The organism is Aureimonas sp. SK2 (genome assembly GCF_029813115.1).
Taxonomy (GTDB): domain Bacteria; phylum Pseudomonadota; class Alphaproteobacteria; order Rhizobiales; family Rhizobiaceae; genus Aureimonas.
The window spans coordinates 1-55,879 of record NZ_JAPZDS010000013.1 but is presented as its reverse complement, the minus strand read 5'-3'; the positions used below and the strand labels follow the sequence as shown (position 1 = coordinate 55,879).

General features: G+C 70.2%; 50 protein-coding genes and 1 pseudogene (1 of these 51 cut by a window edge). 28 read left to right on the top strand and 23 right to left on the bottom strand.

Annotated features, from left to right (window positions below; translation table 11 throughout):
• The 4 genes and pseudogenes from O5O54_RS16135 to O5O54_RS16120 all read left to right on the top strand — a co-directional run.
• A protein-coding gene (locus O5O54_RS16135) for a GNAT family N-acetyltransferase (RefSeq protein WP_279482852.1) crosses the window boundary here: on the top strand, positions 1-354 show its 3' portion. Its footprint begins 63 nt before the window's first position; the window shows 354 of its 417 coding nt (coding positions 64-417); the start codon falls outside the window, past its left edge; the stop codon is at positions 352-354.
• A gap of 21 nt (positions 355-375) precedes the next feature.
• A complete protein-coding gene (gene fghA, locus O5O54_RS16130; protein ID WP_279482851.1) occupies positions 376-1,218 on the top strand; it encodes an S-formylglutathione hydrolase in 843 nt (280 codons plus the stop codon).
• 95 nt (positions 1,219-1,313) lie between these two features.
• A pseudogene (gene gndA, locus O5O54_RS16125) lies at positions 1,314-2,743 on the top strand (NADP-dependent phosphogluconate dehydrogenase).
• A 150-nt stretch (positions 2,744-2,893) separates the two neighbouring features.
• Positions 2,894-4,207, top strand: a complete 1,314-nt coding sequence (locus O5O54_RS16120; protein ID WP_279482850.1) for a PQQ-dependent sugar dehydrogenase — start codon at positions 2,894-2,896, stop codon at positions 4,205-4,207.
• A 27-nt stretch (positions 4,208-4,234) separates the two neighbouring features.
• Here O5O54_RS16120 and O5O54_RS16115 read toward each other — a convergent pair whose 3' ends face one another.
• The 5 genes from O5O54_RS16115 to O5O54_RS16095 all read right to left on the bottom strand — a co-directional run bounded on the left by O5O54_RS16115 (position 4,235) and on the right by O5O54_RS16095 (position 10,300).
• Complete coding sequence (locus O5O54_RS16115; RefSeq protein ID WP_279482849.1) at positions 4,235-5,278, bottom strand: AraC family transcriptional regulator; 1,044 nt, start codon at positions 5,276-5,278, stop codon at positions 4,235-4,237.
• Positions 5,279-5,396: 118 nt separating this feature from the next.
• Positions 5,397-6,200, bottom strand: coding sequence for an ATP-binding cassette domain-containing protein (locus O5O54_RS16110; protein WP_279482848.1), 804 nt, complete (start codon positions 6,198-6,200; stop codon positions 5,397-5,399).
• Positions 6,197-8,194, bottom strand: coding sequence for a Fe(3+)-hydroxamate ABC transporter permease FhuB (fhuB, locus tag O5O54_RS16105; RefSeq protein ID WP_279482847.1), 1,998 nt, complete (start codon positions 8,192-8,194; stop codon positions 6,197-6,199). The genes O5O54_RS16110 and fhuB overlap by 4 nt, the downstream gene beginning before the upstream one ends.
• Complete coding sequence (locus tag O5O54_RS16100) at positions 8,191-9,072, bottom strand: ABC transporter substrate-binding protein (RefSeq protein ID WP_279482846.1); 882 nt, start codon at positions 9,070-9,072, stop codon at positions 8,191-8,193. Before O5O54_RS16100 ends, fhuB begins: the two co-directional genes overlap by 4 nt.
• A 76-nt stretch (positions 9,073-9,148) precedes the next feature.
• A complete protein-coding gene (locus tag O5O54_RS16095; protein WP_279482845.1) occupies positions 9,149-10,300 on the bottom strand; it encodes a YihY/virulence factor BrkB family protein in 1,152 nt (383 codons plus the stop codon).
• 190 nt (positions 10,301-10,490) lie between these two features.
• On the opposite strand from O5O54_RS16095, the gene O5O54_RS16090 reads away from it, so the two are divergent.
• From O5O54_RS16090 to O5O54_RS16060, 7 genes are all read left to right on the top strand, one after another.
• Positions 10,491-11,660: a glutathione-dependent formaldehyde dehydrogenase gene (locus O5O54_RS16090; RefSeq protein WP_279482844.1), complete on the top strand. Its 1,170-nt coding sequence runs from the start codon at positions 10,491-10,493 to the stop codon at positions 11,658-11,660.
• Complete coding sequence (locus O5O54_RS16085; protein ID WP_279482843.1) at positions 11,657-12,463, top strand: SDR family oxidoreductase; 807 nt, start codon at positions 11,657-11,659, stop codon at positions 12,461-12,463. The genes O5O54_RS16090 and O5O54_RS16085 overlap by 4 nt, the downstream gene beginning before the upstream one ends.
• Positions 12,464-12,631: 168 nt before the next feature.
• Positions 12,632-13,027 (top strand): helix-turn-helix transcriptional regulator, encoded by a 396-nt coding sequence (locus O5O54_RS16080; RefSeq protein WP_279482842.1) that lies wholly within the window; start codon positions 12,632-12,634, stop codon positions 13,025-13,027.
• A gap of 31 nt (positions 13,028-13,058) precedes the next feature.
• Complete coding sequence (locus O5O54_RS16075) at positions 13,059-13,463, top strand: YbaN family protein (RefSeq protein ID WP_279482841.1); 405 nt, start codon at positions 13,059-13,061, stop codon at positions 13,461-13,463.
• Between the two features lie 156 nt (positions 13,464-13,619).
• Positions 13,620-14,570, top strand: coding sequence for a substrate-binding domain-containing protein (locus O5O54_RS16070; protein WP_279482840.1), 951 nt, complete (start codon positions 13,620-13,622; stop codon positions 14,568-14,570).
• Positions 14,571-14,629: 59 nt separating this feature from the next.
• Complete coding sequence (locus O5O54_RS16065; protein WP_279482839.1) at positions 14,630-16,216, top strand: sugar ABC transporter ATP-binding protein; 1,587 nt, start codon at positions 14,630-14,632, stop codon at positions 16,214-16,216.
• Positions 16,213-17,226: an ABC transporter permease gene (locus tag O5O54_RS16060; RefSeq protein WP_279482838.1), complete on the top strand. Its 1,014-nt coding sequence runs from the start codon at positions 16,213-16,215 to the stop codon at positions 17,224-17,226. The genes O5O54_RS16065 and O5O54_RS16060 overlap by 4 nt, the downstream gene beginning before the upstream one ends.
• A gap of 61 nt (positions 17,227-17,287) precedes the next feature.
• On the opposite strand, the gene O5O54_RS16055 is transcribed toward O5O54_RS16060, so the two are convergent.
• The 3 genes from O5O54_RS16055 to O5O54_RS16045 form a co-directional block, all read right to left on the bottom strand.
• Positions 17,288-20,413 carry an efflux RND transporter permease subunit gene (locus tag O5O54_RS16055; RefSeq protein ID WP_279482837.1) on the bottom strand — a complete coding sequence of 1,042 codons (3,126 nt, stop codon included), beginning with the start codon at positions 20,411-20,413 and terminating at the stop codon, positions 17,288-17,290.
• A 6-nt stretch (positions 20,414-20,419) separates the two neighbouring features.
• Positions 20,420-21,589 carry an efflux RND transporter periplasmic adaptor subunit gene (locus O5O54_RS16050; RefSeq protein WP_279482836.1) on the bottom strand — a complete coding sequence of 390 codons (1,170 nt, stop codon included), beginning with the start codon at positions 21,587-21,589 and terminating at the stop codon, positions 20,420-20,422.
• A 184-nt stretch (positions 21,590-21,773) separates the two neighbouring features.
• Positions 21,774-22,301 carry a MucR family transcriptional regulator gene (locus O5O54_RS16045; RefSeq protein WP_279482835.1) on the bottom strand — a complete coding sequence of 176 codons (528 nt, stop codon included), beginning with the start codon at positions 22,299-22,301 and terminating at the stop codon, positions 21,774-21,776.
• Between the two features lie 248 nt (positions 22,302-22,549).
• Between O5O54_RS16045 and O5O54_RS16040 the strand changes: the two genes are divergently transcribed.
• Positions 22,550-23,767 (top strand): MFS transporter, encoded by a 1,218-nt coding sequence (locus O5O54_RS16040; protein ID WP_279482834.1) that lies wholly within the window; start codon positions 22,550-22,552, stop codon positions 23,765-23,767.
• 42 nt (positions 23,768-23,809) lie between these two features.
• Here O5O54_RS16040 and O5O54_RS16035 read toward each other — a convergent pair whose 3' ends face one another.
• The gene (locus tag O5O54_RS16035) at positions 23,810-24,664 is read right to left on the bottom strand and encodes an SDR family oxidoreductase (RefSeq protein ID WP_279482833.1); all 855 of its coding nucleotides are present in this window, start codon (positions 24,662-24,664) and stop codon (positions 23,810-23,812) included.
• A 79-nt stretch (positions 24,665-24,743) separates the two neighbouring features.
• Between O5O54_RS16035 and O5O54_RS16030 the strand changes: the two genes are divergently transcribed.
• Complete coding sequence (locus tag O5O54_RS16030; protein WP_279482832.1) at positions 24,744-25,169, top strand: helix-turn-helix domain-containing protein; 426 nt, start codon at positions 24,744-24,746, stop codon at positions 25,167-25,169.
• A 33-nt stretch (positions 25,170-25,202) separates the two neighbouring features.
• On the opposite strand, the gene O5O54_RS16025 is transcribed toward O5O54_RS16030, so the two are convergent.
• From O5O54_RS16025 to O5O54_RS16010, 4 genes are all read right to left on the bottom strand, one after another.
• Entirely contained in the window at positions 25,203-25,868 is a 666-nt protein-coding gene (locus O5O54_RS16025; protein WP_279482831.1) for an OmpA family protein, read from the bottom strand.
• Between the two features lie 153 nt (positions 25,869-26,021).
• Positions 26,022-27,020 (bottom strand): SDR family oxidoreductase, encoded by a 999-nt coding sequence (locus tag O5O54_RS16020; protein ID WP_279482830.1) that lies wholly within the window; start codon positions 27,018-27,020, stop codon positions 26,022-26,024.
• Between the two features lie 153 nt (positions 27,021-27,173).
• Positions 27,174-28,205, bottom strand: a complete 1,032-nt coding sequence (locus O5O54_RS16015) for an aspartate-semialdehyde dehydrogenase (RefSeq protein WP_279482939.1) — start codon at positions 28,203-28,205, stop codon at positions 27,174-27,176.
• 246 nt (positions 28,206-28,451) lie between these two features.
• Positions 28,452-28,577, bottom strand: coding sequence for a hypothetical protein (locus tag O5O54_RS16010; protein ID WP_279482829.1), 126 nt, complete (start codon positions 28,575-28,577; stop codon positions 28,452-28,454).
• Between the two features lie 248 nt (positions 28,578-28,825).
• Between O5O54_RS16010 and O5O54_RS16005 the strand changes: the two genes are divergently transcribed.
• Positions 28,826-30,481: an MFS transporter gene (locus O5O54_RS16005; protein WP_279482828.1), complete on the top strand. Its 1,656-nt coding sequence runs from the start codon at positions 28,826-28,828 to the stop codon at positions 30,479-30,481.
• An 80-nt stretch (positions 30,482-30,561) separates the two neighbouring features.
• Here O5O54_RS16005 and leuB read toward each other — a convergent pair whose 3' ends face one another.
• Together leuB and leuD are read right to left on the bottom strand one after the other, a co-directional pair.
• Positions 30,562-31,677, bottom strand: a complete 1,116-nt coding sequence (gene leuB, locus O5O54_RS16000) for a 3-isopropylmalate dehydrogenase (RefSeq protein WP_279482827.1) — start codon at positions 31,675-31,677, stop codon at positions 30,562-30,564.
• A gap of 43 nt (positions 31,678-31,720) precedes the next feature.
• Entirely contained in the window at positions 31,721-32,326 is a 606-nt protein-coding gene (leuD, locus tag O5O54_RS15995) for a 3-isopropylmalate dehydratase small subunit (RefSeq protein WP_279482826.1), read from the bottom strand.
• 117 nt (positions 32,327-32,443) lie between these two features.
• Here leuD and O5O54_RS15990 point away from each other — a divergent pair, with 117 nt between their 5' ends.
• Genes O5O54_RS15990 through O5O54_RS15980 form a run of 3 tightly spaced genes read left to right on the top strand, consistent with a single transcriptional unit; the run spans position 32,444 to position 34,256 of the window.
• Positions 32,444-33,343, top strand: coding sequence for a CoA ester lyase (locus O5O54_RS15990; RefSeq protein ID WP_279482825.1), 900 nt, complete (start codon positions 32,444-32,446; stop codon positions 33,341-33,343).
• Complete coding sequence (locus tag O5O54_RS15985; protein WP_279482824.1) at positions 33,340-33,546, top strand: DUF1737 domain-containing protein; 207 nt, start codon at positions 33,340-33,342, stop codon at positions 33,544-33,546. Before O5O54_RS15990 ends, O5O54_RS15985 begins: the two co-directional genes overlap by 4 nt.
• An 8-nt stretch (positions 33,547-33,554) precedes the next feature.
• The gene (locus O5O54_RS15980; protein ID WP_279482823.1) at positions 33,555-34,256 is read left to right on the top strand and encodes a TIGR02117 family protein; all 702 of its coding nucleotides are present in this window, start codon (positions 33,555-33,557) and stop codon (positions 34,254-34,256) included.
• On the opposite strand, the gene O5O54_RS15975 is transcribed toward O5O54_RS15980, so the two are convergent.
• From O5O54_RS15975 to O5O54_RS15965, 3 genes are all read right to left on the bottom strand, one after another.
• On the bottom strand, positions 34,253-35,113 hold the full coding sequence (locus tag O5O54_RS15975; RefSeq protein ID WP_279482822.1) for an MOSC domain-containing protein: 861 nt from the start codon (positions 35,111-35,113) through the stop codon (positions 34,253-34,255). The two genes, O5O54_RS15980 and O5O54_RS15975, sit on opposite strands and share 4 nt — an antisense overlap.
• Before the next feature lie 10 nt (positions 35,114-35,123).
• Positions 35,124-35,546: a metallopeptidase family protein gene (locus O5O54_RS15970; protein ID WP_279482821.1), complete on the bottom strand. Its 423-nt coding sequence runs from the start codon at positions 35,544-35,546 to the stop codon at positions 35,124-35,126.
• A 100-nt stretch (positions 35,547-35,646) separates the two neighbouring features.
• Entirely contained in the window at positions 35,647-36,324 is a 678-nt protein-coding gene (locus tag O5O54_RS15965; RefSeq protein ID WP_279482820.1) for a L,D-transpeptidase, read from the bottom strand.
• Between the two features lie 356 nt (positions 36,325-36,680).
• Here O5O54_RS15965 and O5O54_RS15960 point away from each other — a divergent pair, with 356 nt between their 5' ends.
• The 4 genes from O5O54_RS15960 to O5O54_RS15945 are packed head-to-tail and all read left to right on the top strand — an operon-like array spanning position 36,681 to position 42,975.
• Complete coding sequence (locus O5O54_RS15960; protein ID WP_279482819.1) at positions 36,681-37,634, top strand: hypothetical protein; 954 nt, start codon at positions 36,681-36,683, stop codon at positions 37,632-37,634.
• Between the two features lie 10 nt (positions 37,635-37,644).
• On the top strand, positions 37,645-39,168 hold the full coding sequence (locus tag O5O54_RS15955; RefSeq protein WP_279482938.1) for a DNA polymerase Y family protein: 1,524 nt from the start codon (positions 37,645-37,647) through the stop codon (positions 39,166-39,168).
• A gap of 23 nt (positions 39,169-39,191) precedes the next feature.
• Positions 39,192-42,662 carry an error-prone DNA polymerase gene (locus O5O54_RS15950; RefSeq protein WP_279482937.1) on the top strand — a complete coding sequence of 1,157 codons (3,471 nt, stop codon included), beginning with the start codon at positions 39,192-39,194 and terminating at the stop codon, positions 42,660-42,662.
• A 28-nt stretch (positions 42,663-42,690) separates the two neighbouring features.
• On the top strand, positions 42,691-42,975 hold the full coding sequence (locus O5O54_RS15945) for a SelT/SelW/SelH family protein (protein ID WP_279482818.1): 285 nt from the start codon (positions 42,691-42,693) through the stop codon (positions 42,973-42,975).
• 143 nt (positions 42,976-43,118) lie between these two features.
• Here O5O54_RS15945 and O5O54_RS15940 read toward each other — a convergent pair whose 3' ends face one another.
• Positions 43,119-43,553 (bottom strand): DUF1236 domain-containing protein, encoded by a 435-nt coding sequence (locus tag O5O54_RS15940; RefSeq protein WP_279482817.1) that lies wholly within the window; start codon positions 43,551-43,553, stop codon positions 43,119-43,121.
• A gap of 87 nt (positions 43,554-43,640) precedes the next feature.
• Positions 43,641-44,003, bottom strand: a complete 363-nt coding sequence (locus tag O5O54_RS15935; protein ID WP_279482816.1) for a DUF427 domain-containing protein — start codon at positions 44,001-44,003, stop codon at positions 43,641-43,643.
• Positions 44,004-44,091: 88 nt separating this feature from the next.
• Between O5O54_RS15935 and O5O54_RS15930 the strand changes: the two genes are divergently transcribed.
• Genes O5O54_RS15930 through fdhD form a run of 3 tightly spaced genes read left to right on the top strand, consistent with a single transcriptional unit; the run spans position 44,092 to position 46,262 of the window.
• Entirely contained in the window at positions 44,092-44,661 is a 570-nt protein-coding gene (locus O5O54_RS15930; protein WP_279482815.1) for a sigma-70 family RNA polymerase sigma factor, read from the top strand.
• Positions 44,658-45,398, top strand: coding sequence for an anti-sigma factor domain-containing protein (locus tag O5O54_RS15925; protein WP_279482814.1), 741 nt, complete (start codon positions 44,658-44,660; stop codon positions 45,396-45,398). Before O5O54_RS15930 ends, O5O54_RS15925 begins: the two co-directional genes overlap by 4 nt.
• A gap of 3 nt (positions 45,399-45,401) precedes the next feature.
• Positions 45,402-46,262 carry a formate dehydrogenase accessory sulfurtransferase FdhD gene (fdhD, locus tag O5O54_RS15920; RefSeq protein WP_279482813.1) on the top strand — a complete coding sequence of 287 codons (861 nt, stop codon included), beginning with the start codon at positions 45,402-45,404 and terminating at the stop codon, positions 46,260-46,262.
• Positions 46,263-46,270: 8 nt separating this feature from the next.
• Here the strand turns inward: fdhD and O5O54_RS15915 are convergent, their stop codons facing one another.
• Positions 46,271-46,429: a hypothetical protein gene (locus O5O54_RS15915; protein WP_279482812.1), complete on the bottom strand. Its 159-nt coding sequence runs from the start codon at positions 46,427-46,429 to the stop codon at positions 46,271-46,273.
• 286 nt (positions 46,430-46,715) lie between these two features.
• On the opposite strand from O5O54_RS15915, the gene clpB reads away from it, so the two are divergent.
• Positions 46,716-49,331 carry an ATP-dependent chaperone ClpB gene (gene clpB, locus O5O54_RS15910; RefSeq protein WP_279482811.1) on the top strand — a complete coding sequence of 872 codons (2,616 nt, stop codon included), beginning with the start codon at positions 46,716-46,718 and terminating at the stop codon, positions 49,329-49,331.
• A gap of 64 nt (positions 49,332-49,395) precedes the next feature.
• Here clpB and O5O54_RS15905 read toward each other — a convergent pair whose 3' ends face one another.
• Entirely contained in the window at positions 49,396-49,782 is a 387-nt protein-coding gene (locus tag O5O54_RS15905) for a PRC-barrel domain-containing protein (RefSeq protein WP_279482810.1), read from the bottom strand.
• Positions 49,783-50,014: 232 nt separating this feature from the next.
• On the opposite strand from O5O54_RS15905, the gene O5O54_RS15900 reads away from it, so the two are divergent.
• The 3 genes from O5O54_RS15900 to mgrA all read left to right on the top strand — a co-directional run bounded on the left by O5O54_RS15900 (position 50,015) and on the right by mgrA (position 53,490).
• Positions 50,015-51,355 (top strand): L,D-transpeptidase family protein, encoded by a 1,341-nt coding sequence (locus O5O54_RS15900; RefSeq protein WP_407061720.1) that lies wholly within the window; start codon positions 50,015-50,017, stop codon positions 51,353-51,355.
• Between the two features lie 14 nt (positions 51,356-51,369).
• Positions 51,370-52,323, top strand: coding sequence for an extensin family protein (locus O5O54_RS15895; RefSeq protein ID WP_279482808.1), 954 nt, complete (start codon positions 51,370-51,372; stop codon positions 52,321-52,323).
• A 129-nt stretch (positions 52,324-52,452) separates the two neighbouring features.
• Positions 52,453-53,490 (top strand): L-glyceraldehyde 3-phosphate reductase, encoded by a 1,038-nt coding sequence (gene mgrA, locus O5O54_RS15890; RefSeq protein ID WP_279482807.1) that lies wholly within the window; start codon positions 52,453-52,455, stop codon positions 53,488-53,490.
• A gap of 42 nt (positions 53,491-53,532) precedes the next feature.
• Here the strand turns inward: mgrA and O5O54_RS15885 are convergent, their stop codons facing one another.
• On the bottom strand, positions 53,533-55,467 hold the full coding sequence (locus O5O54_RS15885) for a M23 family metallopeptidase (RefSeq protein WP_279482806.1): 1,935 nt from the start codon (positions 55,465-55,467) through the stop codon (positions 53,533-53,535).
• Positions 55,468-55,879 lie beyond the last annotated feature (412 nt).

Below are 55,879 nucleotides of genomic sequence, written 5' to 3'. Positions count from 1 at the left end.
GCCTGCGCCTTCCCCGAGATCGACGGGCGCGATCGCGAGGCGCTGCATCTGCGCGCCTTCCGGGACGGCGCTCTCGCCGGGACCCTTCGCGTCTTCGCGCCCGGCGCGGGCAGCCGCGCCCGCATCGGCCGCATCGCGACGGGCAGGGCCTTTCGCGGCGGCGGCCTCGGCCACCGGCTGATGCAGGAGGCGCTGCGCCTGTGCGCCGAGCGCTGGCCGGAGGCCGCGGTCGACCTGTCGGCGCAATCGCATCTGGAAACCTTCTACGCGGTTCATGGGTTCGTCACGATCTCCAGTCCCTATCTGGAGGACGGCATTCCCCATCTCGACATGCGCCGCGAGTCGGCGGCCTGAGCCAGAACGAAAGGACCTTTCATGCCCCTCGACGTGATCTCGGAAGCGAAGGCCCATGGCGGCACGCAAGGCGTGTACCGCCACCAGTCGCGCACCACCGACACGCCGATGACCTTCGCCGTCTTCGTGCCGCCGCAGGCGCGGGACGGGAAGGTGCCCGTCCTCTGGTACCTCTCGGGCCTCACCTGCACGCACCAGAACGCGATGGACAAGGGCGAATTCCGCCGGGCGGCGGCCGAGCACGGGATCATGATCGTCCTGCCCGACACGAGCCCGCGCGGCGAGGGCGTGCCCGACGAGCCGGACAACTGGCAGTTCGGATCGGGCGCCGGCTTCTATGTCGATGCGACGGAGCGGCCCTATGCCGAGAATTACCGCATGTATTCCTACGTGACGGACGAACTGCCGGGCTACGTCGCCACGCATTTCCCCGTCGACATGAACCGGCAGGGCATCTTCGGCCATTCCATGGGCGGCCACGGCGCGCTGATGGCGGCGCTGCGCAACCCCGAGACCTACCGGAGCGCCTCGGCCTTCGCGCCGATCGTCCAGCCCTCGACGGCCGGCTGGTCGCGCCCCGCCTTCGAGAAGTATCTCGGCCGCGACCGCCAGTCCTGGCGCGCCTACGACGCGACGCTCCTGATCGAGGACGGGCACCGCTTCCCCGAGTTCCTGGTGGACCAGGGCACGGCCGACGGCTTCCTCGACGACGGCCTGCGCCCGCAGCTTCTGAAGGAGGCTTGCGACAGGGCGGGCATCCGCCTGACCCTCAACATGCGCGAGGGCTACGACCATTCCTACAATTTCATTTCCACGTTCATGGACGACCATCTCGCCTGGCATGCCGAACGCCTGAAGCGATAGGGCGTCCGAACCCGGACATTCAATCGTTTCGATGGAACGCTCGTCCGGCATCCGCTAAACCCTTTGCCGACAGCGCAGGGTGGAGGACGAATCGGATGAGCGACGGGCAGCAGGCGGATCTCGGCGTACTGGGCATGGGCACGATGGGCGCAAGTCTCGCGCTCAACTTCGCCGACAACGGCGGCTTCACCGTCGCGCTCGGCAACCGCACGGTGGAGAAGGCCTACGGGGTGCGCGACGAGAACCCCGCTCTCGCCGACCGTCTCGTGCCGACCGACGGGGTGGAGCACTTCGTCTCGACGCTCAAGAGCCCGCGCGTCGTGGTGCTAATGGTCAATGCCGGCAAGCCGGTGGACGACCAGATGGCGCTCGTCCTGCCGCATCTCGAACCCGGCGATATCCTGATCGACGCGGGCAATGCCGACTTCAACGACACGGTGCGCCGCGAGAAGGCGGTCAAGCCGACCGGCATCCACTTCGTCGGCATGGGCGTCTCGGGCGGCGAGGTCGGGGCGCGCAACGGTCCGTCCATCATGGTGGGCGGCGACGAGAAGGTCTGGCAGCGCCTGAAGCCGCTGCTCGAGCCGATTGCCGCCAAGTTCGACGGCTCCCCTTGCGTCGACTGGCTCGGGCCGGACGGCGCCGGTCACTTCGTCAAGACGATCCACAACGGCATCGAATATGCCGACATGCAGATGATCGCCGAAGTCTACGGCATTCTGCGCGACGCGGTCGGTCTCAAGGCGCAGGAGATGGCCGACATCTTCGCCGATTGGAACCGCCGCGACCTCCAGTCCTATCTGATCGAGATCTCCGCCCTCGTCCTGGCCGAGCGCGATCCCGAGACGGGCGGCGCGCTGGTCGATCAGATCATCGACGAAGCGGGCCAGAAGGGTACGGGCCGCTGGTCGGTGATCGAGGCGCAGAAGCTCGGGATCGGGGCGACGACGCTGGAGGCCGCCGTCTCGGCGCGCGGCGTCTCCTCGCGCCGCCGGGAGCGGGCGGAGGCGGCGCGGATCTTCGGGAACGTGAAGACGGCGCGCGCCGAGTTCCATGCCGACCACGACGGGCTGGCCGAACTCGAAGGCGCGCTCGTCGCGGCCAAGATCATCGCCTATGCTCAAGGGTATGCGACCCTGGCCGAGGCCAGCCGCGAGTTCTCCTGGAACCTGCCGCTCGGGAGATCGCGCGCATCTGGCGGGCCGGCTGCATCATCCGCTCGCGCTTTCTCGACGACATCACGCGCGCCTACGAGGCGGGCGACGTGGTCAACCTCCTGCAGGCGCCGAGCTTTACCGCCCGCATCGAAGCGGGCCAGGAGGCGCTGCGCCGCGTCGTCGCCAAGGCGGCGCTGGCGGGCATCCCGGTGCCGGCCCTGTCGGCCGCGCTCGCCTATTTCGACGACTACCGCCGGGCACGCGGCACCACCAACCTCACGCAGGGCCAGCGCGACCTCTTCGGTGCGCACACTTTCCATCGCCTCGACCGGGAGGGTACCTTCCACCACAAGTGGCCGCAGGCCTGACGGAGCATTCCCAACCATCACGGCCGCTCTCGGCATCCTCAACAAAACGGGAGCGGCGTTGTCCGCGCCTCGCGTCCGATTAGTTCGCCCTCGACAGGAAGACCGCGCCGGTCTTCGACCCTTTGCGACGAGGATGCGACGATGCGACTGATGACACGATCCGGGGGCCTGGCCGCCCTTCTCGCCGGCACGCTTCTGGCCGGCGGCGCTCTGGCACAGGACACCAACAGCCAAGGCGAGCGCCTGCCGCATGTGGACGGCAACGCGCCGGCCACCGGCACGGCCTCGTCCACGCAAGGGGCCGCGACGGGCACGCCCGTCGAGACCGAGGCCGCCAACGCGCCGGACCAGCAGCCGGCCTTCGCCGGCCAGACCCGTGCGCCCCAGCCGGCCGAGATGCCGGAAGTCACCACCGAGACGGTGGCCGAAGGCCTGCCCAACCTCTGGGCTATGGAATTCCTTCCGGACGGCCGGATGCTCGTGACCGCCAAGGAAGGCAAGCTCATGGTCCTGCCGGCCGCGGGCGAGGAAGGCGAGCCGATCGAGGTCTCGGGTGTTCCGGAAGTGGACGCGCGCGAGCAGGGCGGCCTTCTCGACGTGGCACTCGGCCCGAACTTTTCCTCCGACAACATGATCTACTTCACCTTTTCCGAGCCGCGCGGCGCGGAGGGCAACGGCACCGCGCTCGCCAGCGCCCGGCTTGCGATGGCGGACGGATCGGCCTCGCTGGAGGACGTGAAAGTCATCTTCCAGCAGATGCCGAGCTACGAGGGCAACAAGCACTTCGGCTCGCGCATCGTCTTCGACGGCGAGGGCAAGCTGTTCCTGGGCGTCGGCGAGCGGTCGGACGACCCGATCCGCGACCAGGCGCAGGACCTGAACTCCGGACTCGGCAAGGTCTTCCGCATCAACGCCGACGGCTCGGTGCCTGAAGACAACCCCTTCGTCAGCCAAGAGGGCGCGCAGGACGCGATCTGGAGCTACGGCCACCGCAACATCCAGTCCGCCGCGCTCGACGCGGACGGCCGTCTCTGGACCATCGAGCACGGGCCGCGCGGCGGCGACGAGCTGAACGCGCCGGAAGCCGGCAAGAACTACGGCTGGCCGGTCATCACCTACGGCATCGAGTACGGCGGCGACGAGGTGAACGAGGGCATCACCGCCAAGGAGGGCATGGAGCAGCCGGTCTACTACTGGGATCCGGTGATCGGCCCGTCGGGCATGGCCCTCTACCAGGGCACGGAGTTTCCCGAGTGGGAGAACGCCTTCCTGGTCGGCGGGCTGGTGACGCAGGGTCTCGTGGTCCTGACGATGAACGACGAGGGGCGTGTCGCCACGGAAGAGCGCGTGCCGCTCGAGGCGCGCATCCGCGACGTGAAGGTCGGTCCGGACGGTGCGGTCTACGCCGTCACCGAGACGCGCGGCGGCGGCGGCTCCACCATCCTGCGGCTGACCAAGGCTTAAAGGACTTCAAGCGTGGCGGCGCGTTCCTCAGGGAGCGCGCCGTCCTGTCTGGGAGGGCGGGCACCCATAGCGCAGGCGGTAGCGCCGCGCGAACTCGCCCAGGTGGAGGAAGCCCCACCGGTAGGCGATCTGCGAGACCTGGAGGCGTCCCTCGTTGGCCACGAGGTCGGCATGGGCCCTTTCGAGCCGGCGGTCGAGGATGTAGCCGAGGGGCGTAAGCCCCGTATGCGCCCGGAACGCGCTCTGCAGCGTGCGAACGCCGACGCCTGCGGCCGCCGCGACGTCGCCCACCGTCAGCGCCTCGCCGAGATGGGCTTCGATGTAGTCGATCGCCTGAGAGACGGTGCGCTCGCCGACCGCGCCGGCCGAGGCTTGGTCGCGCGGCCAGACCGACAGGATCTGGTTCAAGAGCACGTCGTGAAGGAGCGGACCCATGATCGCGTCCGCGTCGGTTCCCACGTGCTGCACGATGCGCCGGATCGTGTCGACGAGTGCCCGAAGGCGTGGTCCGTCGAGGCTCGCAAGCTTGTGGAGGCGCAGAGGCGCATCCGGACCCTCCAGCGCCTCGTGACGGGCCAGGAGGTCCGCGGCGGCGATCGAGCAGGACATCACCTCCGTTCCGGGATGAAACCGAGACGCCACGAGGTCGCGTGCAGGCAGGATCGTGGCCGCGCCGGCGCGGATCTGGTGGTCCTCGCCGTTGAGGTGACGCAAGAGCGCGCCGCGCAAGGGAATGCGGACGGAGTAGACGTCGAGGCCTTCGGCGGGAATGCTCTCGAAACCCGTGTGAGATCCGACCGTCCAGACCGCGAGGCGCGGCATCAGGAGTCCGCGGATGTCGATATGCGGCGCCCCGGGCGCGGTCGGGCGGAAGGTGACAGGGATGTCGCTGCAGGCGTTCAGCGCCTCCAGCGCGTCGAAATCGGCGACATGCCGACGGAGGTTTTTCCCGTCTCCCGGCCCATCGCCCTGGATGGGAAACGGGTCCGGGCTGCCGCTCGGTCCCCTTCCGTCTTCCAGCGCCCTCAGCATTTCACGCTCCACGACATTTCCTGCGGTCTTCGGCGCCATGGCGCATGTGCAACCTCGGCGTTACGAAGGCCGTGACGGAGTTATATCGTGCGACAGTTGATGGCTAGCTTAAGACCGGTCGTAAAAGTTGCGTGGAATTCATCCGAAGCGCGACGGCTCACAGCGGAACGGCGACCGGACCAAGCCTTGCGGGATGAGCCATGATGGCCATCGGCACGCCGTAGATCATGTCCAGCGCCTCGGCGGTGACGACCGCCTCGGGGTGACCGCGCGCGACGAGGCGTCCGGCCTTGAGGGCCACGATCTCGTCGCAGAAGCGGGCGGCCATGTTGATGTCGTGCAGCACCACGACGACGCCGACGCCGCGGGTGCGGCTCAGATCGCGGACGAGGGAGAGAACCTCGATCTGGTGCGCGACGTCGAGCGCCGAGATCGGCTCGTCGAGGAGCAGGCAGCCGGCATCCTGGGCCACCAGCATGGCGAGCCAGGTGCGCTGGCGTTCGCCCCCGGACAGCGCGTCCACCGGGCGGTCGGCGAGGGGCAAGGTGCCCGTCGCCCGCAGGGCCTCCTCCACGTGCGTGCGGTCCGCCGCCGAGAAGCGCCCGAACGGCCCGTGCCAGGGATAGCGGCCGAGCGCGGCGAGTTCGCGAACGAGAAGGCCGGGGGCGGGCGGGGTGGTCTGCGGGAGATAGGCGACATGGCGGGCGAAGTCGCGCTCGCCCCAGGCGGCGAGGTCGCGTCCTCCCAGCGCCACGCGTCCGCCCGTCGGCCGCTCCTGCCGGGCCAGAAGCTTCAAGAGCGTCGACTTGCCCGAGCCGTTGTGGCCGACGAGGCCCAGGACACGGCCCGGCGCGAGATCAAGCGAAAGCGGATGGAGGAGGGTGCGGCCGGCCACGGCGAAGGATGCCGCCTCGAGTTCGAAGGCGAGCGCCGGCCGGGCGACGGGCGAGATCTGGTTCATCGGGCGTGTCTCCGGCGGGCGAGAAGCAGCATCAGGCATGGCGCGCCGACCAGCGCCGCGACGATGCCGGTCGGCAGCGTCCAGGGAAAGGCGAGGGTGCGGCCGAGCCAGTCCGCCAGCACGAGCAGCGCGCCGCCCGCGAGCGCGCTGACGAGAAGCGCGGGGAGCGGACGGTGGAAGCCGAGGAGGCGGGCGAGGTGCGGCGCCATCAGACCGACGAAGGTGAGCGGGCCGGCGATGGGCGTGGCGGCCGCGGTAAGCAAGGCCGCGAGCCCGAAGAGGGCAAGGCGCGTGCGCGCCAGAGGGACGCCCAAGGCGCGGGAAACCGGGCTTCCGAGCGGCAGGATGGCGAGCGGACGCGCGGCGAGCGCCGCCAGGGCGACGAGCGCTGCGGCCACGGCGCTGGCACCGACGGCACCGCCCGGCGTCATGCCGCTGGTCGAGCCGGCCATCCAGGCGAACAGCATCAGGGCGCGGGGATCGCCGCTCGCCGACAGGAGGCCGACCACGGCGTCGAGCAGCGCGTTCAGCGCGATGCCGGCCAGCAGGACCCGTTCGGGCTGGAAACCGGAGCGCCGCCCGAAGGCGAGCACCGCCGCGATCACGACGAGACTGCCGGCAACCGCCGCCGTCCCGAGCACGGCCGGTCCCGGCGCGGCCAAGGCGAAGAGGGCGATCGCGGCGGCAAAGGCCGCGCCCGCGCTGACGCCCAGCACTTCCGGGCTCGCCATCTCGTTGCCGGTGAGGCGCTGAAGGATCAACCCGGCCGCGCCGAGCATGGCGCCCGCCGCGCCCGCGCCGAGAATGCGCGGCCAGCGCAGCGGCAGGATGTCGGCGAAGAGGGCGGGCGACAGGAGGCCCCAGCGCCCGCTCGCCGGGTCGGGGCCGAGAAGGAGGGCGGCTCCCAAAAGGCCGAGGCCGAGCAGGAGCGCCAGCATGGCGCGCCGCCCGGAGACCGGTCCGCCGGCGGCGGCGCCCGGCTCGGCCGGGACCGGGGCGCGGTCGGCGGCGGCAAGACGCGGCAGGAGCAGGAGCAGCAGCGGTGCCCCGACGATCGCCGTCACCGCGCCCGTCGGCAGGAAAGCGCCGGACGGGGCCGGAACGGCCTGGAGCGCCGCGTCCGTCAAAAGCAGCATCGCGGCTCCGAGGCCGACGGAAAGCGCGAGCCGGCCCGCGAAGGATCGGGCGCCCGACAGGCGCGCGAGCAGCGGTGCGACGAGGCCGATGAAGCCGATGACGCCCACCGCGCTGACGGTGAAGGCGGAGATCACCACGGCCAGGAGCACGGCCAGTGCCCGCAGCCGGCCGGGATCGAGCCCGCGCGCCCGGGCGTTGGCGTCGTCGAGGTCGAGAAGGCCGAGGGGGCGCACGAGCAGCAGTGCGGCGGGCGCGATCACGGCGAGGCGCCCGGCCAAGGCCAGGAACGGCTCCCAGCTCTGCTGCGACAGCGAGCCCGCCCCCCAGATGAAGAGGCTGGCGAGATAGCGGTCGTTGAGAAGGGTGAGAAGCGCCGATAAGGCGCCGGCATAGAGGCCGACGACGAGGCCGGCGAGGATCAGCGACACGGCGGCGAAATGGCGCTTTCGCACCAGCGCGAAGACGAGAAGCGCCGCCAGGCCGCAGCCGGCGAACGTGACGAGGTCGCGGCCCCAGCCGAGGAGGCCGGGGGCGGCGAGCGTCGCGAGGCTGAGCGCCAGCCGCCCGCCCGCCTCGACGCCCAGCGTCGTCGGCGAGGCCAGCGGGTTGCGCAGCGCCTGCTGGAGAAAGGCGCCCGCCGCCGCCAACGCCCCGCCGCACAGGACCGCCATGGCGAGGCGCGGCAGCGTGGAATGGAGAAGCACCATGCGCGAGGCGTCGTAGCCAGCGGCGGCGGGCGCATCGAGGAGGGCCGTCAGGGGGGCGGCCACCACGAAGGCCGCCAGGAGGAGGGCGGGCAGGCCGAGCGCGGCGAGAAGCAGCCCGCCTTTCGGACGCGGCAGGGCGACGGCGCTCATGCCGCAGGGTCCGTCAGGGCCCGCGTGGCGAGGCGGGCGAAGCGGGCGGCGGAGCCGAGGGCGCCGAAGGTGAGCACCGGTTCGATGCGCCGGACGCGGCCCGCGCGCACGAAGGGCAGCTCGGTCCAGAGCGGGCTCGCCTCCAGCGTCGGCCAGGTGTCGGGCGGCGCGGGATCGACCGAGAGGAGATATGCGTCGCCGAAGGGCGCGAGCGCTTCGACGCCCACCGTGTTGAAGCCCCAGGCATTGACCGGTTCGGGATAGGCGTTGCGAAGGCCGAGACCGTCCAGCGCATTGCCGAAGAGGCTGGCGCGGCCGAAAACGCGCGCGTGCCGCGTGTCCATGAAGGCGACGACAAGAAGCGGCGGCAGGCTCGGAGGCAAGCGGCGCGAAAGGCCCGCCAGTTCCGCGTCGAAGGCGGCAATGGCGGCCTCGGCGCGCTCGGGAATGCCGAGACGCGCGCCGAGCTGCCGCGTTACCTCCCGCGCGCGGGGGAGGGGCTCCTGTCCCGCGCCGTAGAGGGTCAGGCGCTCCACGGGCGCGATGCGCGCGGCGGCCGGCTCGGCCATGGCCGTGTAGTCGGTCGACAGGATCAGGTCGGGCTTCAGGGCCGCGAGACGCTCGAGGTTCGGTTCCTGCGAGGCGCCGAGATCGGCCACGCCGGGCGGCAGCGTCTCGCCCGTCCAGGTCGGCCAGTCGGCCGCCGACATGACGGCGACCGGCACGATGCCGAGAAGCAGGAGGATCTCGGCGAGCCCGTAGTCGAAGCAGGCGATGCGGCGGGGGTAACGCACCTCGGCCAACGCGCCGGTGGCCGGGAAGGCCGAAGCGGCAAGGCCCGCAAGGACCGCCCGGCGGTGGAGGAGAGGTTGGAGCATCGGCGGCTTATGTGGAGTAGATAGGTCATCTTTTCCCTAGCTTCCACCACGCCCGAGGGCAAGACCAAGGGCGGGCTTAGCCCTGTGCCTCGCCCAGCGTATCGGCCATGACCGCGCCCCGGCGGCCCATCGGCCGGGGCGGCTCCCTTGTCGAGTCGCGCGCGGTCTGGTGCTCCAGCTCGGCGTCGAGTTCCGCGCCGACCAGCACGACCATGGAGGAGATCCAGATCCAGGTCATGAAGCCGATGGCCGCACCCAGCGAACCGTAGGTCTCGTCGTAGCTGCCGAAGTTCTGCGCATACCAGGAGAAGGCGATGGAGAAGATCACCCACAGCACGGCGGCAAGGCCGGCGCCCGGCGTGATCCAGCGCCAGCGCGCTCGGCGCCGGCTCGGCCCGTAGCGGTAGACGACCGACAGGCCGCCCGCCACGACAACGAGCAGCAGCGGCCAGCGCAGCACGAGAAGCCAGGACTCGATGCCGCCGAGGCCGACGAAGTTCAGCGCGATCGGCAGCACCACCACGGCGGCCAGCGCCACGATCAGGAACACGATGGCGCAAAGCGTGAAGAAGAGGGACACCAGGGTGAGGCGGATGAAGCCGCGCTTCTCCTCCTCCTCGTAGACGATGTTGAGCGCGTCGAAGAGCGTCTTCATGGCGGCATTGGCGCTCCAGAGCGCGAGGCCGAGGCCGAAGGCGAGCCCGAGCCCGAGCTTGGTCTCCTCCTTGGAGGCGACCCGGCCCATCTGCTCGGAGATGATGTCCATTGCCCCGCCCGGCAGGAAGCCGGACAGGACCTGCATCTGGTCGCCGAAATTGGACGCGTCGGTGAAGAGGCCGTAGATCGACACGGTGGCGGTAACGGCCGGGAACAGGGCGAGCAGGACGTAGAAGGTCATGCCGGCCGCGACCAGCATCAGCCGGTCGGCCGAGAACTCCTGCACGGTGCGCCAGAGGACGTCCTTCCAGCCTTTGGCCGGGATCTGTCCGGGATGTTCGGCGGCCCGCCCGCGCCCTTCTTCGGCCATTGCCGAAGCATCCGCATGGCCGGCGCCCTCCGATCGAAAGCCGCCTGTCGCGCCGTCATGTCCGTCGCCGCCCGCCTCGCCGGGCCACGGGCGGCGTGCCAGGGCGCCCAGCGCGCCGAGCAGGCCGAGCGATGCAAGGCCCAGGGCGATCTCGCCGCCTGCGAGGCGGCGGCGGTGTCGGCGGCGGGCGGTGAAGTCCATGTCTGTTCCCCTCGGACGCGTCGGCTATCGCCGAACCGCAAACGCTCGATCCCGCGATCCGATCCACCCCGTCGGCAAGCCCGCTGCGAGCCGCCTAAGCTTACGCGCCTAAGCGAAGTGTCGGGGGCGAAAGCGGAACGGGCTCCCGCGCCCCGCCTTCCCCGGAGGAGCATCAGCAAGGAGGCGAGCCATGAAAGCCCTGACCTGGCACGGCAAGAGCGACATTCGCTGCGAGAGCGTGCCCGACCCGAAGATCGAGGACGCAGGCGACGTCGTCATCAAGGTGACGGCCTGCGCGATCTGCGGATCGGACCTCCACATCTACGACGGCATCATTCCCGGAATGGAGTCCGGCGACATCATGGGGCACGAGACCATGGGCGAGGTCGTGGAGACCGGCTCGGGCGTCTCCAACCTCACGGTCGGCGACCGGGTCGTCGTGCCCTTCACCATCTCCTGCGGCGAGTGCTTCTTCTGCAAGCGCGGGTTCTTTTCCGGCTGCGAGCGCTCCAACCCCAACAAGGAGCTGGCGGCGAAAGCCTGGGGCCATTCGCCGGCGGGCCTGTTCGGCTACTCCCACCTTCTCGGCGGCTTCCCCGGCGGTCAGGCGGAATATCTTCGCGTGCCCTATGCCGATGTCGGGCCGATCAAGGTGCCGTCGCATCTCACCGACGAGCAGGTCCTGTTCCTGTCCGACATCTTCCCGACCGGCTACATGGCCGCCGACTTCTGCAACATCCAGGAAGGCGACACGATCGCCGTCTGGGGCTGCGGTCCGGTCGGTCAGATGGCGATCAAGAGCGCCTTCATGCTGGGGGCGGGCCGGGTGATCGCCATCGACACGGTGCCCGAGCGCAAGGCCATCGCGGCCCAGAGCGGCGCGATCGTGCTCGACTTCATGGACGAGGACATCTTCGAGCGCATCCAGGAGCTGACGAACGGGCGCGGCGTCGACGCCTCGATCGACGCGGTCGGGTCGGAAGCGCACGGGTCGGGCTCCTTCGACGCCGTGATCGACCGGGTGAAGCAGGCGACCTTCATGGGCACCGACCGACCCCACGTCCTGCGCCAGGCGATCCATTGCACGCGCAACTTCGGCACGGTGTCGATCGTCGGCGTCTACGGCGGCTTCCTCGACAAGATCCCGATGGGCTCGGCGATCAACCGGGGCCTGACCTTCCGCATGGCGCAGACGCCGGTGCAGCGATACCTGCCGATCCTGCTCCAGCGCATCGAGGAAGGTCAGATCGACCCGTCCTTCATCATCACCCACCGGGCGAGCCTGGAAGAGGGGCCGGACCTCTACAAGACCTTCCGCGACAAGCAGGACGGTTGCGTCAAGGTGGTGCTGAAACCATGAGCCAGATCCCGCATTCGACCGGCGGCGAGCGCCGGCTCGCCGTCGTCACCGGCGCCTCCAGCGGCATCGGGTTGGAACTCGCCAGGCTCTGCGCGAAGGACGGCTTCGACCTCGTGGTTGCCGCCGACGAGCCGCAGATCCGGACGGCGGCCGAAGAACTGCGGGCGCTCGGTGCCCGCGTCGACGCGGTGGAAGCCGACCTCGCCACTTCGGAAGGGGTGGGCCGGCTCTACGACGCGATCGCCGGCCGGCCGGTCGACGCGCTTCTCGCCAATGCGGGGCGCGGCCTCGGCCGCGCCTTCCTGGACCAGGACTTCGCCGACATCCGGCGCGTGGTGGACACCAACGTCACCGGCACGATCGAGCTGATTCACCGGGTCGGTCGCGACATGCGCGCGGCCGGCCGCGGGCACATCCTTCTGGTCGGCTCGATCGCGGGCTTCATGCCCGGCGCCTTCCAGGCGGTCTACAACGCCACCAAGAGCTTCATCGACAGCTTCGCCTTCGCCTTGCGCAACGAGTTGCAGGACACCGGCGTCACCGTGTCCTGCCTCATGCCGGGGCCGACCGACACCGAGTTCTTCCGCCGGGCCGGTCTGATGGACACGGCCATGGGGCAGGGGCCGAAGGACGATGCGGCCGGCGTCGCCAGGGCGGGCTTCGACGCCATGATGTCGGGCAAGGGCGACGTGGTCAGCGGCTGGAAGAACAAGTTGACCGCGACGCTCGCCGCGATCACTCCGTCGGAGGTCCTGGCCCAGCAACACCGAAAAATTGCAGAGCCGGGAACAAATGTGATTTGACCGTGTTCGACAGACGAGCCCAAGTCGGACAAGACGAAGCGGCTCGCGCCGCTTCGAGTCCGGCCTTGGCCGGGATGAGAAATCGACATTCAACGAGACGAGTTTCGCCGGAATGGGACGGGTCCCGGTCGCGGCGCCCCGACAACTTTTGCGTGCGAAGAGTTTCCGGTGACGAACAAAGATCCCGTCGACGTCCATATTGGAAGCCGCCTCCGGGGCGCTCGCGAAGCCCGTCACATGACCCTGGGGCAGGTCGGCCGGGATCTGGGGCTTACCTACCAGCAGATCCGGAAATACGAGAGCGGCGAAAATCGCCTGAGTGCGAGTCGCCTCTACCAGTTGTCCAAGCTCCTGAAGGTCGAACCGGCCTACTTCTTTCGGGGCCTCGGCAGCGAGTCCGACGGAATCATGGGCCGCGCCAGCGAGGACCCGGCGCTTTCGGCCGCGCTCGACCGGATCGGCAACCCCGAAATCCGGCGGCATCTCAAGGGCCTGATCGACGTGCTCGACGTCGATTTTCCGCCGGAGCGTCCGTCCTCCGCCTCCTCCGACACCGCGTCCTGAGACGCACCGCGCGCCCGGCCGGCCGCGCCCGATGATCGCTTCGCCCTCCGAGCCCGGCGGGACGGTCGCAGGCGGGCGGCTGCGCCGCTTCGCCTTCCGGGTGCTGGCGTCCGTCGCTCTCGTCCTGGCGCTGGCCGGCGTGGTCCTGCCCGGCCTCCCCGCAACACCCTTTCTGCTGCTCGCGGCATGGGCTGCGGCGCGCGGGTCGCCGGAACTCGCGGCGCGCATCGAGACCCATCCACGCCTCGGACCGCTTCTCGCCAACTGGCGCGAGCGGCGTGTCGTCCCCTTGCGCGCCAAGTGTCTTGCCGGGGCCTCCATGGCGGCGAGCCTTGCGATCCTCGCCGTTTCCGGGGCTCCGGTTCCGGTCGTCGCCGGCGTCGGGGCAATCCTCCTCTGCGTCTCGACCTATCTCTTCACGCGCCCCTCGCGCTGAGACGCGCTGCCCATTCCTGCGCGGCGATGCGAATTTCTGGGTGAACCTGACCGTCACTCGTCTTGCGCGTTGGAACACCCGTGATACCGTGGATCGGCCTCGGACCAACCTGCCGCAGAGCGGGGGGCGACGGCGGAACCTGGGAGGAATCACATCATGAACAGGCGCTCGTTCCTGTTGTCGTCGGCTGCGATGGGCGTGGTCGCCCTCTCCGCCGGCAAGGTCTTCGCGCAGAACGCTCCGCTGACCCTTCTCGGCTCCGTGCCGAGCCTCAGCTTTCCGTTCTTCGTCCACATGCTCAACCAGATCAAGGCCGAGGCGCAGGAGATCGGCGGCATCACGCTGATCGAGAGCGACGGCCAGAACTCGGCGCCCAAGCAAACGGGCGACGTCGAGGCGGCCGTGGTGCAGAAGGTCGACGCCATCGTCATCTCGCCGCTGGACGTGAACTCGCTGGCTCCGGCCGTCGAGCAGGCGGTGCAGGCCGGCATTCCGGTGGTGACGATCGACCGGCGCGTCGACGGGGTGGAGGGCATCCTCGCCCATGTCGGCGCCGACAACGCCAAGGGCGGCGAGGCGCAGGCCAACGCGATCATCGCGGCCCGGCCCGACGGCGCCAAGATCTTCCACCTCCAGGGACAGCCGGGCGCAGGCCCCGCGATCGACCGCAACAAGGGCGTGCATGCCGTGCTCGACGGCAAGGACAAGTACCAGATCGTCTTCGAGCAGACGGCCAACTTCGCGAGAGCCGAGGCCCTGTCGGTGACCGAAGCCGGACTCACCGCCCACGGCAAGCCCGACGTCATCGTCTGTGCCAACGACGACATGGCGCTGGGCGCCATGGAGGCCTGCGAGGCGGCCGGCCACACGGATGTCCTGATCTACGGCTTCGACGCGCTGCCCGAAGCCCTGGCCGCCGTGCGCGACGGCAAGCTGGCGGGCACGGTGGAGCAGTTCCCGGGCGAGCAGTCCCGCACGGCGGTGCGCATCGCGGTGGACTTCGCCCGCAACGGGACGAAGCCCGCCGAGGCCCAGGTTCTCCTGACGCCGATCGTGATCGGCAAGGACAATCTCGACAAGTCCGAGCGCCTCGGCGAAGCCGGCTGACGACGGACCCCCCGCCCGGCCGGCCCTCGTTCCGGCCGGGCGCGCGACCCGCCCTGCCCATGACCGCACCCTCCGCCTCCGCCCCGATCCCGTCGGCCGGCACAGCCCCTATCCTCGAGATGCGCGGCATCTCCAAGGACTTCTCGGGGGTGCGTGCGCTCGACGACGTGTCCTTGCGCCTCCATTCCGGCGAGATCCTCGGCCTGATGGGCGAGAACGGCGCCGGCAAGTCGACGCTCCTGAAGATCCTGTCGGGCGTCCAGCCGCCCTCGCGCGGGCAGATTCTCCTCGACGGTCGGCCGGTCGCCTTCGCCAACCCGGACGAGGCGATGCGGGCCGGCATCGTGACCATCTACCAGGAGCTGTCGCTGATCCCGCCCCTGTCTGTGGCCGAGACCATCTTCGTCGGGCGGGCGCCGGTGAACCGCTTCCATCTCGTCGACTGGCGGGCAATGCGCGAGGCCGCCGCGGCGGCGATCGCCCGCGTCGGCCTCCGGCTCGACGTGCGCACGCCCGTTTCGGCCCTGTCGGTCGCAGAGCAGCAGATGGTCGAGATCGCCCGCGCGCTCTCTCTTCGCTCGCGCGTCATCATCATGGACGAGCCGACCTCCGCCCTGTCGGAGGCCGAGGTGGTCCGGCTTCTCGCCATCATGCGCCAGCTGCGGGGCGAGGGCGTGTCGATCATGTTCGTCACGCACCGGCTGGAGGAGGCCTCGGAGGTCTGCGACCGGATGACGGTGCTTCGCGACGGGCGGCTGGCCGGCGAACTGACCCGCGGCGCATCTCCCATTCCCGTGCCGGCCGTGATCGAGCGCATGGTCGGGCGCGCGGCGTCCGAACTCTACGCCCGCCCGGCCGAGCGCCAGGCGCCCGGGCCTGTCCGCCTGTCGGTCCGCGGGCTTCGCACCCTGCGCAACCCGGAGGCGCCGCACGCGATCGTGCTGAAGGGCGTCGATCTCGATCTGAAGGCCGGCGAGATCCTCGGGATCGCCGGGCTCGTCGGATCGGGCCGGACGGAACTCGCCCGCGCGATCTTCGGCGCCGACCGGATCGCGGGCGGCACTCTGACCCTCGACGGCCAGCCCATCGCCCCGGCTTCGCCCGCCGAGGCGATCGCGCTCGGGATCGGCCTCGTGCCGGAGGATCGCAAGCATCAGGCGATCTTTCCCGCCCTCGGCATCCTCCAGAACTTCTCCATCGCCTCGCTGAAGGCCTATGCGCGGGCCGGCGGCTTCATGGCCGAGGGGCGCGAGCGGGGGGACCTCGCAGCCTATCGCAAGATGCTCAACATCCGCATGGCGGGGCCGGATCAGCTCATTTCCGGCCTCTCGGGCGGCAACCAGCAGAAGGTGATTCTGGCCCGTTGGCTGGCGCGCGACCCCAAGGTTCTGATCGTGGACGAGCCGACGCGCGGGGTCGACGTCGGGGCGAAGGCCGAGGTGCACCAGATCCTGGTGGGACTGGCCGCGCGCGGCATCGCCGTTCTCGTCATCTCGTCCGAACTGCCGGAAATCCTCGCCGTCAGCGACCGGATCGTCACCATGCGCGAGGGCCGCATCACCGGCGAGATGCCGGGCTCGGCCGCCAGCGAAGAATCCCTGATGGCGCTGATGGCGCTCGGCAATGCGACGGAGGCTCGGGCATGACCGCGATCGACCAGACGGATGGCCGGCGGAAGGTCAATGTGTTCCGGGTGCTGAAGACCTTCGGGCCGCTGCTGTTTCTCCTCGTGCTGATGGTGGTCTTCGCTCTTATAAACCCGAACTTCCTGAACCCGACCAACCTCTTCAACGTCCTGCGCCAGATCTCGATCACCGGGCTGATCGCGCTCGGCATGACCTTCGTGATCCTGACGGCGGGCATCGACCTGTCGGTCGGCTCGCTGGTGGCGCTGTCGGGCATGGTGGCGGCGATCGTCTTCAAGGGCGGGGCGGCGAACACCCTGTCGCTCGGCGGGGCGGCGGCGGGCGGCTACGGCTGGTTCGCCGCGCTGCTCGCGGCGCTGGCCGTCGGCACGCTGTGCGGCGCGGTCCAGGGCCTGGCGATCACCCGGCTGAAGGTCCCGCCCTTCGTCGTCACGCTTGGGGGCCTCACGATCTTCCGGGGGCTGACGCTGACGCTCTCCAACGGCGGGCCGATCTCGGGCTTCGACGCCTCCATGCGCTGGTTCGGCACGGGGCTGGTCGGACCGGTCCCGGTGCCGGTCATCATCTTCGCGGTGGCGGCCGTCCTCTGTCACGTCGTCCTGCGCTACACGCGCTACGGGCGGGCCGTCTACGCCGTCGGCGGCAATGCAGAGGCCGCGCGCCTGTCGGGCCTCAAGGTCGATGCGATCCTCGTCTCGGTCTATCTCATCGTCGGCTTCTTCTGCGGCTTGGCCGCCTTCGTGCTGGCGGCCCGGCTCAACTCGGCGGAAGCCGTGGCCGGCATCGGCTACGAACTGACCGTGATCTCGGCCGTCGTGATCGGCGGCACCAGCCTCTTCGGCGGTGTCGGGACGGTCGGCGGCACGGTGATTGGGGCGGCGCTGATCGGCGTCCTCGTCAACGGGCTCGTCCTCAACAACGTCTCGTCCTACACCCAGCAGGTGGTGATCGGCCTGATCCTGATCCTCGCCGTCGCCTTCGACCGGTGGCTGAAGGCGCGGGCGCGGTAGAGCGGTTTGCAGGCGAAGCGGAAACGCTTTGCCCTCGCACAATGCGACATTCGGGAAACCGCTACTCCGCCGGCTGCGCCTGCGCCCCAGTGGGGTTCTCGCGCTCCAGCTTTTCGAGCTCCTCCTCCAGCGCGTTGCGCGGGGGCGAGAAGCGCGAGAGGAGGACGTAGAGCGCCGGCACCACGAAGAGCGTCAGGAACGTGCCGAGCGTCGTGCCGGCCGCGATCACCGCGCCGACCGTCGTGCGCGCTTCGGCGCCCGCGCCGGACTCCAGAAGCAGCGGCACGGCGCCGATGATGGTGGCGAGCGTCGTCATCAGGATCGGGCGCAGCCGCTGGCCCGCCGCCTCGACGGCCGCCTCGAAGGGTTCGGCACCCTCCTCGCGCAGCTGGTTGGCGAATTCGACCAGAAGGATCGCGTTCTTGGCGACGAGGCCGATCAGGAGCAGCATCGCGATCTGGCTGTAGATGTTGAGCGTCTGGCCCATCGCCCAGAGGATCAGGATGCCGCCGGCGAGCGCGGCCGGCGCCGCCATCAGGATCACGAACGGGTGGACGAAGCTCTCGAACTGGCCGGCGAGCAGGAGATAGACCAGCACCAGGATCATCGCGAGGATGAAGAGGACGGCCGAGCCGGTCTCCTGGAAGTCGAGGCTCTGGCCGGTATAGGCGATCTCGGTCCCCGATGGTTGCGTCTCGCGCGCGATCTCCTCGAGTTGCGAAAGCGCGTCGCCGAGCGACAGCGAGGGGGCGAGGTTCGCGCCGATCGTGATCGAGGGCTGGCGGTCGAGCCGTTCCAACTCGCGCACCGTGCCGACCTCCTCGCGGATCACGACGCTGGAGAGCGGGATCAGCTCGCCCTGGCCGGAGCGCACGAAGACGTTGTCGATGTCGCCGGGCGTCAGCCGGTCCTCGTTCCGCGCCTGGAGGATGACCTCGTATTCCTCGCCGCGCTCGACATAGCGGGTGATCTCCGCCTCGCCGAACATGATCTGCAGCGTCTCGCCGATGGCTCTCGCATCGACGCCGAGCGCCGAGGCGCGCGAACGGTCCATCGATACGCGGATCTGCGGCTTGGTGTCGTCGTAGTCGGAATCGAGGTTGATGAGGCCGGGGATCGAGCGGCCCTTCTCGACGATTTCCTGCGACCACGCGTCGAGGACGGCGCGGTCCGGCCCCTTCACGACCATGGAGACCGGGCGTCCGCCGCCCTGGCCGAGCCCGTTCGGGTTGATCGCGAAGGCGCGCACGCCCGTCACCGCCGGGAGCGCGTCCTGCAGCCGCTCCTGGAACGCCATCTGCGTTTCCTCCCGCTCGGCCCAGTCCTTGAGCTGCACGATTAGGATGCCGACGGTCGGCTGCCCCTGGCCCGATCGGCCGGGCGACAGGACGGTGAGGATCGCGCGCATCGGACCGTCCTCGCCGTTGGCCTCGCGCACGACGGCCTCCAGCGCGCGCATCTTCTCCGACATGTAGGCGGGGGACGCGCCTTCCGGCCCTTCGGCGCGCACGATGATGGCGCCGCGGTCCTCGTCGGGCGCGAGTTCGCTCGGCACGATCGTGAAGGCGAAGATGCCGATGCCGGCAAAGGCGAGACCGGCCAGAAGCGTCAGCCAGACATGGCGGACCGCCGCACCAAGCACGCGCTTGTAGGCGAGCCCAAGCCGCTCCAACTTAGCCCCCACGAAGCGCTCCATGCGCGTCGGCTCGGTCCGGCCGCTGAAGAGCTTGGAGGACAGCATCGGCGCGAGCGTGAGGGCCGCCGTGGTGGAGAAGGCGACGATCGCCGCCAGCACCACGGCGAACTCGCGGAACAGGAGGCCGACATTGCCGCCGAGAAAGGCGAGCGGCAGGATCACGGCGATCAGGACGAGGGCGCTGGCGAAGACCGCGAATCCGACCTGGCGCGTCGCGCGGGCGGCGGCCAGCAGCAACGGCTCGCCCTGTTGCTGCCGGCGCCGAATGTTCTCCATGATGACGACCGCGTCGTCGGTGCACAGGCTGATCGCCAGGATCACGGCGAGAATGGTGAGGGCGTTCAGCGAGAAGCCCATGGCGACGGCGACGATCGCCGCCGGGATGACCGAAGCCGGGATCGTCGCGGCCGGGATGACGGTCGAGCGGACCGACCCGAGGAAGACGAAGATCACGACCACGATGACGGCCACCGTCTGCATCAGCGTGGTGGCGACGTTCTTCAGGTTCTCGCGGATGAAGACGGCCTCGTTGTAGCCGACCGCGATCTCGACGGAATCGGGGATCTGGGCGCGCACCGAGTCCAGTTCCTCGATCACCCCTTGCGCGATCTCCAGCGTGTTGGCGTTGGACTGGCGCACGATGCCGAGCGAGATGGCGTCCTGCCCGTCGACCCGGAAGCCGGAATTGCGATCCTCGACGCCGACCTCGACGGTCGCGATGTCGCCGAGCCGGACGCGCTGGCCCTGCCGGTCGACCAGCGACAGCTCGCGGAACTCCTCGGCCGAGGAGAAGCGCGTGTCGGCCCGAAGGGTGATGGCCTGGGTGGCGGTCTCCAGTTCGCCCGCCGGCAGCTCGACATTCTCCGCCTCCAGGCGGGCCGACACGTCGGAGGCCGTGACGCCGCGCGCGGCCATGGCGCGCCGGTCGAGCCAGATGCGCATGGCGTAGCGCTTCTCGCCGCCGATCTGTACCTGGGAGACGCCGGACACGGCGCCGATCGCGTCCACCACCGTGCGGTCCACGATGTCGGTGAGGGCCGCCGTGTCGTACTCGTCCGAGCGCACCGTCAGATACATCATCGGCTGGTCGTCGGCCGAGGCCTTCTCGATCACCGGCTCCTCGACGAGGTCGGGCAGGTCGTTGCGCACGGCCGAGACCTTGTCGCGAACGTCGGCGGCGGCCGCGTCGATGTCGGTGCCCGCCACGAATTCGAGGTCGATGTCGGAATTCTCGTCGCGCGTCGTGGAGCGGATCTGCCGGATGCCGGCGATGCCCGAAAGGTTCTCCTCGATGATGCGCGTCACCTCGCGCTCCACCACCTCGGCCTGCGCGCCCCGATAGATCGTGTTGACGGTCACCGACGGTGGATCGACGTCGGGAAACTCGCGGATCGGCAGGGACAGGGCGGCGCCGATGCCGACAGCGATCAGGAGGAGGTTGAAGGAGGCGGCCAGGATCGGCCGGGTGATGACGGTGTCGAGGAGCTTCATCGCGGCTCAGCCCCGCGCGGCCGGCGCGGCGGCCTGCGCCTCGCCCGGCCGCGGGCCGTCGCGGGCCGGGGGCGTTTCGCCCTCCTGCGCGTCCTTGACCTCGATTGCCTGGCCGGAGGTCAGGTCCTGAAAGCCCTCGATCACGACGCGGCGCCCGGCCTCCAGCCCTTCCACGATTTCCAGCCGGTCGGGATCGCGCTGGCCGACGCGCACGGCGACGCGCTCGGCCTTGCCGTCGTCCTCCGCGAAGACGAAATGGTCGGCGCCCTCGATCTGCACGGCGAGCGGCGGCACGGTCACCGCGTCCTCGCGCTGGCCGACCTCCAGCGTCACGTTCATCAGCATGCCCGGCAGGAGCTTCTCGTCGGCATTGGGAACGCTCGCCTCGATCGTCACCGTGCGCAGCGCCGGATCGACCCGGCTCGCGATCGCCGTCACCTCGCCCCGGAACCGCTCGTCCGGAAAGGCGACCGAGGCCGCCTCCACCGGCGCGCCCATACGCACTTGGCCGAGATAGCGCTCCGGCACGGTGAAGCGAATCTCGATCGGATCCACCGCGTCGAGCAGCGCCACCTCGCCGCCCGGCTGGATCAGCGCGCCGAGGCTGATGTTGCGAAGGCCGAGGCGCCCCGCAAAGGGCGCGCGGATGTTGTAGTCGTCGAGCCGCTCGCGCGCCGAGGCGACCTGCGCCTCCGCCGCCTCCGCCTGCCGCTGGAGGTCGTTGGCCACCGCACGTGGCCCCGTGCCATCCTCGGCCAGTCGCGCGGCGCGGCCGAAGGCCTGGCGCGCCTCATCGGCCGCCGCTTCCGCGACCCGGACCTGATCCTCGGCGTCGGCCGGATCGAGCCGCACGAGGATGTCGCCCTCGTTCACGTCCTGCCCGTCGGTGAAGGCGATCTCCTGCACGCGGCCCGAGACGCGCGCCGTCACCGTCACGCTTTCGCGCGCCACCGCGTCGCCCACCGCTTCCAGCGTCAGGGCGATGTCGGCGAGCGTCGCCTCGGCCAGCACCACCGGTGTCGGCGGCTCCTCGCGCGCTTCGTCGGCCCCGGCTTCGGCGGCGGCGCCGGGCAGGATCGCGGCCAAGGGGGTGGGCCAACCGTAGAGATAGGACGAGGCGCCGAGCCCCCCGGCCGCGATCAGCAGGACGGCGAACGCGGTGGGAATCGGTCTCATGGAAGGGGATGTCTCCGGCCGAGTGCGTTTCGTCGCAATCGCCGGACCGGGCAATCGTTCCCCCAAGGTGCGCGGGGCGCGTTGTCGCATCGCCGCGCCGCACGAAACGCGAACGGCCGGCCCGAAGGCCGGCCGTTCGAATGGACAAGGACCGGCGCCGCCTTTCCGGCGGGCCGCCCGGACCTTACTCGGCCGCGGCGGCGGCCTTCTTGGTGGTGCGGCGGCGCTTGGCCGGCTTCTCCGGGGCCTCGGTCTCGACGGCCGGGGCGGGTGCCTCCTCGATCTCCGCTTCCGGCTCGACCTCGGGGGCCGCCTTGCGGCCGAGGCCGATGCTCTTGGCCAGCTCCGAGCGCTTGGCGGCGTAGTTGGCGGCGACCATCGGGTAGTCGGCCGGCAGACCCCACTTCTGGCGATAGGCCTCGGGGGTCAGGTCGTAATGGGTCTTGAGATGGCGCTTCAGCGACTTGAACTGCTTTCCGTCCTCCAGGCAGATCAAGTAGTCGGGCGTGACCGACTTCTTGATGGGAACGGCGGGGACCAAAGGAGCGGCGGGCGCGGCTTCCGGCTCCTTGGCAGCGTCGAAGTCCAGCGACGCGTAGACGATCCCGATCAACGGCGCGAGATCGTCCCGGGTCACGTGATTCTTGCTGACATAGGCCTTGACGATCTGAGCGGTCAGATGTCGGCGCGACACGTCCTTACTGTTGTCCATTTCGATCCTCTCGAATTTTCACGGACAAATAACGTAGCAACGTATATTGGTCTACCCGATTATGATCCGATCGACGGTTGTTATTTCTGTAGGATCGGATTGTTGGCTGCAACGGGCGGATATGCACGCCGCAGGCGCATCGATACCCGGCCAAGAGTTTCTCCGCATGCCTCCTATGCGTGCCGCGCCATGGTGCCGGTCTGCGATTCGTGGTCAGCCTCCGGCTGATTCGCGCGAGTGATTGATCCATGACCCTGCCATCCGCCCCCGCCGTCAGCCCGGCCGACCTCACGGACCGGGGGACGCCCCGCGTCGGTCTTGCCCTCGCCTCGCTCTCGCTCGGATCCTTCGTCATCGGCGCGGGCGAGTTCGGCATCATGGGCCTGCTGCCCACCATGGCGAGCGACCTCGAGGTTTCCATTCCGCAGGCCGGCCTCCTCGTCACCGGCTATGCGCTCGGCGTGGTGTTCGGCGCGCCGCTGCTCGCCGTCCTCACCTCCCGCTGGGAGCGCCGGCGCACGCTGTTCCTCCTGGCGCTCGTCTTCTTCATCGGCAATCTCGCCTGCGCCCTCGCGCCGACCTACGGCCTGCTGATGGCCGCGCGCCTCTTCACCGCGCTCGCCCACGGCGCCTTCTTCGGCATCGGCGCGGTGCTGGCCGCGGAGATCGCCCGGCCGGGCAAGGAGGCGCAGGCCATCTCCATGCTCTTCGTCGGCATGACGCTCGCCAACGTCTTCGGCGTGCCGCTCGGCACGGTGATCGGCCAGAGCTTCGGCTGGCGCTCCGCCTTCCTGGTCGTCACCGCGCTCGCCGCCGTCACGGCGCTGATGATCTACCTCTTCGTGCCCGTCAGCCGGCCCCGGCCCGGCGTGCGCTTTGCCGAGGAACTGCGGGCGCTCGTCCGCCCGCCCGTGCTCCTGGCCATGTCGCTGAGCGTCCTCGCCTCCTCGGCGCTCTTTGTCCTCTACACCTATATCGCGCCGCTCCTCACCGGCGTGACGGGGCTTGCCGAGACGACCGTCCCCTATCTCCTCTTCGTGCTCGGCACCGGCATGACCATCGGCAACCTCCTCGGCGCGCGGCTCGCCGACTGGAAGCTCATGCCCTCCATCATAGGCCTCTTCGCCGCCATGGCCGCCATCCTCACCGGCATCCACGTCTTTGCCGACAGACCCGTGCCCATGGTCGCCCTCATGCTCCTCTGGGGCATGGTCGTCTTCGGCCTCACCTCGCCGATCCAGATGCGCATCGTCGCGACCTCGCAGGGCGCGCGCAACCTTGCCTCCACGATCAACCAGAGCGCCTTCAACCTCGGCAACGCCTTCGGCGCCTGGGTCGGCGCCATGATGATCTCGGCCGGCCTCGGCTACGACGCCCTGCCGCTCGCCTCCGCCGCCCTCGCGCTCGCCGCCCTCGGCGTCGCGGCCGTGAGCTGGCGGATGGACGGGCGGGCGTCGCGGGGGTGAGGCCGGGGCGCCGCCCCGCCTCGATCCCCCGAACGGTCCCGTTCAGCCCGTCTGCCGCAGCGCCTCGGCGATGCTCGCCGACAGCGGCGTGGTCGGCCGGCCGATGAGGCGCGACAGGGCACGGCCATCGTCGAACAGCGCGTTCTGCCGAGCGCCGGTGTCGTAGCTCGCGATGGCCTGCGCCAGGGACGCGGGCAGGCCGGCGCCGGCGAGCGCGGCCGCGTAGTCGGCTTCCGGCATGTCGACATAGGGGATCTCGCGCCCCGACTGGCGCGACAGTTCGGCGGCGAGATCGGCGAGCGTATAGGCGTCGTCACCCGCGAGCTCGTAGGTTCGGCTGTCGTGGCCGCTCTCGGCAAGCACGGCGGCGGCCGCCTCGGCATAATCCCGGCGCGCGGCCGAGGCGATCCGACCCTGGCCGGCGCTGCCGATGAAGGCGCCGTGCGACACGGCGGGCGGCACGGAGGCGGTATAGTTCTCCGTGTACCAGCCGTTGCGCAGGATCGTGTGCGGCAGGCCCGACGCCTTCAGCGCGGCCTCGGTCGCCAGGTGCTCCCCGGCGAGCGACAGGGGCGAGCGGTCGGCATGGAGGAGGCTCGTGTAGACGATGCGCCGGACGCCCGCCTCGCGTGCCGCCGCGATCACCGCGCGGTGCTGCGCCTCGCGCTTGCCGACCTCGCTGGAGGAGACGAGCATCAGCGTCTCGACGCCCCGAAGGGCCGGGGCGAGCGAGCCTTCGTCGTCGTAGTCGAAGCGGCGCGCCTCGACGCCCGTCTGCGCGAGCCGTTCGGGCGATCGCGCCAGCGCGACCGGCGCGGCGGACGGATCGCGCGCGGCGAGCGAGGCGAGGATGAGCTGGCCGAGGGCGCCGGTGGCCCCGGTGATGGCAATGGTCACGTCCGGTCTCCTTGCTGGATCGATCCGCGACACTTAGACTGAGAGCTTACGAAAGATAAGTACGCACAAAAAGGTTCGTATGGTCTCGCAATCGAACTCCCCCGAACTCCTGTCCGACCGGCTGCGGCGCGGCGACGTGCTGGCGTCGGCCTGCCCGTCGCGCGCGGTGCTGCGGCATCTCACGAGCCAGTGGGGCGTCCTGGTGCTGATCGTTCTGGAGGAGGGCACGTTCCGCTTCGCCCAGTTGCGCCGCCGGATCGACGGGGTGAGCGAGCGGATGCTGGCGCAGACGCTGAAGGCGCTGGAAGGCGACGGCCTGGTGCGCCGGGTCTCCTTCGACACGGTGCCCCCGCATGTCGAGTACTCGCTGACCGATCTCGGGGCCGGGGCGGCGCGGCGCGTGAAGGATCTCGCGGACTGGGTCGAGGAGAGCCTGCCCGCCATCGTGCGCGCGCAGGACGAGGCCCGGCGCGGCGGCGGGGCGGGGAGAGGCGCGCCCGGTTGAGCGGGCGCGCCGGCGGCCGGCGGCCGGGCCGGGTCAGCCCGCCTGCAGCGGCGAGATGGAGATCTCGACGCGCCGGTTCTGGGCGCGGCCGGCTTCCGTCGCGTTGGAGGCGATGGGCCGGCTCATGCCGTAGCCTTGCGTGTTGAGGCGGCGCGGGTTGACGCCCTGGCTGGCGAGGAACTGCGAGACCGACTGGGCGCGACGCTGGGACAGGGCGAAGTTGTAGCCTTCGCCGCCGACATTGTCGGTGTTGCCGGCGACGTCGACGATCGACTGGTCGTACTTGTTGAGCACGATCGCGACGGACTGAAGCGTCGGGTAGAACTCCGAGCGGACCTGATCCTGGTCGGTCGTGAAGGTGATGTTGGAGGGCATGTTGAGGATGATCCGGTCGCCCTGGCGGGTGACGGAGACGCCGGTGCCCTGGAGCTGGGCGCGCAGGTCCGCCTCCTGGCGGTCCATGTAGACGCCGATGCCGCCGCCGCCGATCGCGCCGATGCCGGCCCCGATCAGCGCGGCGCGGCCGGGGTCGGAGCCGGTGGCGCGGCCGACGAGATAGCCGCCGAGCGCGCCGGCGCCGGCGCCGATGCCGAGACCGCCCGCGGTGTTCGAGATCTTCTGCTCGCCGGTATACGGGTCGGTGGTGCAGCCTGCCAAAAGACCGGCCGAGGCGACGGCGACGAGAACGAGCTTCTTCATGACGAGATCCAGCCTTCCGATGGTCCGGGGCTCCTCGTGCGGCGGGAGGCCCTCGATGGTCGTTCGGAAGGGGCTAGAAAACAGTCGGGGCTGGATTGGGGCTGACGGCGCCCTTTTGCGGGCCGAGCGCAAAAAAAGTCGCGCCGTGTCGGTTCAGCGCCGCCGGCGCGACAGGAGCCAGAGCGCGCCGAGGCCGAGGCCGACCGTGCGGAGCGCCGCCCGGTGCGGCTGGAGGGCGGTATAGAGGCTGACCGGCAGCCCGCGCGTATAGGGCGAATGGATGCGGGCGCCCTGCGTCGGCCGGTCGAGATTGTCGGTCGGCGTCAGCGGATGGCGCGAATGGGTGATCGGCGGCACGACGGCCGCGATGAACCGGTCGGTGAGGCTGGGCGCCCAGCTCATGGCGGCGCGCAGGAGGCCGCCGGGCGCGCCGACAGTGATCTCGCGCACGGGGCGGGCGAGCGCGTCGAGGATGGCGTCGGCCACCAGCTCGGGCGCGTAGAGCGGCGGCATCACGCGCGGCTCGGCGGTGAGGTGGTTCTTCGCGTGATGGGGCAGGGCGCTGGCGATGCCCGAAGGCTTGACGAGCGTCACGGTGATCCGGTCGCCGCTCGCGAGAAGCTCCATGCGCAGCGCGTCGGTGAAGCCCTTCACGGCATGCTTGGTGGCGGAATAGGCACTGAGATACGGCACCGGAACGTCGCTGTTGACCGATCCCACATTCACCAGCCGCCCCCGCCCGGGCCGCGAGCGGAAATGGGCGACGGCGGCGAGCGAGCCGTGGACCGTGCCCCAGTAGTTGGTCTCGAACAGGCGCCGGTGCTCCGGCAGCGGCAGGTCGGTGAGGTTGGCATAGGCGGCGACGCCGGCATTGTTGATCCAGGCGTCGAACCGCCCGAACCGGCCGACGACGGTTTCCGACGCCCCATGGAGGGCCGCGTCGTCGGACACGTCCACGGGAACGGCGATCGCCTCGGTGCCCAGCGCCTCGACCTCGGCGCGCACCTTGGCGAGTTCTTCCTCCCCGCGTGCCAGAAGCGCCAGCCGTGCGCCGCGGCGCGCGGCCTCCAGCGCGGTGGCGCGGCCGATGCCCGAACTTGCGCCGGTCAGAACCACGACCAGGCCGGCCAGCGGGCGTCGATGTCGGATCATGCTCCATCTCCCTTCGGATCGGGAGACGAACGCGGGGGCCGGGCACCCGTTCGCGGCGGAAACCATGGCCGGCTGCGGACCCCGCGCCCTCGACGAAGAAGGCCGGCCTCCTTGCGGGAGCCGGCCTCGATGCGTCTTCGGTCCGGACAGGCGTCAGGCGGCCTGGCGCTGGCCGATCAGCTTGCGGTTGACGAGGAGCTCGGCGATCTGGATCGCGTTGAGCGCGGCGCCCTTGCGCAGGTTGTCGGCGACGACCCACATGTTGAGGCCGTTCTCCAGCGTCTGGTCCTCGCGGATGCGGCTGATATAGGTCGCGTCCTCGCCGGCGGTGTCGATCGGCGTGACGTAGCCGCCGTCCTCCTGCTTGTCGATCACGAGGCAGCCCGGCGCCTCGCGCAGGATCTCCCTCGCCTCGTCGGCCGTGATCGGGTTCTCGAACTCGATGTTGACCGATTCCGAGTGGCCGATGAAGACCGGCACGCGCACGGCGGTGCAGGTCACCTTGATCTTCGGGTCGAGCATCTTCTTGGTCTCGACCATGACCTTCCACTCCTCCTTGGTCGAGCCGTCTTCCATGAAGACGTCGATATGGGGAATGACGTTGAAGGCGATGCGCTTGGTGAACTTCTTGGCGGTCACCGGGTCGGCGACGAAGACGGCTCTCGACTGCTCGAAGAGCTCGTCCATGCCTTCCTTGCCGGCGCCCGAGACCGACTGGTAGGTCGACACCACGACGCGCTTGATCGTCGCCTTCTCGTGCAGGGGCTTGAGCGCCACGACGAGCTGGGCGGTGGAGCAGTTCGGGTTGGCGATGATGTTGCGCTTGGTGAACCCGGCCACCGCGTCGGCATTGACTTCCGGCACGATGAGCGGAACGTCGGCGTCGTAGCGGAAGGCCGAGGAATTGTCGATCACGACGACCCCCTGCGCGGCGATCTTCGGGGCCCATTCCTTGGCGACGGAGCCGCCGGCCGACATGAGGCAGATGTCGGTGCCGGCCCAGTCGTAGAGCTCCAGCGCCTTAACTTTCAGCGTCTTGTCGCCGAAGGAAACCTCGGTGCCCTGGCTGCGGCGCGAGGCCAGCGCCACCACTTCGTCGGCCGGAAAGCCGCGCTCGTCGAGGATATTGAGCATCTCGCGGCCGACATTGCCCGTCGCGCCGACCACAGCCACCTTGTAGCCCATCTTGAAACCCGCCAGTCCTTCGCCCCGAGAACCTGAAGTCACGCTCTTGTCGCCCCGTCCCGGGGGCAAGCGGGACGAGGGGGTCAGATAATGATGGTGGTTTTGGTGAAGGTGAGCGCGGACATGGGGAACGCTCATGCGCTCCCGTTTTGGCGAAGTCAATCGGCAATCTTCCCTTGCTCGAACGAAAACGGCCGGTGCCCGAAGGCACCGGCCGCGCTCGGGATCGAGCCTCGTCGCGCCGCATCAGATGCGGCGGTCGGGATAGGCGCCTCCGACCGGACGAGGCTGGGCGCTGCTGCGGGCGGCGCGCTGCGTGACCTTCTTGGTGACCCAGCCGACGAACAAGGCCTTCAGAATGCTGCGGATCATGGGATGCTCCCGGATTCGTTGAGTTGCCAGAAGAATGCAGCCGCCGGCCGGTGGGTTCCATCGCGTGCGATCGTGTTGACGATCCTGTGATTGTGGCGGAAGCGAGTTTGCAACTTCCCTTTCCGTCAAATTTGGGTAACGTTTCCGCAAGGCGCCCTGAGAGGCGCCGCCGCACCAACGCGGCCTGGGAGGGCAACTGCGTGACGAGTTATCCAGCGAGCGCCGATCCGGCGAGCGAACGCAAACCCATGACGAAACGCGAGCGGAAGGTGATCATCGCCTCCTCGCTCGGCACCGTGTTCGAGTGGTACGACTTCTATCTCTACGGAACGCTGGCCGCGATCATCGGCAAGCAGTTCTTCTCGCAGTTCCCGCCCGCGACGCAGGCGATCTTCGCGCTTCTGACGTTTGCGGCCGGCTTCCTGGTGCGGCCTTTCGGCGCCCTCGTCTTCGGACGGCTGGGCGACCTCGTCGGCCGCAAGTACACGTTCCTCCTCACCATCCTGATCATGGGCCTGTCGACCTTCGCGGTCGGCCTCCTGCCGGGATACGACCAGATCGGCGTGGCGGCCCCGATCATCCTCGTCGCGCTGCGCATGGCGCAGGGCCTGGCGCTCGGCGGCGAGTATGGCGGTGCGGTGGTCTACGTGGCCGAGCATTCGCCGCGCAACCGTCGCGGCTTCTACACGGCTTGGATCCAGACCACGGCGACGATGGGCCTCCTGCTCTCGCTGTTCGTGATCGTGACCCTGCGCATCAATCTCGGCGAGGAGGCGTTCCAGACCTCTCAGCCCCTGTTCTTCGGGCTGACGGGCGGCTGGCGCATTCCCTTCCTCCTGTCGATCGTCCTGCTTCTGATCTCGATCTACATCCGCCTTCAGATGCATGAATCGCCGATCTTCCAGAAGATGAAGGAGGAGGGCACCCAGTCCAAGGCGCCGCTGTCGGAGGCCTTCGGCAACTGGAAGAACGGCAAGATCGTCCTGATCGCGCTGTTCGGCCTCGTGATCGGCCAGGCGGTCGTCTGGTACACCGGCCAGTTCTATGCGCTGTTCTTCCTGCAGACGGTGCTGAAGATCGATCTTCTGACGGCCAACGTCCTGATCGCCTGGGCGCTGATCATCGCCACGCCCTTCTTCCTCGTGTTCGGCGCCCTGTCGGACCGGATCGGGCGCAAGCCGGTGATCCTGGCCGGATGCCTGATCGCCGCGGCGACCTACTTCCCGATCTACCAGGGGCTGACGGCCGCTGCCAACCCGACCTACTACAGCGCCATCGCCAACGTGCGCGCCGAGGTCGTGGCCGATCCCGCCACCTGCGGCTCGCTGTTCGATCCGGTCGGCATCCGCACCTTCACGACGCCTTGCGACGTGATGCGCCGGACCATGTCGCAGCAGGCCTTCCGCTACACCCAGGTGAACGCGCCGGCCGGCACGCCGACGCAGCTCGTGGTCAACGGCGGGGCGCCCATCGCCTTCACCGATGCCAAGAGCTTCACCGAGGCGCTCGGCCCGGCCATGGTCGCCGCCGGCTACCCCGCCGCGACCGACCCGGCCAAGGTCAAGATCGACGGCTTCTTCTCGGCGCTGGGCAACGGGCAGGCGCTGCACGTGATCGCGCTCCTGACCGTCATGGTGATCTACGTCACAATGGTCTACGGCCCGATCGCGGCGGCCCTCGTGGAGTTCTTCCCGACGCGCATCCGCTACACCGCCATGTCGCTGCCCTACCATATCGGCAACGGCTGGTTCGGCGGCCTCCTGCCGGCGACGTCCTTCGCGATCGTGGCCTCCACCGGCGATATCTTCGCCGGCCTCTGGTACCCGATCTTCTTCGCGCTGCTGACGGTCGTGATCGGCCTCCTCTTCGTGCGCGAGAAGAAGAACGTCGACCTCGCCGACTGAGGCGGGTTCCGAGAACGGAAAAAGGCCCCGGCAGCGATGCCGGGGCCTTTTTCGTTTCGGACCGTCCGTCGCCGGCCGGCTCAGGCCGACAGGCGTGCCTCGAATTCGCGTGCGACGGCGTCGCCCATCTCGGCCGTGCCGACCTGTCGGCAGCCCGGCGCCATGATGTCGCCGGTGCGCGTGCCCGATTCGAGGACGGCGGCGATGGCGCCTTCCAGCGCGTCGGCTTGCCGAGTCAGCGTGAAGGAGTAGCGCAGCATCATGGCGAAGGAGGCGATCATCGCGATCGGGTTGGCGATGCCCTGGCCCGCGATGTCGGGTGCCGAGCCGTGCACCGGCTCGTAGAGGGCGCGCCGCTTGCCCGTCGCGGCGTCCGGGGCGCCGAGCGATGCGGAGGGCAGCATGCCGAGCGAGCCGGTGAGCATGGCCGCGATGTCGGACAGCATGTCGCCGAAGAGGTTGTCGGTCACGATGACGTCGAACTGCTTGGGGTTCTGCACGAGCTTCATGCCGCCGGCATCGGCCAGCATGTGGTCCAGCCGCACGTCGGGATACTCGTCGCGCCCGATGCGGGTCACCACCTCGTTCCACAGGACGCCCGTCTTCATGACGTTGCGCTTTTCCATGGAGGTGACCTTGCCGTGACGTGTGCGGGCCAGCTCGAAGGCGGCGCGGGCGATGCGCTCGATCTCGTAGGTCTCGTAGACCTGCGTGTCGATGCCGCGCTTCTGGCCCTCCCCGAGGTCGACGATTTCCTTGGGCTCGCCGAAATAGACGCCGCCCGTCAGCTCGCGCAGGATCAGGATGTCGAGGCCGTCGACCAGCTCGCGCTTGAGCGACGAGGCCTCGGCGAGGGCGGGATAGCAGATGGCCGGGCGCAGGTTGGCGAAGAGGGCCATGTCCTTGCGCAGGCGCAGGAGGCCCGCCTCGGGGCGGATCTCGTAAGGCACGCCGTCCCATTTCGGGCCGCCGACGGCGCCGAAGAGCACGGCGTCCGCCTTGATCGCCTTCTCCATGTCGGCGTCGGCGATCGGAAGCCCATGCGCGTCGATCGCGGCGCCCCCGACCAGCGCCTCCTCCGTCTCGAACCGGTCGCCGCCGGCCCGGTTCAGGACGGCCACGATCTTGCCGACCTCGGCCATGGCCTCCGGTCCGATGCCGTCGCCGGGCAGGAGCAGGAGCTTGTGCGTGGTCATGGGCGGTCCTTTCGGATGGATGCGTTCAAGGCTTGGAAGGCGATCAGGCCCAGGGGCGCGTCGAGGCGAGCTTGGTCTCGAACGAGGCGATGCCGCCCTCCTGCTCCAGCGTCAGGCCGATGTCGTCGAGCCCGTTGAGAAGGCAGTGCTTGCGGAACGGGTCGATGTCGAAGCGCACCACGCCGCCGTCCGGTCGGCGGATTTCCTGGGCTTCGAGGTCCACCGTCAGCCTGGCGTTGGCGCCCTTGCCGGCGTCGCCCATCAGGGCGTCGAGCTCCTCCTGGCTCACGCGGATCGGCAGGATGCCGTTCTTGAAGCAGTTGTTGTAGAAGATGTCGGCGAAGGACGTGGAGATCACGCAGCGGATGCCGAAGTCGAGAAGCGCCCAAGGGGCGTGCTCGCGCGAGGAGCCGCAGCCGAAATTGTCGCCCGCGACGAGGATCTCCGCGTTCCGGTAGGCCGGCCTGTTCAGGACGAAGCTCTCGTCCTCCGAGCCGTCCTCCTTGTAGCGCAGGTTGGCGAAGAGGCCGACCCCGAGTCCTGTGCGCTTGATCGTCTTCAGGTAGTCCTTCGGGATGATCATGTCGGTGTCGACATTGAGGATCGGAAGCGGCGCGGCGACGCCCGTCAGGTGGTCGAACTTCTGCATGGAACCCGTCCTTCCCTCGTCGTGAAGCTGTTCGCGTCTCGATACACCCTTCATTCCCCTCGCAAAAGCCTTGTCGGCCGCGCTTGAACGCGCACGGGCGATCGGGCAGGGAAGGGCATGACCACGCCCACGCCCCTCCTGCGATCCGCCCTCTTCGTTCCGGCCGCCCATTCGCGCGCGCTGGAGAAGTCGGCCGGCCTCCGCCCGGACGCCTTGATCTTCGACCTCGAGGATTCGGCGGCCGAGGGCGAGAAGGCGGGCGCGCGCGAGCGGCTGCGCGATCACCTGTCCGCTCTGCCCAAGCGCGGTCCGCACGATCCGCTTCGGGTCGTGCGCGTCAACCCGCTGGCGACGCCGGCCGGCACGGAAGACCTCCTGATGGCCTGCGCCGTGCGGGCTGACGCCGTCCTCCTGCCCAAGGTCGAGTCTCCGATCCATCTCGAAGAGGCCGACGTCGCGCTCCAGCATTGCGACGCGCCCGCCGGCCTCGCGCTCTGGGCGATGATCGAGACGCCGATGGGCGTGCTGCGCGTCGGCGGGATCGCGGGCGCCTCGCTCGGCCGCCCCCTCGGCGCGCTGGTGATCGGGCCGAACGATCTCGCGCTCGCGACGGGGCTCCGGCTTTCGCCCGGCCGGCCGGAGCTCGCGCCCTGGATCGGACCGGTGCTGGTGGCGGGCCATGCGCACGGCGTGCCCGTCCTCGACGGAGTGTTCAACGACCTCTCCGACGCGCCGGGCTTTGCCGAGGAATGCGCCGCCGGTCGCCGCTTCGGCTTCTGCGGCAAGACGCTGATCCACCCCGCGCAGATCGCGCCGGCCGAGGCCGCGTTCGGGCCATCCGCGGCCGAGATCGCGCAGGCGCGCGCGATCGTCGTGGCCTTTGCCGATCCCGTCCATGCGGGGCGCGGCGTCATCCGCCTCGACGGGCGCATGGTGGAGCGCCTCCATCTGACCCAGGCCGAGGCACTTCTCGCCCGTGCCGCCCTGATCCAGACACGACAAGGATCGAATCCATGAAGCTCTACCGCCTGATCACCGGCCCGGACGATTCGGCCTTCTGCCACCGCGTGTCGCTCGCCCTGTCCAAGGGCTGGGAACTCGCCGGAAGCCCGGCCTATGCCTTCGACGCCAAGGAGGGCGTGATGAAGTGCGCCCAGCCGATCACCAAGGTGGTGCACGGGGTGGACTACGATCCGTCCATGAAGCTCGGCGAGCAGTAGGCGCGGCCTTGCGCCCGTTCGGCCAAGTCGCCGCCGGGGTCGTCGCGCTCGTCTGTGTCCTCCTCGGCCTGATGGTGCTCGGCATCCTCGTGCCCCGTCCGGCCGACGCCGGTTTTCCGCCGGCGGGCGGGACGGCGGGGCTGAACGTCGTCCATCTCGCGGCCAGTCCGATCCACACGGATATCCTCTTGCCCGCGACGCCGGCGGTTCTGGAGCGCTTCGGCTTCCTCGCCCGCGACGGGCTGGATCTCGGCCATCCCGCGCTGGGAACGATCGTGGTCGGCTGGGGCGGGCGGACCTTCTATACGCAGACGCCGACCTGGGACCGGTTGGGCCTCGACGCCGTGTGGCGCTCGGCGACGGTGGACCGCTCGGTACTGCACGTCGCGCTGGGCGGCCGAGTGGACGGGACGGAGGCCGGCATCCTGCGGCTGGAGCTCTCCGACGCCGCCTTCGCCGCGCTCCTCGATTTCATGGGCCGGAGCTTCGTGCGGGGACCGGACGGCACGCCGGCCGTCCTGCCAGGCGCCTCATACGGCCCGTTCGACCGCTTCTACGAGGCGCGCTGGCGCTTCAATCTCCTTCTCGGCTGCAACACTTGGACGGCGGCAGCCCTGCGCGCGGCGGGCCTGCCGACGGGATGGTGGTCGCCCCTGCCGCCGACCTTGCTCTGGGGCCTGACGCTGCACGCGCCGAAGGCGACGGGCTAGACCGCGAGCGGCCAGCCGCCCTCGCGCGTCTCGACCACGCGGACGGGATCGCCGACCCGCAAATGCCCCGGCGCACGCGGCACCGCGTTCCAGCCGAACAGGACACCCGGCGCCTTCGGCTCGCCGGAGCGGCGGAAGCGGCCGAGGGTGGCGAGCGGCTCCTTGCCCATGCGCCGGCCCTCGTCCTGATCGACGGTGGTCACCGCGCAGCGGGCGCAGGGCTTCACGAGATCGAGCACCACGTCGCCGACGGAGATCGCGGCCCAGCCGTCCTCGGCGAAGGGCTCGGCGCCGTCCACCACGAGGTTGGGCCGGAAGCGGCTCATCGGCACCGCCTCGCCGCCGGTCGTGACGATTCGCCGGTTGAGCTCGCGCAGGGAAGCCGTGGTGGCGACGAGAAGGGGGAAGCCGTCGGCAAAGCCGACCGGCGCGTCCCCTGCCGTCCAGTCGCACGAGACGGTACGCCGGGAGCGGTCGTCGAAATGGACGAGCCGGAGGGGGAGGCCCAGCCAGCGCGACAGGGCGGCGTTGGTGGCGGCGTCCGCCAGGGCCGCGTCCACCGTGTCGCTCCAGACCGAGACCGCGAGGCGTTCGTCGCCCTCGAGGACAGGCACGAAGCGCTCGCCGCCGTCGACGCCCCCGACGCCGGGAAAGGACAGGTGCAGCCCATCGGCGTCCGGCTCGGCGTCGAGGAGGGCGAGTGGAGGGTGTTCGCGCTGCGAGACGAAGCGGCCGGCCTCGTCCACCAGCATCCAGCGCCGGTCGCCCTCGAGGCCCATCGGCTCGAGCGTGGCGGCTGCGGGGTGGCGGGCGCGCCCGCCCTTGACCGGATGGATGGAGAGCGTCGAGACCTGCATCGTTCTTTCCTCAGTCGGTCGCCGCTTCCAGGGCTTCCATGTCCTCGTCCGACAGGCCGAAATGGTGGCCGATCTCGTGGATCAGGACATGGGCGACCAGCGTGCCGAGGCTTTCCTCGTGCTCCGCCCAATAGTCGAGGATGGGCCGGCGGTACAGGAGGATGCGGTTGGGCAGTTCGCCGGTCTGGGGCGTGCCGAGCGCCGCGACCGCGCGCCCCTCGAACAGGCCGAGAATATCGAAGGGGCTCTCCAGGCCCATCTCCTCGATGACGTCGTCCTCGGGAAAGTCGGCGACGTAAAAGCGGATTTCGCCCGACAGGGCGCGGAATTCGGACGGCAGGGCGGCATAGGCCTCGATCGCCAGCGCCTCGATCTCGGCGAGACTGGGCGACAGCCTGCGCCCCCAATCGCCCGTCTGGTCCATCTGCCCCATCGCCGTCCTCCGTCGCTCGCAGCGCCCGATTGCGCATATCAGGCCGAGGGCCGGAATAAGCAATCGCAGGCGATCGGATTTCCCGCCTGGTCCCCCGGGGTCAGACCGTGCCGGCCGAGGGTCCCTGAAGGACCACGACCTTGGTGCCGTCGAGGACGCGGCGGTGGAGATCGATCACGTCCTGGTTGAGAAGGCGGATGCAGCCCGACGAGATGGAGCGGCCGATCGACCAGTCCTCGTTGGTGCCGTGGATGCGGTAGAGCGTGTCCTCGCCGCCGCGGAAGAGATAGAGCGCGCGCGCGCCGAGCGGATTGGTCGGGCCGGGCTCCATGCCCGCGCTCAAGTGCCCGTAGCGCTCGGGCTCGCGCGCCATCATCGCGTCGGTCGGGCGCCAGCGCGGCCAGGCGCGCTTGTACTGCACGACGGCCTCCCCCTCGAAGGCGAGGCCCGCCTTGCCGACGCCTATGCCGTAGCGCAGCGCCCTTCTGTCTTCCATCTGCAGGTAGAGGAAGCGCGCGGGCGTGTCGACGATCAGCGTGCCGGGAATCTCGCCGCTCGAGTAGGCAACCTCCTGGCGATAGAAGCGCGGGTCTATCTTGGTGAGATCGGGCGCGGGGACCGGGAAGGGCTCGCCCTCCACCGCCGCGTACATGGCGAGATAGTAGGGCGAAACGACGCGTGCGGGTGCGGTCGGCGCAACGTCGGACAGGCGGCCGGACACGCAGCCCGCCAGGAACAGCGGGGCGCCGGCGAGGAAGGTTCGGCGGGAAAGCGGCATGGGCAGGGACGGCTTCGGATGGAGGAACAGGGGAGCAAGCCGGTTCCCTGCCGGACCGGCCGGACACACCGCAACCTCCGAGCCGGCCCCCTGACGCGATCGTGACGCGGCCGCGATCGGGCCGGGCCTCGCTCGTCCACCGGAATTCGTTCCCTATCAACAGGAAAATAATCTTGCATGCCTCGTCCTTGACTCCGGAGGGCGACTCGGAAATCTCCTAGAACATATGTGGAACAAGAAGGCGGCCATGATCCCATCGGCCGATGGAGAACGGCGTGACCTGGAACGGCTCGGAACGACGGCGATCCGGCAGAGGACCGGACCAAGACCATGGAAACGAAGGCATCGGCCGCATCTTGGCGGCGCAGGACGGCTGCGGCCCGGCCAAGGTGTCGCGCGCCGCGACGCTCTCGGCCCTGCGCCATGCGATCGGCCGGATCGAGGGAGCCGTCCTCCCGCGCGACGGCTCGGAAGGGAAGGACGAAAAACCCATCGAAGAGCGCCGCGTCCCGCTTGGCGCACCGCTCTTCGACGCCGCGCTCGGCGGCGGCCTGCCGCGCGCGGGGCTTCTGGAACTGCGCACCCGCGCCATGCGCGACGGCGGGGTGGGCATCGGCTTCGCCCTGGCGCTGGCGCTCCGGCTCGGCGCCTCTGCGCAGCGGCCGCTTATCTGGATCGCCGCGGCCGACGCGCTCGCCGAGGGCGGCATGCCCTATCGCGAGGGCCTCGTCCATTTCGGCCTCGAGCCGGAGGCGCTGGTCGTGGTGCGCGCCCGGCGCGTCGTCGACGCCGCCTGGGCGGGCGAGGAGGCGGCCCGCTCCGGCGCGCCCGCGCTCACCGTGGTCGAGCTGCGCGGCAACCCGGCGGTGCTGGCGCTGGAGGGCACGCGCCGCCTCCACACCCGCGCGCGGGAGGCCGGCGGCCCGGTCCTTCTCCTGCGCCAGGGCGGCGAGGCGGAGGCCTCGGCCGCGCCCCTCCGCTTCCTGGTCGAACCGGTGCGCGCCGCCCCGGTGCCGGGGCTGGAGGCGCTGCCGCTGATCGGCCGCCCGCGCTTTTCCCTCGGGCTCGAAAAGGCCCGGGGCCTGTCTCCCCGCACCCTCTGTCTGGAATGGGATCCCCATGAGCGCCGTTTCCACGACCACGACCCCAGCGCTGCCGCCGGCCCCGGCCGAGTTCCTGGCGATCAGGCTGCCGCGCCTGCCGAGCGACCGGATCCGGCGCGCGGAACTCGGGCGCTCGTGGCGCTGCGGCCCCTTCGCTCCGGGGCGGCGGACGAACCCGCCCCGCCCCGGCGCATCGGCGCGGGCTGACCTCCTCTCCGTGCCGCTCGGCTCGGGCAACGGGCACCGCCCGCCCGCCGGCCTCCTCGCGCTGTCGGACGGGGCGGACGGGCCGGCCGAGCCAGGCGTCCCGCCGCTCGCCCTGTTCGGGCGCGAGGACCGGGCCGACCGGATCGTCGCCCTGTGCGAGCGGGCGGCGGCGCTGGGCCTTATGCCCGGCCTCGGGCTGGCGGAGGCGCGCGCGCGCTTTCCCCATGTCGACTACCGGCCCATGGACGCGGCGGCCGACCGCCGGCTGTTGGAGGCCGTCGCCGACTGGTGCGACCGCTACACGCCGCTGGTGGCGCTCGACGGCACCGAGGGCCTTCTTCTCGACCTGTCGGGCGCCTCCCATCTCTTCGGCGGGGTCGCCGCCCTCAGGGACGATCTCCTGGCGCGGCTTCGCGCGCAAGGGTTCGCGGCCGAGGCGGTCGTCGCCGCCCATCCCGGCACGGCGCGGGCCTGCGTCGGCTTGAGGGAGACGCAGGCCCTCGTGCCGGCGGGCGGCGAGCGGGCGGCGGTGGAAGGACTGCCGGCCGGTCCCGCCCTCCGCTTGGCCCCCGAGGAGGCGGGGCGCCTCCATCGCCTCGGCCTGCGCCGGGTCGGCGACCTCCTCGCCCTGCCGCGCGCCGGGCTCCAGCGCCGTTTCGGGCCGGACCTCGCGCGCCGGCTGGACGAGGCGACGGGCGCGGCGCGCCGGCCGATCGCCCCGCGCCGGCCCGTCGCCATGCTGATCCGCGAGCGGCGCCTGTTCGAGCCGGTGAGCCTGACGGAGGACATCCTACGCCTCGTCTCGCATCTGGCCGCGCGCCTCTGCGAGACCCTGGCCGAGCGGGGCGAGGGCCTGCGCGAGGCGGAGCTCGCCCTGTTCCGGGTGGACGGCCATGTGGAGCGGATGAGCGTGCGCACGGGCACGCCGCTGCGCGACCCCGCCCGCATCGCGCGCCTCTTCGCCGAGCGGCTGAAGATGGCGGACGAGGAGATCGACGCCGGCTTCGGCTTCGACCTTCTGCGCCTGTCGGTCCTGGCCGCCGACGCCATGGCCGAGCGGCAGGAGGAGCTGGCGGGCGAGGGGCCGCGCCCGGCCGAGGATCTCGGCGCGCTGATCGATCGCCTGGGCACCCGGCTAGGCGAGGCCGCGGTCTTCGCGCTTTCGGGCGAGGACCGCCACAGGCCGGAGGCGGCGCAGCGCCCCGCCGCGCCCTTCGGCGCGGCCTCGATGGGCCTGTCGGCGGACCTCGCGCCCCGCCCCTTGCGCCTCTTCGCCCGGCCGGAGGCGGTGGAGGCGACGGCCGAGGTGCCGGACGGGCCGATCCGCCAGTTCCGCTGGCGCCGAGCCTTCTACCGCGTCGGGCGGATCGAGGGGCCGGAGCGGATCGCGCCCGAATGGTGGCGCGGCGACACCGGCGCGGAGCGCGACTATTTCCGCGTCGAGGACGAGGCGGGGCGGCGCTACTGGCTGTTTCGGGAAGGGGCGGGGCCGGGCGCGCCCTCGGGCTGGTTCCTTCACGGGCTCTTCGCGTGAGCGGCGAGGCGCCGGTCGAGCCGCTGCCGCCCGGTCCCGGCTTCTGCGAGATCGGGGCGGCCTCCAACTTCTCCTTCCTGCGCGGGGCGTCGAAGCCCGGCGAGATGGTGGTGGCGGCACAGGCGCTGCGGCTCGGGGGCCTCGGGCTCGCCGACCGCAACACCGTGGCAGGCGTCGTGCGCGCCCATGGGCAGGCGCGGCTGCAAGGGTTTCCCTTCCGCCCCGGCGCGCGGCTGGTGCTGGCCGACGAGACGCCCGACATCTTCGCCTATCCCCGGCACCGGGCGGGCTGGGCCAAGCTCTGCCGCCTCCTGACCAAGGGAAACCTGCGCGCCCGGAAGGGCGAATGCATCCTCCGTCTTCCCGATCTCCTGGACGGCGGCGAGGGCATCGGCCTCGCGGTTCTCGCCCCCGACGCGCTCGGCCGCGATGGGCCGGCGGGGGAGGCGGCGGCCACGCGGCTTCGCGCGGCGCTCGGTCCCTTGCGGGAGGCCTTTCCCGGCGCGATCCGCCTCGCGCTGGCGCCGCGCCATGACGGGGGCGACGCCCGGCGCCTGGCGCGGGGCGACAACCTCGCGGCGGCGCTCGGCACGCCCCTGCTCGCCACCAACGACGCCCTGTTCCACGCGAGCGAGCGGCGCCCTCTCGCCGACGTCGTCGCCGCCATCCGCGAACATGTGCCGATCGCTGAAGCCGGCCGTGCGATCCTGTCGGCCCATGCCGAGCGCCGGCTCAAGCACGAAGGCGAGATGCTGCGTCTGTTCCGGGGATACGAGCACGCGATCGCGGAAAGCCGGCGCTTCTTCTCGGAGCTGCGCTTCGACCTCGCGACCCTGAAATACGACTATCCCGACGAGGCCCTGCGCCTCGGCGTCTCGCCGCTGGAAGAGCTGCGCCGCCTCGCCTACAAGGGCGCGCTGTGGCGCTATCCGCATGGTGTGCCAGGCCGCATCTACACCCAGATCGAGCGGGAGCTCGCTCTCATCGCCGACAAGAAGTACGAGCCCTATTTCCTCACCGTCCACCGCATTGTCCAGGCCGCGCGTGAGAAGGGCATCCTGTGCCAGGGGCGCGGCTCGGCGGCCAATTCCACCGTCTGTTTCTGCATCGGCATCACGGAGGTGGATCCCGAACGGGCCGGTCTCCTGTTCGACCGCTTCCTGTCGGCCGAGCGCGACGAGCCGCCCGACATCGACGTCGACTTCGAGCACGAGCGGCGCGACGAGGTGATCGACTGGATCTACGAGGCCTACGGGCGCGATTCGGCCGCCATCGCCGCCACCGTCATCTCCTATCGCGCGCGCTCCAGCCTCCGCGAGGTCGGCAAGGCCTTCGGCCTGTCGGAGGACGCGGTCTCGGCGCTCTCGGCCTCCGTCTGGGGCTACGGTCCGTCCGATGTCGGCACGCGCGAGACGGATGCGGCGGGCCTTTCGGCGGAGGATCCGACGACCCGGAACGTTCTCGACTACGCTCGTGCACTCAACGAGTTTCCCCGCCACCTCAGCCAGCATGTCGGCGGCTTCGTTCTGACGCGCGGCCGGGTGGACGAGACGGTGCCCGTCCACAACACCGGCTCCAAGGGCCGCATCATCGTGGAATGGGACAAGGACGACCTCGACGAGCTGAAGATCCTCAAGATCGACATCCTAGCGCTCGGCATGCTGAGCGCGCTGCGCCGCGCCTTCGACATGCTGAACGATGTCTATGAAGGGGAAGTGACGGCGGACGGGCGCCCGGCCTCGCTCGCCACGCTGCCGCAGGAGCCGCCGGACGCTCCCGTCTGGCGGATGACCCACCGCGCCGACACGCTCGGCACGTTCCAGATCGAGAGCCGGGCGCAGATGACCATGCTCCCGAAGCTGAAACCTAACGAGTTCTACGACCTTGTGATCCAGGTCGCCATCGTGCGTCCCGGCCCGATCCAGGGCGACATGGTGCATCCGTATCTGCGCCGCCGCATGGGGCTGGAGGACGTGACCTACCCGAAGGAGGAACTGCGCGAGATCCTCGAGCGCACCTGCGGCGTGCCGCTGTTCCAGGAACAGGCGATGAGGATCGCCATGGTGGCCGGCGGCTTTTCGGGCGCGGAGGCCGACAAGCTGCGCCGCGCCATGGCCACCTTCCGGCGCACCGGGCAGGTGAGGGATTTTCGCGAGCGCATGATCGCCGGCATGGTGGCGAACGGCTACGAGGCCGATTTTGCCGCGCGCTGCTTCAGCCAGATCGAGGGCTTCGGCGAATACGGCTTCCCCGAAAGCCACGCGGCCTCCTTCGCGCTCCTCGTCTATGCCTCGATCGTCATCAAGTGCCACTGGCCGGACGTCTTCTGCGCGGCCATCCTCAACGCCCAGCCCATGGGCTTCTACGCGCCGGCCCAGCTGGTGCGCGACGCGCGCGAGCACGGGGTCGAGGTGCGGGCCGTCTGCGTCAACGCCTCGCGCTGGGACTGCACCCTGGAGGCTGCGCCCTTCGATCCCGCCCGCGTCTTTCCCCGCCACCGCGAGGCGGCGGGCGCCATCCGCTCGCGCCATGCGGTGCGGCTGGGGTTCCGGCAGGTGAAGGGCCTGTCCGAGACCGAGATCGCGCGCCTCGTCTGGGTGCGCGACACGTCGGGTCCGTTCGATTCGGTGCGCGACCTCTGGCGGCGCACGGGCCTGTCCCGCCGCGCCATGGAGCGGTTGGCGGAGGCCGACGCCTTTGCCGGTCTCGGGCTCGCGCGGCGCGACGCGCTCTGGGCGGCGCAGGCGCTGGACGAGGCCTCCGCGCCCGAGCGCCTGCCGCTCTTCGAGGGAGTGGGCGAGGTGGCGCCGGAGCCCGAGGTCTTCCTGCCGGGCATGCCGCTCGGCGAGGCCGTGGTCCACGACTACCGCTTCCTGTCCCTCTCCCTGAAGGCCCACCCCTTGAGCTTCCTGCGCGAAGACCTGGCGGCACGCGGCATCGCGACGACGCAGACGCTCGAGACGCTGCGCTCCGGCCGGCGCGCCAGCGTCGCAGGGCTGGTGCTGGTGCGCCAGCGGCCGGGCTCGGCCAAGGGCGTCATCTTCATGACGGTGGAGGACGAGACGGGCGTCGCCAACATCGTGGTCTGGACCAAGGTCTTCGAGCGCTTCCGGCCCGTGGTGCTCGGCGCGCGGCTGGTGCGCGTGTCCGGCCGCGTCCAGGCCGACCGGGGGGTGATCCATCTCGTGGCCGAGACGATCGAGGACCTGACGCCGCTCCTGTCGCGCCTCGCCGAGCGGGGCTTGGAGGGCGCGCGCACGCTCCAGCCGACCGACCACGTGAAGAGCCCCTTGCGCCGCCACCCGGAGCCGCGCCACGTTTCGCCGATCCCCGACGACGTGGCGGAGGCCGCCGCCGCGCTCGGCGCCGTCCTCGCCTCGGCCGACGAGGTGCGCCGCCCGGCCCGGGTCGTCATGCCCTCGACGCGCAAGATCGACGAGGCGAGCCTGCGCGAGCTGAACGCGGTCTTGCCCAAGGGCCGGAACTTTCACTAGTTCTCCGGGAAACCTCACGGAGAACGCCATGGACCCGAGCCCGGCACCCCGCATCACCATCCGCTTCTGCACCCAGTGCCAGTGGCTGCTGCGCTCCGCCTGGCTGGCGCAGGAACTGCTCCAGACCTTCGGTCCGGACTTAAGCGAGGTCGCGCTGATCCCCGGCACGGGCGGCGTCTTCGAGATCGCCTACGAGGGAGAGACGATCTGGGAGCGCAAGGCCGACGGCGGCTTTCCCGAAGCCAAGGTGCTGAAGCAAAGGGTGCGCGACCGGCTCGACCCCGAGCGCAGCCTCGGCCACAGCGACCGTTAGGAGACGACTTCGATAAGTCTCCGGCCCGAAATCCCTCGCCGATCCTCCGCCGGGTCCTTCCGAAACGGTCTCCGACCTTTAACGATAAAGGCCGCCGCGCGGGTGTCGCGCGGCGGCCTTTTCGTTGGGGCGTCCGGGATGCTTTACTGGACGTAGTAGACGACCTTGCGGTCGGCCTTGGAGACGATCACCGGCTGGTTGTTGGACGTGTAGAAATACTCGTAGTCCGGGTTGGACGGCACCGGCACCAGCGTCACGGTGCCGGGGATGACCGAGCCTTGCGTGATCTCGCCCTCGACCACGACCGGCGCGGTCGGGTTGGCGACGACGTACTGGCGCACGTCGTCCGGCGCCGAGGCGATGCCGCCCACCGCCATGCCGGCGACGCCGCCGACCACCGCGCCCACCGGGCCGCCGACCAGCGCGCCCGCGACGGCACCCGTGCCCGCGCCTGCCAATGTGCCGGCCGCCTGCTCGCCCTGGCTCGTGGGCTCGGTCGTGGTGACCACCGTGGTCTGGGCGAGAACCGGGCCGGCCATGAGGGCGAACGCGGCGGAGGCAAGAATGAAACGACGCATGGTTTGTATGTCCTCGAATGAAGAACGTCCCTGTGGCGGCCTAAACAGCCAAGGGACGCTTCCGTTCCATGAGGGCGGTGGGGGCGGTCAGTTTCCTTCGCCCACCACGATGCGCACCTTGTCGGGATAGAAGGCGAGATAGCCCGCGATCTCGCGCGCGGCGGGCTTGGGGTCCTCGTAGGACCAGACCGCGTCGCGTTCGCCGTAGCCCTCGGCCGAGATCGACCAGTAGCGCGCCTCGCCCTTCAGCGGGCAGGTCGTGCGCTTGTCCGATTCGTCGAAGAAGGCCATCTCGACATGGTCGCGCGGGATGTAGAGGACGGGCTCGCGGTTGCCCTCGTAGAGGCGAAGCGCCTCCGTCGTGGATCCGAGGACGGCGTCGTGGAAGAGGATGTTGACCGGGCGCGTCTCGCGCTCGATGCGAAGGGCCGGCTGGGACACGGCGGACATGGCTTTCCTCCCTGAGGATGATATGGATATCTCCCGGCAATCGAGCGGCCTGCCGTCCGGTTCCCTGATCGATCGCCCCTGGAGACGCATGCCGCACGGCAACCTGCCCGAAGACGCCCGCCAGCGCCTTGTCGAAGCCCTCGGCCGTGTGGCGGCGGGGGACCGCGAGGCGTTGCGGCATGTCTACGACCTGACGGCGGCGAAGCTTTTCGGCGTCGCCTTGCGTATCTTGCACGACGAAGCCGAGGCGGAGGACGTGCTGCAGGACGTCTATGTGACGGTGTGGAACCGGGCCGGGGGCTTCGACCCCGCCCGGGCCAGCCCCATCACTTGGCTCTGCACCCTGGCCCGCAACCGCGCGATCGACCGACTGCGCGCCCTGCGCCACCATCGCTCGCGCGCCGATCTCGACGCCGCGGACGAGGTGGCGGACGAGGCGCCCGGCGCGCTGTCGATCCTGGAGGCCGACGGCGAGGCACGGCGCCTGGCCGCCTGTCTCGACGGGTTGGAGCCGCGGGCGCGCGAGGCCATCCGGTCCGCCTTTTTCGGAGGGCGGACCTACGAGGACCTGGCGCAGGGAGCGGGCGTACCGCTCGGAACCATGAAGAGCGTGATCCGGCGCGGCCTGATCCGATTGAGAGGATGCCTCGAAGAATGAGCGCGGGCGACGAACGGGAGGATGGCGACGGGGCCTTGGCCGGCGAGTACACGCTCGGCCTCCTGCCTCCGGCCGAGCGGCGCGCCTTCGAGCGCCGCCTGCGCATCGACCCGGCGCTGGCTGAGGAAGCGGGACGCTGGGACGAGCGGCTCCAGCCCCTCCTCGACGCCGCGCCGAGCGTCTCGCCCCCGCAGCGCCTCTGGCAGGCGATCGAGGCCGAACTCGGCCCGAGAGCGGCCGCCCGGCCGACGTCCGCCGCCCGCGCCCCGGCGCAGCCGCACCGGGCGGGGCGCCGCGTGGTGGCCTTCTGGCAGTGGCTGGCGATCGGATCGATGGGCCTGGCTGCCGCGAGCCTCGCCGGACTCGCGCTGGATCTGCGGCCGGCCGCCGCTCCCATGATGGCGTCCATCACGGCCGACGGAGGCGCCCCCCTGTTTCTGGCGGTGATCGACACCGAAGCCGGGCATGCCACCTTGATGCCGGTCTCGCTCCGGCCGGAGGCGGGGCGGGTTCCCGAACTCTGGCTGGTGCCGGCCGGCGGCGCGCCGATCTCGCTGGGCCTGGTCGATCCCGCCGCGCCGCTGCGCGTCGATCTCAAGGGGCGCGAGGGCATGGGGATGGGCATGATGCGCAAACCCGGTGCCGCGCTCGCCGTCTCCATGGAGCCCGAGGGCGGCTCGCCCACCGGGCAGCCCACCGGCCCGGTCGTCGGACAGGGCATGCTGCGGGCCGTCTGAGGGATGCAAGGACACGAACCGCCGGCCGCGACGCCCTCCGAAGACAGGCGGGACGCCGCCGGACCGGCCGCGACGCTTCGCTTTCGCGGCGGTCGCTTCGAGGCCGGGACGCGCGACCTGCCGGCGGAGGTCGCGGTGGCGATCTCGGTCAACGGCTCGACCCATGCCGTGATGATGGCGACGCCCGACGACCTCGCCGATCTCGCGCTCGGGCTCGCCCTGAACGAGGGCATCGTCGACAGCCCCTCTGAGATCGAAGGGCTCGAGGTGGCGGCGGCCGACATGGGGCTCGAATGCCGGCTCTGGCTTTCTCCCGAGCGCGCGGCCGGCTATGTCGCGCGCCGCCGCCAGATGACGGGGCCGGTCGGCTGCGGGCTTTGCGGGGTGGAGAGCCTGGAACTTGCCGTGCGTGCCCTCCCAAGGGTTCCGCCCGGGCTCGTCGTGTCTCCGGCCGCGATCGTCGGCGCGATGGCGGCGATGGGCGAGGGGCAGGCGCTCGGCCGGCGCACGCGCGCCGCCCATGCGGCGGCCTTCGCCGGCGCAGATGGGCGTATCCTGTCGCTTCGCGAGGATGTCGGCCGGCACAACGCGCTCGACAAGGTCGCGGGCCATCTGGCGCGCGAGGGGCTCGCGCCGGCCGCGGGGTTCGTGGTGCTGACCAGCCGGGTGTCGGTGGAACTGATCCAGAAAGCGGCCGTCATGGGCTGCGGTCTCGTCGCCGCCGTCTCGGTGCCGACAGGGCTGGCGGTGGCCGAGGCCGAACAGGCGGGCATCACCCTCGTCGCCGTGGTGCGGGGCGAGGAGTTCGAGGTCTTCACCCATCCCAGACGGATCGACGGCGCGACCCTCGCCCGGACCGTTTGACGGCGCCGTCAGGCGTTGGCGTAGTGCTCCAGGAAGCAGACGATCTCCTGGGCATGGAAGCCGACGAACGCGGCGGCGGCGACGATCGCGCCGCCGGTCCCCAGCGCCAGCACGAGAGCCAGCGCCCCAAGGGCTTCGGGGCTCGGCCCCGGCATGATCGGCAGCATCGATGGATCCTTTTGTGTGTCGCCCGATCATATCCCGCGGCATGACGGCGGCGGCAAGGTTCACCTTTCGTTAACCCTAACGCCCCGGCCGGCGGGCGTTGCGACGGTGAGCCGGGCCTGTCCGGACGGCTGCGAAAAATCCTCCGCCCCAGTCCCGGCGATGCCCTTTTGCCACAGGGGGATGCGTCCCATATCTCGTTCAGCGGCCGGCCTTCGGGCGGCCGACTCCACGCTATTTCGCGCGCATGCCGGGTGTCGGGTGATGCGCGAGACAAGGAGACGACGAATGGACATGGAAAAATACACCGACCGGGTGCGCGGCTTCATCCAGGCCGCCCAGACCGCGGCGATGGCCCGCGACCACCAGCAGTTCACGCCCGAACACCTTCTCAAGGTCCTGGTCGACGATTCGGAAGGCCTGGCCTCCGGCCTGATCGAGCGCGCCGGCGGACGCCCCAAGGATGTGCGGCTCGGCGTCGAGGCGGCGCTGGAGGCGCTGCCGAAGGTGTCCGGCGGCAACGGGCAGATCTATCTGGCCGCCCCGACCGCCAAGGTCTTCGCGACCGCCGAGGAGATCGCCAAGAAGGCGGGCGACGCTTACGTCACCGCCGAGCGACTGCTGCTGGCGCTCGCGATGGAAAAGAGCGCCAAGACGTCCGAGATCCTCGCCAAGGCGGGCGTGACGCCTCAGGGGTTGAACGCGGCCATCGAGGCGATCCGCAAGGGGCGCACCGCCGACACGGCTTCGGCCGAGCAGGGCTACGACGCGCTCAAGAAGTATGCGCGCGACCTGACGAAGGACGCGCGCGAGGGCAAGCTGGACCCGGTGATCGGGCGCGACGACGAGATCCGCCGCACGATCCAGGTCCTGTCCCGCCGCACCAAGAACAACCCGGTGCTGATCGGCGAGCCGGGCGTCGGCAAGACCGCGATCGCCGAAGGCCTGGCGCTGCGCCTCGTCAACGGCGACGTGCCGGAGTCCCTGCGCGACAAGCAGCTGATGGCGCTCGACATGGGCGCCCTGATCGCGGGCGCGAAGTATCGCGGCGAGTTCGAGGAGCGCCTCAAGGCGGTGCTGTCGGAAGTGACGGCGGCCGAGGGCGGCATCATCCTCTTCATCGACGAGATGCACACGCTGGTCGGCGCCGGTAAGGCGGACGGGGCGATGGACGCCTCCAACCTCCTGAAGCCCGCTCTCGCCCGCGGCGAGCTGCACTGCGTCGGCGCGACCACGCTCGACGAGTATCGCAAGCATGTCGAGAAGGACCCCGCGCTCGCCCGGCGCTTCCAGCCGGTCTTCGTGTCGGAGCCGACGGTTGAGGACACGATCTCGATCCTGCGCGGGCTGAAGGAGAAGTACGAGCAGCACCACAAGGTGCGTATCTCGGACTCCGCCCTCGTCGCCGCCGCGCAGCTTTCGAACCGCTACATCACCGACCGCTTCCTGCCGGACAAGGCGATCGACCTCGTGGACGAGGGCGCCGCGCGCCTGCGCATGGCGGTCGATTCCAAGCCGGAGGCGCTGGACGAGATCGACAGGCGCATCGTGCAGCTCAAGATCGAGCGCGAGGCCCTCAAGAAGGAGCACGACGACGGCGCGCGTTCGCGCCTCGAGCGGTTGGAGGCGGAGCTGGCCAACCTCGAAGAGGAGAGCGACGCGCTGACCACCTCCTGGCAGGCGGAGAAGTCGAAGCTCGGCCTCGCCGCCGACCTCAAGAAGCGGCTGGACGAGGCGCGGAACGATCTGGCCATCGCGCAGCGCAAAGGCGAGTTCCAGCGCGCGGGCGAGCTCGCCTATGGCGTGATCCCGCAGCTGGAGCGCGAGCTGGGGCAGGCGGAAGCGGCCGACGGCAAGGCGTCCATGGTCGAGGAGACCGTGACCGCCGACCACGTCGCGCAGGTCGTCTCCCGCTGGACCGGCATCCCCGTCGACCGGATGATGCAGGGCGAGCGCGAGAAGCTCTTGTCGATGGAGGATGCGCTGGCCAAGCGCGTCGTCGGCCAGGGCGAGGCGGTTCAGGCCGTCTCCCGTGCGGTGCGCCGGGCGCGCGCCGGGCTCCAGGATCCGAACCGGCCGATCGGCTCGTTCATCTTCCTCGGGCCCACCGGCGTCGGCAAGACGGAGCTCACCAAGGCGCTCGCCCGCTTCCTCTTCGATGAGGAGACCGCAATGGTGCGCATCGACATGTCCGAGTTCATGGAGAAGCACTCCGTGGCCCGGCTGATCGGCGCCCCTCCGGGCTATGTCGGCTACGAGGAGGGGGGCGTCCTCACCGAGGCGGTGCGGCGGCGGCCCTACCAGGTGATCCTCTTCGACGAGATCGAGAAGGCGCATCCGGACGTCTTCAACGTCCTCCTCCAGGTGCTCGACGACGGGCGGCTGACGGACGGGCAGGGGCGCACGGTGGACTTCCGCAACACGCTGATCGTCATGACCTCGAACCTCGGCTCGGAGTACCTGACGGCCTTGCGCGACGACGAGGACGTGGCGTCCGCGCGGCCGCAGGTGATGGACGTGGTGCGCTCGGCCTTCCGGCCGGAGTTCCTCAACCGTGTCGACGAGATCATCCTTTTCCACCGCCTGAAGCGGGCGGAGATGGGGGCGATCGTCGACATCCAGATGGGGCGGCTGGAAAAGCTGCTCGAAGAGCGCAAGATCGTCTTGGAACTGGACGACAGCGCCCGCGAGTGGCTGGCCGATCGGGGCTACGACCCGGCCTACGGCGCGCGTCCCTTGAAGCGGGTGATCCAGCGCGAGGTGCAGGATCCGCTGGCCGAGAAGATCCTTCTCGGAGAGGTGAAGGACGAGGACCGCGTGAAGATCTCGTCGGGCACCGAGCGCCTGAACTTCTACGTCGCCGGCTCCAAGGCCAACGCTGCGGGAGACCGGGTCGCGGCCTGATCGACCATCGACAAAACGAAAGGGGCGGCCCGCCGGGCCGCCCCATTCTTCATGTCCGGCTCGCTCAGTAGTAGGCGACGCCGTAGTAGTCGTTGATGCGACGGCCGTAGTCGGCGTCCACCCAGTTCGGGCGGTCTGCCGCGCCGTAGCGGGGGGCGTCCTTCAACTGGTCGATGGTGATGCCGACGACGTAGCCGCCCTGGCGCTCGTCGTATTTCAGGACCTCCCAAGGCAGGGGGTGGTATTCCTCGCCGATGCCGAGAAAGCCGCCGAAGGACATGATGGCGTATTTCACGCGGCCGTCGCGCTTGCCGATCACGATGTCGTAGATGTGGCCGAGATTGTCGCCGTCGGTGTTGTAGACGCGCGTGCCGTTGACGCGGCTTGCCTCGATGGCGTCGGCGCCGACCTCGATCTCGGACGTGGTGCCGGTTCCCAGAGTGGAGGACATCGGACTTCTCCCTTCCGTTGCTTCGACAGACACAACGGGGAGCAGGCGCCGCTGTTCCTGATGGAGCATCCCACTGTCGATTCCACACATTCACCATCGGTTCATTTGCCGGTCGTTAACCATCTTCGGACCAGCATTGCGCCCTATTTGCCTGTCAGGCGTTGCCCGCTGGGCGTCGACCCGGGCGTGCGAGCGAAGGAGGCGGGACATGGGTAAGGGAACGGTGCGGGCAATGGCTTTCGTGTTGGCCGGCCTGTCCGGCTTCAGCCTGCCGGCCGCCGCCCAAGTCTACGATCCCTATTACGACGACTACGGCCCCGGCACCGAGAGCTTCCGCGACGAATTCGGCAACATCGTCACCGTGGATTCCTACGGCCGCGTGATCGCGGTCGAGCGTCCGGCTGAGCGTCCCCGGCGCGGCCAGCGCGATCGCGGCCCGTCCGGCCCCGTCGTCCTCGAAGGGCGTGTGGGCGAAGTGCCTCCGGGCCTCGACGACTACGCCTCGCCCGCCGACATCTACGACTATCGCGACGCACCGGTGGACAGCCAGCCGCTGCCGCCGCCGGGCGCCTGGGATCAGGCGGGTCTGCCCGACCAGGGCACGACGGGCTCGATCTCGCCGGGCGACGGGTCGCAGGCCTATCCGGCGCCGGGCGGGGGCCTCGAAGGCCAGACCATGATCGAATCCAACCCCGCGCCCAAGGTCGCGGGGCCGACCGGCAAGAACGCCAAGGCCGAGATCGCCGCGCTCCAGGTGCTGCTCGACCGCGCCGGCGCCTCGCCGGGCGTGATCGACGGGCGCATGGGCGGCAATGTCGACAAGGCGGTCGCGGCCTACAAGGAAATGACGGGTCGCTCGATCGACGCGACCAACGCGCAGTCGCTGATGGAAGAGCTGATGGCGACCGGCGGCCCGGCGATCGTCACCTACGAGATCACCAACGAGGACGTCGGCGGGCCTTATGTCGCCGCGATCCCCGAGGACTACGCCCACAAGGCGGCGCTGCCGGCCATGAGCTACGAGCGCGTCACGGAGATGCTGGCCGAACGCTTCCACATGGACGAGGCCTATCTCAAGGAGATCAATCCCGGCGCCGACTTCACCCGGCCCGGCACGCAGATCAAGGTCGTGGCGACCGGCGACAACGTGACGGGCGTCGAGGTCGCGCGCATCGTGGCCGACAAGGGACGCGAGCAGGTGCGCGCCTACGATGCGACCGGGCGCCTCGTCGCGGCCTACCCTTCCTCCATCGGCTCCACCTCGACGCCTTCGCCCTCCGGCACGGTGGAAGTGGCGCGCATCGCCTTCGACCCGAACTACACCTACAACCCGAAGATCAACTTCAAGCAGGGCGACAACGACAAGATCCTCACCATCCCGCCCGGCCCCAACGGCCCGGTCGGCACGATCTGGATCGCGCTGTCGAAGCCGACCTACGGCATCCACGGAACGCCCGAGCCTTCCAAGATCGGCAAGACCAACAGCCACGGCTGCGTGCGCCTGACCAATTGGGACGCGACGGAACTCGCCAAGCTGGTGAAGCCGGGCGTCACCGTCGAGTTCATCGACTAGGACGCGGGGGCGCCATGGGGCAGGGGGGAGCCGGACGCACGATCCTGGCCGCGGCGATGGCGGCGATGCTGGCCGCTCCCACGACGGCTCAGACGGTTCCCGTGCCCACGCAAGCACCGGGCATGCAGCCGACCGACGCGCCGCCTGCCGGTCCCGGCACGCCGCCCGCAGCGGCCCGTGTGCCCGTGCCGGAGGCTCGGCCCGAGGCCCCGCCCGTGGCAAACACCCCGCCGCCCGCGCCGGCGTCCGCGCCTGAAGCCGATGCGGCCCAGGCGCCCGCCGAGCCTGCCGCTGCCCCCGCCGCGGATGCCCCGCAGCCCGCCTATGTGTCGCCCGAGAAGGCGCGCACCGAGCCCGAGCCCGGCGCGCCGGACGTGCCGCCGATGGAGGTCACGCCGGCCGAGACCGTGGAGGCCGCTGCCGCCGTCGAGGACGCTGTCACCTGCGAGGGCGAGCTGAAGAGCCGCGGCGCCGAGTTCACCGTCGGCGAGACGATCGCCGAAGGCGACTGCGGCGTGCTGCGTCCCGTCTCCGTCACCAGGTTGTCGAACGGCACGCGCATCGAGCCGGGCACGGTGATGCTGTGCCGTACGGCGTTGGCTCTCGACGTCTGGGTGTCGGAAGGGGTCGACCCGGCCGCCAAGGCCGAGTTCGACGGGGCCACGGTGAAGGCTCTGACCCAGGCGTCCACCTATGTCTGCCGGGCGCGCGCGAGCGAGACGCGCATCTCGGAGCACTCGCGCGGCAGCGCCATCGACATCGCAGGGTTCGAGCTGTCCGACGGCCGGACCCTGCCCGTCGAGGCCACGGAGCCCGGCACGCCGGTTGACCGCTTCGCCGCCAGCCTGAGGCGGGCGGCGTGCGGCCCGTTCCGCACCGTGCTCGGTCCCGGCACCGATTCGGACCACGGCACGCACCTGCATCTCGACATCGCCGCGCGCAACGGCGGCGCCACCTATTGCCGCTGACGCCGCTTGGCGGACCACGCAATTCCTCGGACCTTTTCGAGCGGGCCTACGTCTTCGCCCTTTCCTCTCGCGGGTCCGGGGCTATAGTCCCGCCGCGCCGCCGGACCCGGCGGCCGAGAGGAGGACCCCATGCCCTATACCGCCGACGACCAACGCTATGCCCGTGCCGACTTCCGCCGCTGCGGCCGGTCGGGGCTCGATCTGCCCGCGATCTCGCTTGGCCTCTGGCAGAACTTCGGCGGCACGGACGTCTTCGAGACGGGCCGTGCGATCCTGCGCCGCGCCTTCGACCGGGGCGTCACCCATTTCGACCTCGCCAACAACTACGGTCCGCCTCCCGGCTCGGCGGAGGAGAACTTCGGCCGCTGGATGGATCTCGACTTCCGCCCCTACCGGGACGAGCTCCTGATCTCCACCAAGGCGGGCTGGGACATGTGGCCAGGCCCCTACGGCAACTTCGGCTCGCGCAAGTATCTCATGGCCTCGCTCGACCAGAGCCTGAAGCGCATGGGCCTCGACTATGTCGACATCTTCTACCACCACCGGCCGGACCCGAAGACGCCGCTGGAGGAGACGATGGGGGCGCTCGACCAGATCGTGCGCTCGGGCAAGGCGCTCTATGTCGGCCTTTCGTCCTACGGGCCGGACCGCACGCGCGAGGCGCATGCGATCCTCAAAAGCCTCGGCACGCCGATGCTGATCCACCAGCCGTCCTATTCCATGCTGAACCGCTGGGTGGAGGACGAGCTTCTCGACACGCTCGGGAACCTGGGCGTCGGCTGCATCGCCTTCTCGCCGCTGGCGCAGGGGCTCCTGACCGACAAGTACCTGAAGGGCGTGCCGGAAGGCTCGCGCGCGGCCAAGGGCAAGTCCTTCTCGCCCGATCTCGTGACGGACGAAAACGTCCGGCGCATCCAGGCCCTCGACGAGATCGCCAAGGCGCGCGGCCAGTCGCTGGCGCAGATGGCGATCGCCTGGGTGCTGCGGGACCCGCGGGTCACCTCGGCGCTGATCGGCGCGCGCACGGTGGCGCAGCTCGACTCCTCGCTCGACGCCCTGAACCGTCTCGACTTCTCGGATGAGGAACTCAGCGCCATCGACCGTTCGGCCACCGAAGGCGGCATCGACCTCTGGCGCTCGCAGTCGTCGATCGGCCGTCAGGAGTGACAGCCGGGTGCGGGCCGGCCGTCCGGCCGGCTCGCCTCGGGATCAATGCGCGGCGACGCGCATCTCCTCCACGCTGTTCTTGAGAAGATCGTCGATCCGCGCGCGCTCGCGCTGGAAGGCGGCCAGAAGGTCGCCGCCGAGCTGACGCCCGGACGGCAGGCGAATGCGCATCGGGTCGACGCGCGTGCCGTTGACGGTCACCTCGTAGTGGAGGTGGTTGCCGGTCGAGAGCCCCGTCGAGCCGATATAGCCGATGATCTGGCCCTGCCGCACCCGCGCGCCCTTCACGACCCCGCTCGCGATCTTGCTCTGGTGCGAATAGGACGTCTCGTAGCCGTTGGCGTGGCGGATGATGGTCTGCTGGCCGAAGCCGGTGGACCAGCCGGCCTGCTCCACGACGCCCGAGCCGGACGCCAGGATCGGCGTGCCGCGCGGGGCCGCCCAGTCGACGCCCCAATGCATGCGGGCATAACCGAGAACGGGGTGGCGCCGCGAGCCGAAGGGCGAGGTGAACCGCCCCTTCGGCACCGGGTTGCGCAAGAGGAACTGCTTCGCGCTGCGGCCGTCCTCGTCGTAATAGTCGGTCTGGTCGTCGTCGGAGGTGAAGAAGCGGTAGTAGCGCTTGGTCGTGTCGCCGAACTTGGCCTCCACGAACAGGATCTGCGAATCAGCGCCGGCCTCTTCCTCCCCTTCCTTCAGCGAATAGAGCAGCGTCAGACGGTCGGCGGGATCGAGCCGGGCCTGGAAGTCGACGTCCGACGACAGGATCTTCAGGAGCTTGCGGCAGAGCCGGTCGTCGAGGCCGTAGGCGAGGGCGGCCTGGTAGATGCCGTCGTAGACCGTCGGCATGTTCTGGCGCAGCGGCATCTCGGTGGCGTTCTCGTCGAAGGCCTGGGCGACCGAACGGCTGAGGGCGGGCTCCGGCCCTTCGGCGAACGACCCGTCGTCGGCGAGCGCAACCGTCGCCAGGTGCTTCTCGCCGCGATAGGCCGAGAGCCGCACGATCCGCGAGCCGTCGCTGGAGGGCTCGAGGCCCAGCCGGAGCACCTCGCCCGCGTTCATCTCGCTGCGCCCGAGAAGCCCCGACAGGCGAGCGGCGGGCGCCTCGGCATCCTCGTGTCCGCTTTCGGCCAGCGCGCCGGCGACGGCGCGCGTCTCGCGGAAGGGCACGATCTCCTCGAAATAGCGCGACACGCGATCCTGGGTGCCCTCGGCCGAGGAGAAGGACACGTTCTCCGCTGTGACCTTGGCGGCGGAGCCTGGGATGTATTCGGCCGCGTCCGACAGGCTTCCGCCGAAGCGCGACGTGTCGAAGGCCTGATAGGACGCCACCTGGATCGGCGCGGAGGCGAGGCGGGGCACGGCCTCGCGCACCAGGAGCTCCGCCTCGCGCGTGCCGATGTCGGGGGCGTCGTCGTAGGTGGCGGGGTCGAAGGCGAAGGGCTCGACGGCAAGGCCCACGTCGCCTTCCACCTTGGCGTCATAGATCTGGCCCGTCTCGGGCACCGCCTCGGTCTCGGCGTCGTCGTCCTCGCTGCCGAAGACGTTCATCGCGTCGAAGGCGGGATAGGAGACGGTGGTCGGATGGCGCGCGCCGAGCAGCATGGAGGCATAGGCGAAGGGCAGGGTGCGGATGACCTCGCGATCCCCTTCGCGCATCAGGGTCGGCACCTCGATCGTGGAGCGGTTGCGGTCGATCGGGATGGGGGTGGCGAAGACGCGCTCGCCCCGTTCCACCGCATCGGCCTGGGTCACCGCGGCGATCTCGCCGACCACGGCGGGCGAGACCAGCATCCGCCTTCCGTCATGGGCGGCGGAAAGCGCGATGCCCATCATGGCGCTGGAGGTCAGGCCCGTCAGGAGCGTTCCCGCGAGCCACCGGGCGGAAACCTGGCGGCGGTCCGGCTTGCGCCGGACGTCGGCGACGAGCGCCGGCTGGTTTCCGAAGTTCGGCTTGGCGTATCGCTCGTGGTTCATTCCGGTCTCATGCTGGTCCGCCCTCCCATGGCCCCAACAAAGCGGCCGAAAAGCGAAGGCGGAGGCGCAAGAAGGCGCCGTGACCGAACCTGTGGCCGGGAGGCAACAGGCACGCTCATTCGCAGAGATAGAGCGGATCGGATAAGGAGATGTCAACCGATCGCCGGACGGGGCTCCCGCGAAGCTGGGGATCGCCTGTCCGCGGCCTGCATCGGGACCCCCGCAACGGCGCGCGGGAGCTCGCTTCCACGCTGCCGTGAGATTGCGACCACGGGCGGACGGTCGATGAACCGCTCAAGGGGGATGGATGGGGAAGAGAAATCCCCCACCGAGACGATCCCGTAACGTCCTCATGACGACAGGACGACGAAGAGCGCTCGGCCTAAGCCTCTGCCTTCTCTGACTTTTCCCA

Excerpts from the sequence above, each read along its gene's own strand:
- fghA (WP_279482851.1), top strand. The coding sequence starts at position 376 with ATGCCCCTCGACGTGATCTCGGAAGCGAAGGCCCATGGCGGCACGCAA.
- O5O54_RS16120 (WP_279482850.1), top strand. The coding sequence starts at position 2,894 with ATGACACGATCCGGGGGCCTGGCCGCCCTTCTCGCCGGCACGCTTCTG.
- O5O54_RS16115 (WP_279482849.1), bottom strand. The coding sequence starts at position 5,278 with ATGGCGCCGAAGACCGCAGGAAATGTCGTGGAGCGTGAAATGCTGAGG.
- O5O54_RS16110 (WP_279482848.1), bottom strand. The coding sequence starts at position 6,200 with ATGAACCAGATCTCGCCCGTCGCCCGGCCGGCGCTCGCCTTCGAACTC.
- fhuB (WP_279482847.1), bottom strand. The coding sequence starts at position 8,194 with ATGAGCGCCGTCGCCCTGCCGCGTCCGAAAGGCGGGCTGCTTCTCGCC.
- O5O54_RS16100 (WP_279482846.1), bottom strand. The coding sequence starts at position 9,072 with ATGCTCCAACCTCTCCTCCACCGCCGGGCGGTCCTTGCGGGCCTTGCC.
- O5O54_RS16095 (WP_279482845.1), bottom strand. The coding sequence starts at position 10,300 with ATGGACTTCACCGCCCGCCGCCGACACCGCCGCCGCCTCGCAGGCGGC.
- O5O54_RS16090 (WP_279482844.1), top strand. The coding sequence starts at position 10,491 with ATGAAAGCCCTGACCTGGCACGGCAAGAGCGACATTCGCTGCGAGAGC.
- O5O54_RS16085 (WP_279482843.1), top strand. The coding sequence starts at position 11,657 with ATGAGCCAGATCCCGCATTCGACCGGCGGCGAGCGCCGGCTCGCCGTC.
- O5O54_RS16075 (WP_279482841.1), top strand. The coding sequence starts at position 13,059 with ATGATCGCTTCGCCCTCCGAGCCCGGCGGGACGGTCGCAGGCGGGCGG.
- O5O54_RS16070 (WP_279482840.1), top strand. The coding sequence starts at position 13,620 with ATGAACAGGCGCTCGTTCCTGTTGTCGTCGGCTGCGATGGGCGTGGTC.
- O5O54_RS16065 (WP_279482839.1), top strand. The coding sequence starts at position 14,630 with ATGACCGCACCCTCCGCCTCCGCCCCGATCCCGTCGGCCGGCACAGCC.
- O5O54_RS16060 (WP_279482838.1), top strand. The coding sequence starts at position 16,213 with ATGACCGCGATCGACCAGACGGATGGCCGGCGGAAGGTCAATGTGTTC.
- O5O54_RS16055 (WP_279482837.1), bottom strand. The coding sequence starts at position 20,413 with ATGAAGCTCCTCGACACCGTCATCACCCGGCCGATCCTGGCCGCCTCC.
- O5O54_RS16050 (WP_279482836.1), bottom strand. The coding sequence starts at position 21,589 with ATGAGACCGATTCCCACCGCGTTCGCCGTCCTGCTGATCGCGGCCGGG.
- O5O54_RS16045 (WP_279482835.1), bottom strand. The coding sequence starts at position 22,301 with ATGGACAACAGTAAGGACGTGTCGCGCCGACATCTGACCGCTCAGATC.
- O5O54_RS16040 (WP_279482834.1), top strand. The coding sequence starts at position 22,550 with ATGACCCTGCCATCCGCCCCCGCCGTCAGCCCGGCCGACCTCACGGAC.
- O5O54_RS16030 (WP_279482832.1), top strand. The coding sequence starts at position 24,744 with ATGGTCTCGCAATCGAACTCCCCCGAACTCCTGTCCGACCGGCTGCGG.
- O5O54_RS16025 (WP_279482831.1), bottom strand. The coding sequence starts at position 25,868 with ATGAAGAAGCTCGTTCTCGTCGCCGTCGCCTCGGCCGGTCTTTTGGCA.
- O5O54_RS16020 (WP_279482830.1), bottom strand. The coding sequence starts at position 27,020 with ATGATCCGACATCGACGCCCGCTGGCCGGCCTGGTCGTGGTTCTGACC.
- O5O54_RS16015 (WP_279482939.1), bottom strand. The coding sequence starts at position 28,205 with ATGGGCTACAAGGTGGCTGTGGTCGGCGCGACGGGCAATGTCGGCCGC.
- O5O54_RS16010 (WP_279482829.1), bottom strand. The coding sequence starts at position 28,577 with ATGATCCGCAGCATTCTGAAGGCCTTGTTCGTCGGCTGGGTCACCAAG.
- O5O54_RS16005 (WP_279482828.1), top strand. The coding sequence starts at position 28,826 with ATGACGAAACGCGAGCGGAAGGTGATCATCGCCTCCTCGCTCGGCACC.
- leuB (WP_279482827.1), bottom strand. The coding sequence starts at position 31,677 with ATGACCACGCACAAGCTCCTGCTCCTGCCCGGCGACGGCATCGGACCG.
- leuD (WP_279482826.1), bottom strand. The coding sequence starts at position 32,326 with ATGCAGAAGTTCGACCACCTGACGGGCGTCGCCGCGCCGCTTCCGATC.
- O5O54_RS15990 (WP_279482825.1), top strand. The coding sequence starts at position 32,444 with ATGACCACGCCCACGCCCCTCCTGCGATCCGCCCTCTTCGTTCCGGCC.
- O5O54_RS15985 (WP_279482824.1), top strand. The coding sequence starts at position 33,340 with ATGAAGCTCTACCGCCTGATCACCGGCCCGGACGATTCGGCCTTCTGC.
- O5O54_RS15975 (WP_279482822.1), bottom strand. The coding sequence starts at position 35,113 with ATGCAGGTCTCGACGCTCTCCATCCATCCGGTCAAGGGCGGGCGCGCC.
- O5O54_RS15970 (WP_279482821.1), bottom strand. The coding sequence starts at position 35,546 with ATGGGGCAGATGGACCAGACGGGCGATTGGGGGCGCAGGCTGTCGCCC.
- O5O54_RS15965 (WP_279482820.1), bottom strand. The coding sequence starts at position 36,324 with ATGCCGCTTTCCCGCCGAACCTTCCTCGCCGGCGCCCCGCTGTTCCTG.
- O5O54_RS15945 (WP_279482818.1), top strand. The coding sequence starts at position 42,691 with ATGGACCCGAGCCCGGCACCCCGCATCACCATCCGCTTCTGCACCCAG.
- O5O54_RS15940 (WP_279482817.1), bottom strand. The coding sequence starts at position 43,553 with ATGCGTCGTTTCATTCTTGCCTCCGCCGCGTTCGCCCTCATGGCCGGC.
- O5O54_RS15935 (WP_279482816.1), bottom strand. The coding sequence starts at position 44,003 with ATGTCCGCCGTGTCCCAGCCGGCCCTTCGCATCGAGCGCGAGACGCGC.
- O5O54_RS15930 (WP_279482815.1), top strand. The coding sequence starts at position 44,092 with ATGCCGCACGGCAACCTGCCCGAAGACGCCCGCCAGCGCCTTGTCGAA.
- O5O54_RS15925 (WP_279482814.1), top strand. The coding sequence starts at position 44,658 with ATGAGCGCGGGCGACGAACGGGAGGATGGCGACGGGGCCTTGGCCGGC.
- fdhD (WP_279482813.1), top strand. The coding sequence starts at position 45,402 with ATGCAAGGACACGAACCGCCGGCCGCGACGCCCTCCGAAGACAGGCGG.
- O5O54_RS15915 (WP_279482812.1), bottom strand. The coding sequence starts at position 46,429 with ATGCTGCCGATCATGCCGGGGCCGAGCCCCGAAGCCCTTGGGGCGCTG.
- clpB (WP_279482811.1), top strand. The coding sequence starts at position 46,716 with ATGGACATGGAAAAATACACCGACCGGGTGCGCGGCTTCATCCAGGCC.
- O5O54_RS15905 (WP_279482810.1), bottom strand. The coding sequence starts at position 49,782 with ATGTCCTCCACTCTGGGAACCGGCACCACGTCCGAGATCGAGGTCGGC.
- O5O54_RS15900 (WP_407061720.1), top strand. The coding sequence starts at position 50,015 with ATGGCTTTCGTGTTGGCCGGCCTGTCCGGCTTCAGCCTGCCGGCCGCC.
- O5O54_RS15895 (WP_279482808.1), top strand. The coding sequence starts at position 51,370 with ATGGGGCAGGGGGGAGCCGGACGCACGATCCTGGCCGCGGCGATGGCG.
- mgrA (WP_279482807.1), top strand. The coding sequence starts at position 52,453 with ATGCCCTATACCGCCGACGACCAACGCTATGCCCGTGCCGACTTCCGC.
- O5O54_RS15885 (WP_279482806.1), bottom strand. The coding sequence starts at position 55,467 with ATGAACCACGAGCGATACGCCAAGCCGAACTTCGGAAACCAGCCGGCG.